Below are 56,116 nucleotides of genomic sequence, written 5' to 3'. Positions count from 1 at the left end.
CACCGCCAGCGAGGTATCGCTATCCTTGCTGCCGTGGCGGATACGCCAGTGCGCGGCCGGCTGGCCGCCGCCCTGCCCGATATAGGACAGCGGTTCCATCATGCGTACCACCGCCGCCTCGGCCTGGCCGATGGTCGCCTGCGTGCCATGCTGCTTGCCGAATGCGGTGAAATGGCGCTTGTCTTCGCTAGCGCTGCCGAACAGCTGGTTCTCGCCGGACGAGCCATCCAGCGCGTCGAACGCCGGCGGCGTTTTCATGCGCCCCAGATACGCCAGATACTGCGGCCAACGTACGGCTACCGGTTGGCTGCCCTGCCATTGCAGCCAGTCCAGCGCCGACAGGTCACGCCCTTGCGCCAGCGCCGTGCGCGCCGACTGCAGCAGCAGGCTGGCCACGTAGTCTCGGAAGCTGCCCTGCCCGTCGGCGGCCAGTTGCAGCGGGCTGCCGTCGGGGGCGCGCAGATTCAGGCTGTTGACGTAGGCGGGGAAGCTGGCCGCCAGCGCCGCCGACACCTCGCGCTGGCGCGCGTCCAGCGTGCCGCTGACCGTTTTGCGCTGCACCTGGTAGTCCAGCATGCTGATGTCGATCTTGCGGTAGCTGTCCACGCCGGCAAACTGCCACTCGTAGGCGGCATCGGCGTGCGCCAGGTTGGTAATCGGGCAGTAGGCCGATACCGCAAAAATGTCGTCGCGGGCGTCGGCGGCCCCCAGCGCCGCCAGATACGGCGCGTAATCGGCCTGCCCACCACTGGCGCCCAGCAAGGCCGACAGCGCGCCGCCGGCGCTGGTGCCGTTGCTGATGATGCGCTCGGTATTGCCCGGCAGGCGTTCGCGGTTGGCGCGCAGGTAGCGCACCGCCGCTTTCAGGTCGACGATGGCGGCCGGGGCCTTGCCGGTGTATTCGCCCGTGGCAGCCTGCAGCGTGCGGCCACGGGCACCCGGCGCTGCCACTACGAAACCGCGCGACAAGGCGTACTGGATGGCGTTGGGCGCGGCCGCCGGTGCTTGGCCGCCGCCCGGTGGCGGGCCGAAGGCGCGACCGTCCAGCTTGCCCGGCAAGGCCGGCATATAGCCACCCACCTGGTTGGGCAAGAAGATCGGCGCGGTGGCGGCAGTAAAACCGCCGACCTCGCCGCCGTCGAAATACGCGGCGGGAATATACAGGTTCAGGCACTGGTAGGCTGGCTCTACCGGCCGCGCCACGTAGGCCAGGCCTTCGTAAGCGCGGATGGCCAGCGTGGTGCCCTCTACCGTGATGCTGCGCGGCGTAAACGCCGCCGGGTCAAAACGCAAGCCGGGGGCCGGCGGCGCTACCGGCTGGCGGGGTGCAGCGGGCAGGCTGCTGCACGCGGCCAACACACCACTGCTGCCCAGCAGGGCCAGCACACGGCGTCGGGTGGGGTCGATCATGGTGTCCTCGTTTCGTCAAAACCGGGCCGCCAGGGCGGCCAAGTGTCCATGGCCTATTAACACGATTTCTTGCTGCGTCGCAGGCTCGAGAAGTTTTCCAATGCCAGGCCGAGGGCGATGCGCTGGGTGGTGCCCAGCGCAAGCCCGACAACGCCGCAGTGGGAAGCTTATCGGGCCTGCCCTTCGGGGCGCGCCATGCGGGGCACGGCTTTGTCAAACCGTGCTGGCAGGGATCACCCTGCTGAGCCCGGTTTTTCGCGCATTGCCACCGCCAGACAAGCGCCGCCGCATCAAAAATAGCGGTAACAAGCCCTAGCTGGCATTAGCCGCGTCCGGCTGCCAACCGCCGCCCAGCACCTTGTACAGCGTGATACGGTTATTGGCATCGCTCAGTTGCAGGCTGATCAGCGCCTGCTCGGCGGCGTACAGGCTGCGCTGCGCGGTGAGCACGGTCAGGTAGCTGTCGGCACCAGCCTTGAAGCGCGCCTCGACCTGGGCAAAGGTCTGCCGGCTGCTGTCTACCAGCGCCTGCTGCGCCGCCAGCTGGCTGCGCATGGTGCCGCGCACCGCCAACGCGTCGGCCACCTCGCGGAAGGCGGTCTGCACCGTTTTATCGTAGCTGGCCACAGCCGACTGGTACGCCACGCGTGCGCTATCCACGCCGGCCTGCAGGCTGCCGCCGTCCAGCAAAGGCAGGCTCACCGACGGGCTGAACTGCCAGGCGCCGGCCCCGGCCTTGAACAAGCCGGACAGGTTGCTGCTGGCCAAGCCGGCGTTGGCGGTCAGCGAAATGCTGGGGAAGAACTTGGCACGGGCGGCGCCGATATTGGCGTTAGCTGCCTGCAACGCGTGTTCGCTTGCCACGATGTCGGGGCGGCGTTGCAGCAGCGCCGACGGCAAGCCGGCCGGCACCTCGGCCAGCGGCGTCATGTCGGCCAAGGCCTGCGGCTGCAAGGCGTCTTCCGGCAGTTGGCCGCCCAGCAGCAGGGCCAGCGCGTTACGGTCCTGCGCCACCTGCGCGGTATACGACGCCACGTCGATGTTGGCGCTCTGTACCGCGCTGCTGGCGGCGTACAGGTCCTGCCGCGTGGCGGCACCGGCGGCCAGCATGCGTTCGGTCAGCTGGTAGCTGGCCTGCTGCGTGGCCAGCGTTTTCTCGGCCAGCGCCAGCCGTTGCTGGTCGGCCTGCAGCGTCAGGTAAGCACTGGCCACCTCGGCCACCAGCGTCAGCCGTGCGCTGTGCTGGGTGGCTTCCTCGGCTAGGTAGCTTTGCAGCGCCTGCTCCTTCAGGCTGGCGACGCGGCCGAACAGGTCCAGCTCGTAGCTGCTGATGCCGACACTGAGGCTGTTGCTGTGGCTGATCACCGCCTTGCCGTTACCGGCGTTGGCTGACGTGCGTTTGGCGGTGCCGCTGCCGGCCAGCGCCAACGTGGGCCACTGCGCCGACGACTGGATCTGGTACTGCGCGCGCGCCGCTTCCACATTCAGCGTGGCCACGCGCAGGTCGCGGTTTTCGGCCAGCGCCACGCGGATCAGCTGTTGCAGGCGGGCGTCGGTAAAGAACTGCGGCCAACCTGGCAGCTCGCCTTCGCTGCGGGTGGCAGCCGGCAGCTGCTGGTAGGCCGGGCCGGCGGGCCACTGGGCCGCTACCGGGCTGGCCGGGGTCTGGTAAGCCGGCATCAGCGAGCAGCCGGCCAGCAAGGCCAGCAGCACGCTGGCGGCAACGGGGGTCATGCGGCGCATCATGCCTGCTCCTCCGCGTGGGGGTTGACGGATGCCGGGGCCGGCGGGAAGCGGCGACGCATCACCACAAAGAACACCGGCACCAGGAAGATGGCCAGCACGGTGGCCGAGATCATGCCGCCCATCACACCGGTACCCAGCGCGTTCTGGCTGCCGGAGCCGGCACCGCTGCTGGTTACCAGCGGCAGGATGCCGAGGATGAAGGCCAGCGAGGTCATCAAAATCGGGCGCAAACGCATGCGCACCGCCTCCAGCGTGGCGGCCACCAGCTCCATGCCCTGCTCTTGCAGCTCCTTGGCAAATTCCACGATCAGGATGGCGTTCTTGGCCGACAAACCGATGGTGGCCAGCAGGCCCACCTGGAAGTACACGTCGTTGGACAGCCCGCGCATGCCGGCGGCCAGCAAGGCGCCGATCACTCCCAGCGGCACCACCATCATCACGGCAAATGGTACCGACCAGCTTTCGTACAGCGCCGCCAGCGACAGGAACACGATCAGCAGCGAGATGGCGTACAGCATCGGCGCCTGCGAGCCGGACAAGCGCTCTTCGTACGACAGGCCGGTCCACTCGTAACCGATACCGGCCGGCAGGCGCGCCGCCAGGCGTTCCATCTCGGCCATCGCCTGGCCGGTACTCACCCCGGCTGCGGGCGAACCCTGGATTTCCAGCGACGACTGGCCGTTGTAGCGCTCCAGCTTGGGCGAGCCGTAGGTCCAGTGCGAGGTGGCAAAGGCGGAGAACGGCACCATGCTGCCGCTGCTGTTGCGCACGAACCATTTGTTCAGGTCTTCCGGCGCCATGCGGTACGGGGCATCGGCTTGCAGGTACACCTTCTTGATGCGGCCACGGTCGACAAAGTCGTTGACGTAGCGCGAGCCCCACGCGGTGCTGAGCGTGTTGTTGATGTCGCTGTCGGCAATGCCCAGCGCGTTGGCTTTTTCATGGTCGATGTCCAGCTGGTACTGCGGCGCATCGCTCTGGCCGTTGGGGCGCACGCCGCTCAACAGCTTGCTTTGCGCTGCCATGCCCAGCAGTTGGCCGCGCGCCGCCACCAGCGCCTCGTGGCCCACGCCGCTGCGGTCTACCAGCTGCAGGTTGAAGCCGCTGGCGTTGCCCAGCTCCATCACCGCCGGCGGGGCAAAGGCAAACACACTGGCCTCGCGCCACTGGCCGAAGGTCTTCATCGCACGGCCCAGCACCGCTTTGACGCTGAGGTCGCCACGCGTGCGCTCGCTCCACGGTTTCAGCTGCACAAAGCCGATACCCATGTTCTGGCCGCTACCGGCAAAGCTGAAGCCGGACACGGTGAACAGCGACTTCACCGCCGGGTCTTTCAGGTAATGCTCGCGCACCTTGTCCAGTACCGCGTCGGTGCGTTCCTTGGTGGCGCCGGACGGCAGCTGGATGGAGGTAAACAGCACACCCTGGTCTTCGTCCGGCAGGAAGGCGGTAGGCAAGCGCAGGAACAGCACGCTCATGGCGGCAATAATGGCCAGGTACACCACCATGGCACGGCCGCTACGGCGCAGGATGCGGCCAACCATGCCCTGATAGTGCTCGCTGCTGCGGTCGAAGCTGCGGTTGAACCAGCCAAAGAAGCCGGTGTACTCGTGGCCGTGACCGTGGCCCTTGCTGACCGGTTTGAGCAGCGTGGCGCACAGCGCCGGGGTGAGGATCATCGCCACCAGCACCGACAGCACCATCGACGACACCACGGTTACCGAGAACTGGCGGTAGATCACGCCGGTAGAGCCGCCAAAGAAGGCCATCGGCACAAAGACCGCCGCCAGTACCAGCGCAATGCCGATCAGCGCCCCGGTGATCTGGCCCATCGATTTGCGGGTGGCCTCGCGCGGCGGCAGGCCCTCCTCGTTCATCACCCGCTCCACGTTTTCCACCACCACAATGGCATCGTCCACCAGCAAGCCGATGGCCAGCACCATGCCGAACATGGTGAGCGTGTTGATGCTGAAGCCCAGCGCCGCCATCACGCCAAAGGTGCCCAGCAGCACCACCGGTACCGCGATGGTGGGGATCAGCGTGGCGCGGAAGTTCTGCAGGAACACGTACATCACCACAAACACCAGCACCACCGCCTCGGCCAGCGTTTTCACCACTTCTTCGATCGAAATCTTCACGAAGGGGGTGGTGTCGTACGGGTACACCACCTTCAGGCCTTTGGGAAAGAAACCCGACATCTCGGCCACCTTGGCGCGCACCGCCTCGGCGGTGTCCAGCGCGTTGGCGCCGCTGGCCAGCTTGATGGCGATACCGGCCGACGGCTTGCCGTTGAAACTGGACTGCGTGCGGTAGCTTTCGGCGCCCAGCTCGATACGGGCCACGTCGCGCAGCAGCACGCGCGAACCGTCGGCGTTCACCTTCAGCAGGATCTTGCCAAACGCTTCCGGCGACGACAGTCGCGTTTGCGCCACGATGGTGGCGTTCAGCTGCTGGCCCGGCGCTGCAGGCAAGCCGCCCAGCTGGCCGGCCGACACCTGGGTGTTCTGGTCCGAAATGGCGCTGCTGACGTCCGACGTGGTGAGCTGGTAGCTATTGAGCTTGTTCGGGTCCAGCCAGATGCGCATCGCGTACTTGGAGCCGAACAGCGTGACCTCGCCCACGCCGCTGACACGGCTGAGCGTGTCCTGCAGGTTGGTGGACACGTAGTCGCTGATGTCGGTGGCGTTCATGCTGCCGTCTTCCGACACGAAGCCCACCACCATCAGGAAGTTGCGCGCCGACTTGGTGACCGTCACGCCCTGCTCCTGCACCGCCGAAGGCAGCGACGACAGCGCCGACTGCAGCTTGTTCTGCACCTGCACCTGGGCGATATCCGGGTTGGTGCCGGCGTTGAAAGTCAGCGTGATGGTGGCCCCGCCGTTGTCGTCGCTGCTGGACGACATATAGGTGAGGTTATCGATGCCCTGCATCTTCTGCTCGATGATCTGCGTCACCGAGTCTTCCACCGTCTTGGCAGACGCCCCCGGGTAGGTGGCGTTGATCGCCACTTGCGGCGGCGCAATGGTGGGGTACTGTGCCACCGGCAGACGCAGGATGGACAACACCCCGGCCAGCATGATCACGATGGCGATCACCCAGGCAAAAATGGGCCGGTCAATAAAGAATTTCGACATGCTGCCCCCTTAACCTGCCGCCGACGCGGCCGGCTTGCCGGCGGCCAACGGCACCGCTTTCACCGGTTTGCCGTCCTGCGCTTTTTGCAGGCCTTCCACGATCACGCGGTCGCCGATCTTCAGGCCGTCGTCCACCAGCCAGTTGGCGCCAACGGTCTGGCTGGTGCGGATCACCCGCAGCTGCGCCTTGCCGTCCTGCCCCACCAGCAACACGGTGGGCTCGCCCTTCTGGTTGCGCGATACCGCCGCCTGCGGCACCAGGATGGCGTTGCGCCGCACGCCCTGGCTCAGCCGGGCGCGCACGAACATGCCCGGCAACAGCTCGCCCTGCGGGTTGGCCACGGTGGCGCGCAGCAACACCATGCCGGTGCTGCTATCCACCGTCACGTCGGAAAACGCCAGCTTGCCCGGCTGCGGGTACACGCTGCCGTCTTCCAGCACCAGCTGCACGCTGGCCGTGCCGTCCTGCAGCTTGCCGCTGGCAAAGTCGCGGCGCAGGCGCAGCAGCTCGGTGCTGCTTTGCGTCATGTCCACGTACACGGTGGACAGCTGCTGCACGGTGGCCAGTGCCGTGGTCTGGTTGGCGGTGACCAGGGCGCCCTCGGTCACCAGCGATTTGCCGATGCGGCCGCTAACCGGTGCGGTAATGCGGGTATGCACCAGGTTGATGCGCGCGGTGTTGAGGTCGGCGCGCGCGGCCTGGGTGGTAGCGCGGGCTTGCTGCAGCGTGGCACGGGCGTCTTCTTCGTCCTGCTCGCTCACCGCCTTGATCTTCACCAGCTCGGCGTAGCGGCGGGCTTTCTGCTCGGCGGCCACCTGGGCCGCCTCAGCCTTGGCCAGCGCGGCGGCGGCGGTGTCGTACGCCGCCTGGTAGCTATCGGGGTTGATCTGGTACAGCAGCTGGCCGGCCTGCACCTGGCTGCCTTCGGCAAACAGGCGTTTCTGGATCAGGCCGGTCACCTGCGGGCGGATATCAGCTACCGTCAGCGCGCTCACGCGGGCTGGCAGCTCTTTGCTCAGCGTGGTGTCCTGCCCCTGCAGGGTCAGGTAGGCCACGCTGGCGGGCAGATTGGCGGGGGCGCCGCCCTGGGCAGCGTCGGGTTGGCCGCAACTGCTGAGTGCGACCGCCACGGTCAGGGCGAGTACGGCACGGCGGGCCGAGTGTCGGGAGGAAATGGGCATGGCAAGCTTCCGGTATGAATGCGGCGTTTCTGGCGTTATTTGCTTACAGATGAAAAAGTCACGTAGGTAACAATTTATCGAAAAAATAACCAGACCGCAGCGTTCAATTATTAACATTTGCGAATTCTTCGCATTGGCTGCTACGTAGCCGATACACGGCGTACCACGCCACGCATCAGCAAAAAAAGACACAAGCTCACGCCTGTGTCGAATGGGAGGGAATAGCAAAAGGTGGCTAGGGGCCGGGTCGGGTTAACGGACACATGCCTGCTCGCCAAGCCGACCCGGCCGCCAGCCGGTAACAACACTCAGTCGATGTAGCGCAGGCCGGCGGCGGCCAACGGTTCGCGCATCTGGTACATGTCCAGCCCCAGCACCCCGGTGGCCAACTGCGCACGCTTGGCGGTTTCGTTGTCCTCGCGCGCCTGGGCGGCGTCGGCTACCTGCTGCGCCATGGCGGCCGGCACCACTACCACACCGTCGGTATCGGCAATCACCACGTCACCGGGGTTGACCAGCGCGCCGGCGCAGATCACCGGAATGTTCACCGAACCCGGCGTGGCCTTGATGGTGCCCTTGGCGCTGATGGCCTTGCTGAACACCGGGAAGCCCATTTTTTCCAGCTCGTCCACGTCGCGCACGCCGCCATCGATGATCAGGCCCTGTGCGCCGCGCGCCTGGAAGCTGGTGGCCAGCAGGTCGCCGAAGAAGCCGTCGCTGTTGTCGGCGGTGCAGGCTGCAACGACCACGTCGCCCGGCTGCAGCTGTTCGGCGGCGACGTGCATCATCCAGTTGTCGCCAGGTTGCAGCAGCACGGTGACGGCGGTGCCGCAGCAACGGGCGCCCTTGAACACCGGGCGGATATGGGGCTGCAGCAACCCTACCCGGCCCATCGCTTCGTGAATGGTGGCCACGCCAAAGCGCGACAGGTGCGCCACGGCCGCCGGGTCGGCACGTTCGATACGGCGTTTGACGACGCCCAGCTGGTTCAGTGTGCTCATGGTGTGCTCCTTACTTGCCCTTGGCCTTCAGCGCGGCGTCCAGACGCGGGTAGACGCGGCGGGCGTTGCCTTCGTAAATCAGGTGGCGTTCTTCTGCAGTCAGGTTGGCCGCATCGATGTAACGCTTGGTGTCGTCGTAGTAGTGGCCGGTCTCCGGGTCGATACCGCGCACGGCGCCGATCATCTCGGAAGCAAACAGCACGTTTTCTACCGGGATGACACGGGTCAGCAGGTCGATGCCGGGCTGGTGGTAAACGCAGGTGTCAAAGAAAATGTTGTTCAGCAGGTGCTCGCCCAGTAGCGGCTTTTTCAGCTCCTGCGCCAGGCCACGGAAGCGGCCCCAGTGGTACGGCACCGCGCCGCCACCGTGCGGAATGACGAACTTCAGCGTCGGGAAGTCGCGGAACAGGTCGGAGGTGAGGCACTGCATGAAGGCGGTGGTATCCGCGTTCAGATAGTGGGCGCCGGTGGTATGGAAGGCGCAGTTGCAGCTGGTGGACACGTGGATCATGGCCGGAATGTCGAGCTCCACCATCTTTTCGTAAACCGGGTACCAGTGGCGGTCGGACAGCGGCGGGCTGGTCCAGTGGCCGCCGGACGGGTCGGGGTTCAGGTTGATGCCGACAAAGCCGTACTCTTTCACGCACTGTTCGATCTCGCGCAGGCAGGTTGCCGGGTCAACGCCCGGGCTTTGCGGCAGCATGGCCGCGCCGACAAAATGATCGGGAAACAGCTGGCTGACGCGGTAGCACAGCTCGTTGCAGATGGCCGCCCAGGTGGCACTGGTGTTGTAGTCGCCAATGTGGTGCGCCATGAAGCTGGCACGCGGGCTGAAGATGGTCAGGTCGGCACCGCGCTGCTTCATCAGGCGCAGCTGGTTCTGCTCGATACTGTCGCGCAGTTCGTCGTCGCTGATTTTCAGCTCGCTGGGCTTGGGGCCCAGCGCCGGGGTGGCCAGATTGTCGATCTGGCGCTTGCGCCAGTCTTCCAGCGCTTTGGGGGCCGTGGTGTAGTGGCCGTGAATGTCGATGATCATGATGCTTGCCTGTGGCTCAGTTTTGTTGCTTATCCCAGCCCTCGCCGCCGCCCTGCTTGCCGGTCACCGAGTACAGGGCATTGGGGGCGTTACGGGTGGCCTGGAAGGCTTCCAGGGTCTGGCCGCGCATGGCGGCGTAGATGTGCAGGTTGGATACGCCCACCACGGCGCCCAGTTTTTCCAGGCCGAAGAAGATGCAGCCGTAGCGGATCAAACCGTCCCAGTCGCGCTGGCGCAGCAGGTTGCGCTCCTCCTCGCTGAGGCCGGCGGCGTCGAACGAGGCCTCCGGCTCGGCCAAGAAGCGCTCGCGGTGCGCCGGGTAGATCATGTCGTGCAGGTAGCGGTTGAGGCGGTAGGCACGGTGGCTAACCGCCAGCGTGAACGGGTGGGTGCCGGCCAGGTTTTCGGCGCCGGCCAGCTCGCGTTCCATGGCGTGGCGCAGGTCGGCCGTGCGCGCCTTGGGCAGCGCCACGTCGGCGTTTTCGTAGATGGCGGTGGCAATGCCGGTCATCGACGGCAGGTAGTAAGTCTGGTGGATCTTCTTCACCTGAGCCGACAGCGCACCGCGCATGATCAGCCACATGATCACCTCGGCACCTTCCATGCCGCCCAGCTCGGCGTAATCGGCCAGCGTCAGACGGGTGAGCGCCTGCGGGTCTTTCTCGAACAGCTCGAGGAACTGCAGGTCCCACTCGGTATTGTTGAAGCCGCAGCGTGCGCCGTGCACCTGGTGCGACAGGCCGCCAGTGGCCACAATCGCCACTTTCAGGTCGGCCGGGTAGCTCTCGATAGCGTCACGCAGCGCCTTGCCCAGCTTGTAGCAGCGCGCGGCCGACGGCACCGGGAACTGCAGCACACCCACCGCCAGCGGCACGATGGGGGTATCCCAGGCGTTGTCGCTGCGGTTGAGCATGGACAGCGGCGACAGGCAGCCGTGGTCCAGCGCCTTGTCCTGGAAGAACGACATGTCGAACTCGGCCGCCATCAGGCTGGCGCCGACGTGCTGCGCCAATGCGGCATGGCCGGTGACCGGTGGCAAGTTGCGCGGGCCACCGCCCTCATCCGCCACCGCGTACTGGCTGTCTACGCCGAGGGTAAACGCCGAGTAATGGTCGAAGAAGAACGAGGTAACGTGATCGTTGTAGATCATGAACAGCACGTCAGGCTTTTTCTCCGCCAGCCAGGTTTTTACCGGGCCAAAGGCTTCAAAGATCGGCGCCCAGACCGGGTCGTCCTGTTTGTTGCGGTCGACTGCGAAGCCGATGGTGGGCGTATGCGAGCAGGCGATACCGCCAATGATGGTTGCCATGATGCAAGGGTCTCCGTAGAGGCGGCCGGCGGCCGCCGTAGCCAGGGGATGGCAGGTGGTTCAGTGTGCGGCGTCTCGGCTGCGGCTACCCAGGATGGCCAGGGCGGCGATGGCGGCCGGAATCGCCAGTGTCAGGAAAATGGCCTGGAAGCCCCAGCCGGTGCTGAGCAGGAAGCCGCCGATGGACGAACCCAGAATGCTGCCCAGGCGGCCAACCCCCAGCATCCAGCTCACGCCGGTAGCACGCGCCATGGTGGGGTAGCAGCCCGGGGCATACGCGTTAAGGCCGGTCTGGGCGCCGCTGAGGCAGAAGCCGGTAAGCAGGATCACCAGCACAATCCATTCCGACGTCAGGCCGCTGATAGCCAGTACCACCAGCGCAACGGCCCCCATCAGGTAAGACAAGCTGATGGCACGGCCCGCGCCGATGCGGTCCATGGCCAGGCCCACCAGCAGGCCACCCACGGTGCCCCCCAGCTGGAACATGGCGGTCAGCATGGAAGCACGGTCAATGCTGAGGCCGGCGTCTTTCATCATGGTAGGCAGCCAGCTGGTGGACAGGTAAATCACCAGCAGGCCCATGAAATAGGTGAGCCACAGGCTGACGGTACGCAGGCTGTACCCCTTGGAAAACAGCACACCCAGCGGTTGCTTGGCGGCTACCGGGCCTTCATTCAGTACAAAGCTCTGCCAGCGGTCCAGGTTCTCGCGGCAAACGCGGGCCAGTACGCTGCGGATACGCTCGGCCGGCGCCTGGCGCACTACCAGGTAACGCGCCGATTCGGGCAGGTAAAAGTACAGCAGTGGCAGCAGCAGCAAGGGCATGGTGCCGCCAAAGGTCAGCACTGCCTGCCAGCCGTAGCGCGGCGTGATGTAGGCCGCGGCAAAACCGATAGCCGCCGAGCCAAGGTTGAAACCGGTGAACATGGCGGCAATCACGCTGGAGCGGATGCGTTCCGGCACGTATTCGGACATCAGCGTACTGGCGTTGGGCATGGCAGCCCCCAGCGCCAGGCCGGTGACAAAGCGCAGGATGGCCATGCTGTGCAGACTATTGGCGTGCGCGGTCGCCAGCGTAGCCAGACCGAACGCGGTTACCGAGGCCAGCAGCACTTTGCGGCGGCCGAACCAGTCCGACGATGACCCCGCCAGCAAGGCACCGATCGCCAAGCCGATCGGCGCCGCCCCCATCACCATGCCGAAGGCCGGTTTGGAAATGCCCCACTCGGCAATGATGCTGGGTGCCACAAAGCCCATGATGGCCACGTCCATGCCATCTGCCGCCACGATGAGGAAACACAGCAATACCAGCCACCATTGGTAGCCGGACATCTTGCGCTCGTTGATGAATTCCCGGACATCCAGGACGCCTGTCTGGCTCATGTTGATTCTCCACTCTCTTTATGTGCTGTGACCGGTTTTGACCGGTTCGCAAGGCGCACCCTTATTGTGGGTGCATTGAAAAATGTGTCAGGGGATCAGCACCTCGCCGCGAAACAGCGCCCGGGCGGTGCGCAGCAAGGCCACCGCCGGGACGCCATCGTCCCCAGGGGTAAGCTGGATGGTGAACTCGCCGGTGGGGTGTTCTACCGAGAGGGCACCGTCTGCCGCCGGCGCGGCCAGCCCGTCACACACCGAGCCGGGCTGCGCGCAGACGGTGGCGACCGAGGCCGCACCCAGCACGCCGATGGCGTCGTGGCAGCGGTGCGGGATGAAAGTACGGGTGTGGATGGTGCCGCCGTCGCGCGGTGCCGACACCAGCGTCATCTTGGGCACCACCTTGCGTTGCACGTCGCCCAGCCCCATGCGCGGGCCGGCGGCCAACCTGATGGCCTCCAGGCGCTGGCGGAACGCCAGGTTGGCGTCCAGCTCGGCCGGGCTTTCATCGCCACGGATGCCCAGGTCGGCCGCACGCAGCACCACCACCGGCATGCCGTTATCCACGCAGCTGACTTCGACACCCTCGATGACGTCACGTACCGCACCGGTGGGGTACAAGGCACCGCAGCTGCTGCCGGCAATGCCGGTAAAGTGCAGTGCCAACGGCGCCGCCGTGCCCGGCACCCCGCTGATGCGCTGCGTACCGTGGTACACCGCCCCCGCATTGCTGCTGGGCACGCTGGCGGTACACAGGCCGCCGGTATTCACCATGCGGATGCGCACCGGCGTCATGCCCGGCAGGCTGGGCAGCAGGCCGGCATCCAGCGCAAACGGGCCGACAGCGGCCAGGATGTTGCCGCACGTGGGGGCGTAGTCGATGCGGTTTTCGCCGGCCACCACCTGGCCGAACAGGTAGTCCACATCCACACCGTCGACACTGCCAGGCGAGATGATGGCCAGCTTGGTCGTCAGCGGCGTGCCGCCGCCGATGCCATCGATCTGGCGACGGTCTTCACCGCCCATCGCCAGCAGCAACACACGGTCGCGCTCGGCCGGGTCGGCCGGCAGGTCGGCCGCATGAAAAAACGCCGCTTTGGACGTACCACCGCGCATCCAGACGCAGGGGATGGCACGCAAATCGGAGGCAGAACGGAAGGGGGTCATGGCACACGGCAAGCAGAAAAAGAATGACCCCCACTATAAAAACTGCCCGTACCCCCCGCGTTGCCCTATCGTGACTTTGCCTTCCAATTTTGTGTCACCATGAACAACAGCGGCAGCATTCCGATATAAACTGCTTTCCAATCAAGCCACTAGCTCACCACAACACAGGAAATGTGATGCTGAATACACGCCAGCTGCCACTGGACGAGGTGTTGCGCTATCTGCGCGACTTCATTGCTGTTGCCCGCCAGGGCAGCATTGCACGGGCTGCCGAACACCTGTTCAAGGCGCCCTCGGCGGTGACGCGCTCCATCTTGCAACTGGAAGGCATCCTGGGTTGCACGCTGTTTGAACGCCAGCCGCGCGGCATGCTGCTCAACCGCTACGGCGACACGGTACTGACGCGGGCGCTGCGTATCCAGCAAGAGCTGGAGCGGGCGGCGGCCAACCTTGGGCCGGCCGCCGCACACAAGCTGGCACCGCTCACCCAGTTGCTGATGGGGGGGCACAAATTGCAGTTGTTCGTGGCGCTGGCCGAATGCCGCCAGATCAGTGTGGCCGCGCAGCAGCTGGGCTTGTCGCGCTCGGCCATCGGCATGTCGCTGAACCGGCTGGAAGAGTCACTGGGCGTGACGCTGTTTCAACGCATGGGGCAAGGTTTGCTGGTGAATGACCAAGGCGCGCGCCTGCTGCGCCACGCCAAACTGGCTCTGGCCGAGGTGCGCCACATCCACGCCGATCTGTCTGCGCTGGACGGCTGCTTGCGTGGTACCGTCACCGTGGGCGCGCTGCCGCTGTGCCGTACCAGGCTGTTGCCGCTAGCCATCGCCCGCGTGCTGGCCAACCACCCGCAACTGGACATCCGCACGCTGGAAAGCCCATACGATGAGCTGGCGCGCGGCTTGCGGCACGGCGACGTGGACTGCATTGTCGGCGCCATCCGGCACGATGCCGGGCAGGACCTGCGTGGCGAGCCGCTGTTCAACGACCATGTCGGCGTGTTTTGCCGCCGTGGCCATCCGCTCGCCCGTCAGCGGCAGGCGCAGGACATCCGCACCCTCGCCAACGCCGCCTGGATCTTGCCGCGCCAAGATTCGCCAGCACGACAGGTACTGCACCGTGCCTGTGCCACGGCCGGGCTGCCACCGTTGCAACCGTCGGTAGAAACCGGCGACCTGGCCATCATGCGGCACCTGCTGGGCACCACCGACCTGATCACCGCCTGCTCGCCCTACCAGCTGCACTACGAGCTGGAAACCGGCGAGGTGGCCGCCTTAGCGGTGACGCTGGGCGATACCCGACGCGAAATCGGCCTTACCCAACGGCGTGGCAGCTTGCCTTCTCCGGCGGTAGAAGCCCTGCTTAGCGCGCTGCGCGAGGTCGCACGGCAGCACTTTCTGCAGCCTCCAGGCATGGTGGCGGCGCTGCCATAAGCGTGCTTCAGGCCGGAATGGCCACGATCACGCTGCTGGCCTTGAACAGCGCCACGGCAGGCTGGCCGGGCTGCAGCGCCAGCGCTTCGCCGCTGTCGTGGGTGATGATGGCGGCCACGCTGGCGCCGCCGCCCAGCGCCAGCGTGACTTCGGTGCTGACCGCGCCGGGCAGCACCCGCGTGACGGTACCGGCAAGCTGGTTGCGGGCCGAAAAGCGGGCAGCGGCGGTATCGGTGGCCAGGATGATGGACGAGGCCTTGACCAGGGCAAAGGCTTCCACGCCGGGGGCCAGCCCCAGGCTGTCGCGGCTGTCGCGGGTGACGGTGGCGACGATGTGCAGCCCGGTCGCGGTTTGCAGCGTCACTTCGTCGTTGACCACGCCGTCTTTCACGCTCAGCACCTTGCCCAGAAACTGGTTCCGCGCACTGCTCTTCATCGCCATCCTCCGGATCAGCACATAATCGTCGGCCAGGCCGCCGGCCTGCGTGGCCAACTGCCGCATGAACGCCTGGTGTTCGCGTTGCAGCGTCAGGTAGTTATCCAGCAATTGCTGGCCGCGTGCGGTCAGCCGCGTACCGCCGCCGCCTTTGCCGCCGGCCACGCGCGCCACCAGCGGCTCGCCCGCCAGCGTGTTCATGGCGTCGATGGCGTCCCAGGCGGTCTTGTAACTCATCGGCACCGCCTTGGCGGCCTGGCTGATGGAGCCGCAGTCGGCAATGCAGGCCAGCAGCCGCATGCGGTCGTCGCCGCCAAAGTGCTGGCCGTCTACCGTCATCCATAGCGAGCCTTGTACGGTAATGGTGTTGTCTTGTTGCGGCATGGTACTCATCCGTTCATGGCGCGGCGACGCGGCCGTCGCGCAGCGCCAGCACGTGGTCGCCGAATTGCGCCACGTCGTCGTGATCATGGGTAATCAGCAGCATCGGCAGCTGCAGGCGCCGCTGCAGCGTGTCCAGCTCCTGACGCAGGCTGGCGCGCAGGGCCGGGTCCAGCGCGGCAAACGGTTCGTCCAGCAGCAGTACTTGCGGCCGAGCCACGATGGCACGCGCCAGTGCCACCCGCTGCCGCTGGCCGCCGGATAGCTGCTCGGGCAGTTGCTGCGCCAGCTCGCTCAGGCCGAACGTGGCCAGGCACTGCTCTACCTCGGCCAGGCGGGTGTGGCGCCAAGGGTTCAGCCAGCCGCGCTGCAGGCCGAACAGCACGTTCTGGCGCACGTTCAGGTGCGGAAACAGCGCGTAATCCTGGAACAGGTAGCCACAGCGCCGCGCTTGTGGCGACAGCCGGATGCCGGCCGCGGCGTCGAACAGCGTGCGCCCGCCAATGCGGATATGGCCGCCGTCGGGCTGCATCAGGCCGGCGATGGCTTGCAGGGTCTGGCTTTTGCCGGCACCGGACGGGCCATGGATGACGACGCGCTGGCTGTCGCTGCGCAGCGTGACGTGCAGCCGGAAATGGCGGCTGCCGGCGCGCAGGGTCTTATGGAAATCGATATCGAACAGCATGCCGCCTCCTAGCCTTGTTGCCGGCCCAGCCGGCCGGGCGCCAGCCAGCCTGCGGCCAGCAGCACGCTGATGCAGACGGCTGAAATGACGGCAACCAGCAGGTTGGCCGCATCGTCCTGCCCGGCCTGCACCGCTTCGTAGACGGCGATCGACAACGTCTGCGTTTTGCCGGGTATGCTGCCGGCCACCATCAAGGTGGCGCCGAACTCGCCCAGCGCCCGGGCAAAGGCCAGCAGTACGCCGGCCAGAATGCCGCGCCAGGCCAGCGGCACCGTCACGCGCCAGAACACGGCCATATTGCTGCAGCCCAGCACCCGCGCCGCCTGCTCCAGCTGGCCGTCTACCGCCTCGAACGCGGCGCGTGCCGGCTTGAACACCAGCGGAAAAGCCACCACGGTTGCCGCCAGCACCGCCCCTTGCCAGGTAAAGATCAGCAGGATGTCGTACTGCGCCAGCCAGCGCCCCAGCGGGCCGTGCCGGCCCAGCAACACCAGCAGGTAGTAGCCCAGCACCGTGGGCGGCAACACCATCGGCAGCGTCAGCAGCGTATCCAGCACGTTACGCCCTGGAAAGCGGCCACGCGCCAGTAGCCAGCCCACGGCGGTGCCCAGCAGCGTGGCCAGCAGGCTGGCCCAGCCGGCAACCTTGAGCGACAGCCACAACGGTGACCACAGTGCGTCCAGTGCGGCCATGGCTCAGGGCTTCAGAAAGCCGTAACGCGCCAGGATGGCCTGCCCGGCCGGCGACAGGATGAAGGCGACAAAGCGGCTGGCTTGCGCAGGGTTGGCCGCGGCCGTGGTGGTAGCCAGCGGATAGCGGATGCTCTGCTGCAGCGGCACGCGGAAGGCGACCGTCACCTTGCCCGGCACCAGCGCCGCATCGGTGGCGTACACGAAACCGGCATCGACCTCCCCCCGGGCAACGTAGTCCAGCGACTGGCGCACGTTGAGGGTATTCACCGCCTTGGCGTTCACCTGCGGCCACAGTTTGGCGGCCTCCAGCGCGTCTTGCGCGTAGCGCCCTACCGGCACACTGGCCGGGTTGCCGATGGCGACCCGGGTGACGGCAGGCAGGGTCAGGTCTTTCAGGCTGCGCAGCACGAGCTGGCTACCGGCCGGCTGCACCAACAGCAGCGTGTTACGGGCAAAATCACGGCGGCTGGCCGCCACTACCAGGCCCTGGGCCTGCGCCTGATCCATGGTTTCCTGATCGGCCGAGGCGAACACGTCCACCGGTGCGCCTTTGGCCATCTGCTGCAGCAAGGCACCGGATGCGGCGGTATTCAGCAGCACCTTGCTGCCGGGGTGTTGCGCCTCGAAGGCCTGGGCCGCCTCCTTGAAGGCGTTCCCCAGGCTGGCAGCGGCAGAGACAGTGATGTCGCCGGCAGCGGCAACGACGCTATTGCACAGCAAGAACAGCGCAATGCAGAACGGGCGGGCAATGGTGGGCATGTGCTTCCCTTGGCCAATTGGCAAAGCGCTATATAAGCATGTATATAGCGCAAGCTCAATACACCTTTAGGCCTACGCCGCCCCCCGCCGTTAGCCCGGCAGTCTAGGCCTGCGTCGCCGTGGCCAAGCGGATGCCGAACGCGACAAACACCGCACCGGTCAGGCGATCCAGCCACCGGATGACGCGCGGCTGCCGCAGCCAGCGGCCCAGCGACGCGGTAGCGGCGATCAGCACAGCAAACCACAGCAAAGTCAACAGCACATGCAGGCAGGCGAGAAAGAAGGTGTACCACGCTACGTTGGCCGCAGCCGGTACGAACTGCGGCAGGAAGGTGACGTAGAACACGCCCACCTTGGGGTTCAGCAGATTGGTCAGCAAGCCGCGGCGAAAAGCGGCGCTACCCGCCGTGGCCTCATCCGCCCCCGGCACCGGCGGCTGTCGCCGAGCCAGCAGCAGCCTGCCACCCTGCCATAGCAGGTAAGCGGCCCCGGCCCACTTCAGTACGCTGTAGGCCAGCTCGGACGCGCGCAACAGCGCACCAAGACCAATCGCCACCGCCGCGCCCCATACCAGGCAACCCAGGGCTATGCCGGCAGCGGCCAGCGCCGCCGCCCGACGGCCACTCACCGCGGCACTGCGCAGCACCATGGCGGTATCGACACCGGGCGTGATGGCAAGGATGGTGGCCGCCACAACAAAGGCCAGCAGCAGGGGAAGGTCGGTCATGGTCGCTCCGCAGGAAGGTGCAAGCAGGAGTCAGCATGATGCTGCCGCCGACAGGAGTCGGCAAGGTTGGCCGCACGACAAGTACAATGTAAAAAGCCCAGCCAAGAGGCTGGGCTTTTTGACAGGAATTCCTGGTAGGCCGTGCGGGACTCGAACCTGCGACCAACGGATTAAAAGTCCGCTGCTCTACCAACTGAGCTAACGACCCGTCCTTGAGAGAAAGCGACTATACGCCCGTGGCTTTTTTGCGTCAAGCTTTTTTTACAGAAATCTGCATTTAACCCTATCCGGGAACCCTTGGCCGCCAGGCGCAGACTCATTTCATGACAATGGCGCCACGCTGTCCACAACCCAGCCCAGGTAGGCCGGCAAGCCGGTTTCCACCGGTAGCGCCACGATTTCCGGCACCTCGTACGGGTGCAGCTCTTGGATTTTGGCCTGAAGCGCCGCATATTGAGCGGATGTGGTCTTGATCAGCAGCGGAATCTCGCTGGCGCTTTCGGTCTGGCCCTGCCAGCGGTACACCGACTGGCACGGGGCCAGTATATTGACGCAAGCGGCCAGCTGCGCCTCTACCAATACCGTGGCCATCTGCGTGGCCAGTGCCGCATCCGGCACATTGCACACTACGATTAACACTTTCATGCGGATATCCGTTTCATGCGTGGATTACTGATTCTGTTCCTGCTGTACCCGTTTCTGGAGATGTACTCGCTGTTTGCGCTGGCCGACCACATCGGTGGCGGCTGGACGCTGGCCTGGGTCATCGTCACCTTCCTGCTGGGCAGCGCGCTGATGCGCAACAGCAAACTGGGCGGCCTGCTAACGCTGGCTGGCACGCTGCGCGAGGGCAAGGTTTCGCTGTTTTCGCTGCTGTGGCCACTGCGCGTGATGCTAGCCGGCCTGCTGCTGGCCATCCCCGGCCTGGTCAGCGACGTGCTGGCCATCATCCTGATGCTGCCGTGGAAAGGCCCCAAACTGGCAGACCTCAACATGAACCAGCCGTTCGGCCAGGGCGGCGAGCAACCGTTCCAACACCAGCCTGGTGGCGAGCAGGGTGACATCATCGAAGGCGAGTACGAACACGTACAGCGCCCGGCGCCGGACGACCGTCGCCTGCACTGAGGCACAGGCCGTGCTGCGGCTACTGCGGCAACAACATGGCCAGCGCGGCGGCGGCATCCAGCCCGTCTACCGCCACGATCTTGTGGCGATTGCGCTCGCCGCTCAGCAGGGTTACCGCCTTGCGGGGTACGCCCAGATAGTCGGCCAACCAGCGCAGCAGTTCGGCGTTGGCCTTGCCTTCTACCGGCGGCGCGGCCAAGCGGATCTTCAGCGCCTCGCCGTGCTCGCCCGCCACTTCGCTCTTGCGTGCACCGGGCTGAACGTGCAAGGTTAGGCGTATGCCGGTCGGCTGAACGGTTAACCAGGTTTTCATCGGGCACCTTCGTACAAAAGGTGCATTGTAAATCGACCAGACTCACTTCACGGGAGTATCACCATGGATATCGGCATTTCCGAACAGGATCGCGCCCGCATCGCAGAAGGCCTGTCCCGCCTGCTGGCAGACAGCTACACGCTGTACCTGAAAACCCACTTCTTCCACTGGAACGTCACCGGCCCGATGTTCCAGACCCTGCACCTGATGTTCGAGGCGCAATACAACGAGCTGGCGCTGGCGGTAGACCAGGTAGCAGAGCGCATCCGCGCGCTGGGCCACGTGGCGCCGGGCAGCTACGCCGACTACGCGCGTCTGACGTCCATCAGCGAAAGCCAGGGCGTACCGAAGGCGCAAGACATGATCCGCGAGCTGGTACAAGGCCACGAAACCGTGTGTCGCACCGCGCGTTCGCTGTTCCCGCTGGCCGACGCCGCCAGCGATGAACCCACCGCCGACCTGCTGACTCAACGCCTGCAAGTACACGAAAAAACCGCCTGGATGCTGCGCAGCCTGCTGGAAAGCTAAGGCCTTGGCGGGCGTGCTACACTCCTTGCAGGAGTCTGCCATGCCCGCACCCCGTCATTTCACCCCCGCACCGGCCGCGGGGGACCGATCCCTGTTCAAGGTCGCGATCCTCGTATCGTTGGCCTTGCACCTGCTTTTGCTGGCCAGTGCCAGCGGCCTGCTGCCGCCGATCGCCCTGCCCCCGTTACCGCACAGCACACTGCAGCTTACCCTGCTGAAAACGCCACCGTCGGCACCGCCGGTACGCGCCGAAGTGTTGGCCCAGCATGACAGCAACGGCGGCAGCCAGATCACCGCCAGCCTCGACGATCCGCCGCAGCCGGCGCCGGACACCCTACAACCCCGCGCCACCCTGGCCAGCCGCCAGGCGGCACCGACCCCAGTACCCAGCCAGCAGGCGACCCCGCCCGACACCCGCCAGCACGCGCGGCTCGGCGCCGCTGCCGTCGGCGTCAGCTGGGCCGGCTACGTGGAAAACTGGCGCCGCCGCGTCGAAAGCATCGGCAACCGCCACTATCCGGCAGAAGCCCGCGCCCGCGGCCTGTACGGCAGCCTGGAGCTGGTGGTGGTATTGCGCGATACCGGCGAGTTGCTGGACGTGCGCGTCGCCCGCAGTTCCGGCAATGCCTTGCTGGACAACGCCGCCATCAACATTGTGCGCATGGGCGCACCCTACCCGCCGTTTCCGGCCAAGCTGGCGCAAGAGTACGCGTCGCTGGAAGTCGTGAGAAAATGGTCGTTTACCACGGCACACCGCCTGGACGGCAGCTCGTAACGGCTGCCGCATGCCATTCGAGGACCCGCTATGTACGAAGTGAACCGCAGCATCGCCATCCTGAAACCGCGCCAGCCCTTTCTGGACTGGCTGAAAAACCTGCCTGGCAGCCTGGATGGCCAGCTGGAGCTGGCGCAATTGCGCGGCGACTGCAACGCGCTGCTGATTCCGGCCGCCGACGACTACGCCAGCGCCGAAGACTTTGTCCGCCAGCACTACCGCACCCTGTTCAGCGCCGAACTGGCCGACTGGTGCGACGACGACGCCTTCTGGCCCGAGCTGAGCCCGGCGCTGTTTAGCGAATGGTTCGACGTAGAAATCCACTCGGTGCTGACCGACCTGGTCGACCAGCCGCTGGAGCGCGAAGCCTTCATTCCGCTGGACCTGGACCACAACTAAAACAGGCCGGCACCCTGCCGCAGCGCCCGCTGCGGCCAACCTTTCCACACGAGGGGAAACATGCAGCACATTACCAAGATCAAGGTACGCGGCTACCACCTGGACCTGTACCAGCACGTCAATAACGCCCGCTATCTGGAGTTTCTGGAAGAAGCCCGCTGGACCTACTTCGAAGAACGCGCCGACCTGCCCGCCTTCCTGGCCTCCGGTGTGGCCCTGATTGTGGTGAACATCAATATCGATTATCGTCACCCCGCCACCATGAACGACGAGCTGGCCATCGCCACCTCGGTGAAGTCGGTGGGCAATCGCAGCGCCGTCATCCACCAGCGCGTGACGCTGGATGGCAGCGACACCCTGGTGGCCGAGGCCGATGTCACCTTCGTGGCCTTTGACGGCAAGCAAAACAAGTCGGTGCCCATTGAAGGCAAACTGCGGGAACTTCTGGAAGGCCTGCAGCACCAAGCCTGACCTGCCGGGCCGCCTGCGCGGCCCTCTGTAACGGATTTAGCACGATGAAGCTGAAACACACCCTGACCATCCTGGCGCTTGGCGCCGCCACCCTGCTGAGCGGCTGTTCGTTCACCGACGCCGCACCAGCGGTGAGCTACACCAGCCTTAGCGGCCAGCAAGCCAGCACCGACAGCCTGAAAGGCAAAGTGGTGCTGGTGAATTTCTGGGCCACCAGCTGCAGTGGCTGCATGGCGGAGATGCCCAAGATGGTGGCCACCCACCAGAAGTACGCCAAGCAGGGCTACGAAATGGTGGCGGTGGCGATGAGCTACGACCCGCCCAACTACGTGCAGGCCTACGTCAACGACAAGCAGCTACCGTTCTTCGTTACCCTGGACAAAGACGGCAGCATTGCCAAGGCCTATGGTGAGATCCAGCTGACCCCCACCAGCATCCTAATCGACAAGCAGGGCAATATCGTCAAACGCTACGTGGGCGAACCGGATTTCAACGAACTACACCAGTTGATCGAGCAGCAACTGAAAGCCTGATCCGTCGCTATAATGAAAAAACCGCCTCCCAAGGGAAGCGGTTTTTTATGGGTGCAGCCTAACGTTGGCCGCATACCGGGCAATCCGGGTCACGCGGCACCCTAAGCTGGCGGAAGCTGCCGTCTAGCGCCTCGTACAGCGTCAGCTGCCCCAGCGCCGGGCGGCGCCCTGCCAGCAGCTTGACCGCCTCTACCGCCTGCAGGCTGCCGATCACCCCCACCAGCGGCGCCAGCACGCCAAAAGTGGCACACGGCCCGTCGCTGGCCTCGCCCTCCTCTGGAAACAGGCAGTGATAGCACGGCGACGCCCCATCCCGCACATCGTACACCGCCAGTTGGCCGCTAAAACGCACTGCCGCACCCGATACCAGCGGCACCCGGGCTGCGACGCAAGCGCGATTGATAGCGTGGCGGGTGGCAAAATTGTCGCTGCAGTCCAGCACCAGATCGTGCGCCGCCACCTCGGCGGCCAAGCTGTCGCCCGCCAGGCGCTCGTTCAGCAGCCGCAATTGCACGTCGGGGTTGATCGCTGACAAGCGGGCCGCCGCCGACACCACTTTGGGCTGCCCCAGCGTCTGCATGTCGTGAATGACCTGGCGCTGCAGATTGGTCAGCTCCACCGTATCGTCATCCACAAGCGTCAGCTGGCCGACACCGGCACTGGCCAGATACAGCAAGGCCGGTGCGCCCAGACCGCCGGCGCCCACTACCAGCACGCGGGACGCCAGCAAGCGCTGCTGGCCTTCGATATCGATTTCCGGCAGCAGAATGTGCCGGCTGTAGCGCAACAGCGCGCTGTCGTTGAGTTCTTGCGTCATCAGTCAAAACGGCCGCTTGCGCGGCCGTTGGGCTAGCGCCACTAGGCGCAGTGATCCAGGCAGGCTTACTCTTCTGCCACCTTGCGGCTGAACTTGACGCCCAGCTGCTTCAGCTTGCGGTACAGGTGGGTGCGTTCCAGGCCCACTTTCTGCGCCACGCGGCTCATATTGCCGTTCTCGAGCACGATGTGGTACTCGAAGTAACGCCGCTCCAGCTGCTCGCGCAGTTCGCGCAGCGGCAGGCTGAAATCGAAACCGGTTTCTTCCACCGGCTTTTCGTGGCGGAACTGCGCCAGCACCTTGTTCACCTCGGCCGCATCGATATCGTCAGACTCGGCGGTCAGGCCCAGGCTCTTGATGATGCTGCGCAGTTGCTCCAGGTTACCCGGCCAGTCGTACTGGCGCATGGCATTCAGCGCCGCCGTGGTCAGCCGACGGGTCGGCATCTGCTTGGACTCGATCAGCTCGTGCAGGATCTGCTCGGCAATCAGCGTGATGTCTTCGGCGTGCTCGCGCAGCGGCGGAATCGGTACGATCACGCTGGACAGCGCGGTCAGCATGCGGTTGTCGCACTCCGGGTCGACCAGCAGCTCTTGCAGCGGCCGGCTACAAGAACACACCAAACGCACGTTGAAGCGGTCGAGCTTGGACAGCAGGAACAGCAAGCCCTGCTGCGTACGACGGTTGTACTGGCCGATCTCGGGCAGGAACAGCACGCCGTTATTGGCCTTCTGCAGCAGCTCCAACGGCGCATCGGCCAGTTGCTCCAGCTTGGCTGGCGTTACCCACGGCGTATTGCCGTGATGAAAAAAGCGGGCGACCAGCTCGAAGCCGACGCCCGGTTCACCGGTTAGCAGCACCGGCGACTTCACCTTGGACACGCGTTCCAGCTGTCGCTTCAGCTCCTGCACCGGCAGGCTCTTGCCCAGCTTGTCCAGGTTCAGCGAGGTATTGGCCTGCATGTCCCCGTATTTGAGGGCACGCTGGACGGTGGTCAGCAGTTTTTGCAGTGCAATCGGTTTTTCGAGGAAATCGAACGCCCCGATACGGGTGGCTTCAACGGCGGTATCGATGCTGGCATGGCCAGACATCATTACTACCGGCATATTGAGCTGGCCGGATTTGGCCCACTCCTTCAGCAAGGTTACGCCATCGCAATCGGGCATCCAGATATCGAGCAGCACAAGGGCCGGTCGGGTCTGGTTCCGCAATTGGCGGGCAACTTCGGCATTCTCGGCCAGTGCGACGGTAAAACCCTCGTCCTGCAAGATTTCCGAGAGCAACTCCCGGATACCGATCTCGTCATCAACAATCAGAATATCGCTGCTTCGCATTAAGCCTCCAGCAATGGCAGGGTGAGATGGATCCGCGCACCGCCACTGTCTGCATTGGCCAGATGAATCTGGCCGTGGTGTTCCTCCACTATTTTCTTCACCACAGCAAGGCCCAGGCCAGTTCCTTTCGCCTTACTGGTTACGTAAGGCTCGAAAGCTCGAGGCAGAATGTCTGCACTGAACCCGGCGCCGTTGTCCTGTACACAGACGAGCGCGTTCCTTCCTTCTAGTCGGCTGCTAATTTGAATCATCGGGATGCTAGCGTCAAGGACTGCATCTTGGGCGTTCTGCAGCAGATTGTGCAAAACCTGGCGCAGTAAGGCCGCGTCGCCCATGAAACGCAAGGCTTCCGGACTCAAATCCACTCTCAGGGCAGGGTTACCCTCGTACAGGGTCAATACCTCGCGGATCAGCTCGTTCAGCTCCAGCGGCACCAGTTTGGTCCGCGGCGCCCGCGCATAATCGCGGAAGGCATCCACCATGCCCTTCAAGGCCGTTACCTGTTTGACGATGGTGTCGGTAGCGCGGCGCAACATGTCCGCATCCGCCCCTTCCAGCTTGTCGCCCAGTTTCATGGCCAGCCTTTCGGCGGACAACTGGATGGGCGTCAGCGGGTTGCGGATTTCGTGTGCCAGACGCTTGGCTACCTCACCCCAGGCCGCGTCGCGCTGCGCGCGCGCCAGCTCGGTAATGTCGTCAAACACCACAACATAGCCGGTAGCGGACTGCTCTGGCAATACCGCGCCCCGCGCCACCAGCTGGCGGCTACCCTGCGGCCCCATGTAATCCACCTGCTGCTGCCAGTCGTGCGGGCTGGCATTGGCGGCTTCGCGCAGGATGGTATCGACCAACGGCGACATCTCCGGCCGCAGCGCTGGCCAGACCTGGATCTCGTGCTCGGCCAGCTCGGCGAAGTCCACGCCCAGGATGCGGCCGGCACTGGTGTTGGCAGCACGCAGGTTCCAGTTGCTGTCGAATGCCATCACGCCGGCCGACAGGTTGGCCAGGATACTTTCCAGGTACAGCTTGCCCGACTCCAGCAGGCGGCGGTTTTCCTCGGCACTGTGGCGGGCTTCTTCCAGCTGCTGCGTCATGCGGTTGAACATGGTAGTGAGAATGCCCAGCTCGTCCTTGCGGTATACCGGGTGGCGCTTGGAAAAGTCGCCCTGCGCCACGGCGCGGGTACCGGCGGCCAACTCGGACAGCGGTGCCGACAGGCGTTCGGAGATGAACAGCGCAAAGGCCAGTGCTGCGGTGAGCGCCAGCAGGAACACCAGCGCCAGCGTCAGCATGTAGAAGGTTTTCAGGCCGTCGCGCGCCAATACCAGCTGGCGGTAGTCGGTGCGCGCGTCTTCGATCAGCTCGGCATCACGGGCGATATCGGATGGCGCCGGCTGGATCACCTGCAGGATCAGCAACTCGCCGCTGATGAAGCTGCGGTACGGCAGCAGCACCTTCAGCATCAGCCCGCTACGGGCGTCGTTGTCGATGCTCTCGTGCGTCTTGCGCAAGGCCAGCGAGCGCAGCAGTTCGTAGTCTGGCGCGCGCGGCAGGTAGCGAGTGTCGTCGGGGCCGGCAAAGCTCACCAGCTGGCCCTGGCGGGTATAGACCGCTACCTCCTCCACACCCAGCTGCTCACGCAGCCGTGACAGCCGGCTGTTGAGTTCGCGCTCGCTCTGGTCGGCCACGTCGTTGGCGATCACGCGCGCCTTACGCGAGACGTCGGTCAGTACGTAACCCAGCGCGTTCTTGCCCAGCTCCAGGCCGCGGTCCAGCGCGGTTTCCACCTGCACGTTGAACCAGCTTTCGATACTGCGGGTAAGAAACTGCGCCGAGACGGTGAACACCAGCATGCCCGGCAGCAGCGCCACCACGGCAAACATCAACACCATCTTCTGGGTGAGTTTGGCGCCAAACTCGCGGCTCTTGACGCGGCGGCGCAGGCGCAGCAGCTGGCGCACCACCACGCCCACCAGGCCGGCGAGCCCGAGGACGTTGAGGCCGAATACCCACCAGTAGTACTCAGCCAGTTTGGACGTATTGCCGGTAGAAATGGCCAGCAAGTACAGCAACACGACACCGAAGGCCGCGGCGATAACCGGGTAACGCATCAGTTGGCCACCTCCGGCGCCACGGTGATCCAGTCCGACGCCAGCGTCCAGTCACGCGAGCCCAGCGCGTTGAGCTGGAACGGCCGTGGCAGCTGGCCGATATCCAGCGCCAACCGTACCCGGCCACGCAGTGCCTGCTGCTTGTCGGCATCCCAGTCGGACACGTCCATCACGCGCCAGCCGGCAATGGCGCCAACCGCGGACAAGGCTTCCGCCAGCGAACCGTAATTGCTGGCCAGGCCGCCGATCACCACCCGGTAGCGATTGGTCAGCCGGTAGTACACCAGTTTGAAATCCAGGCTGGCGGTCGGCTCGAACAGGTTTTTAACCTGTTGCCACCAGGCGGTGCTACGCGGCCGGGTCAGTTCGAAGGTGAGCTGGAAGCTCAAGGGCACCCCTTGCTGTACCGCGTCCTGTAACGGCGCGGGCAAGGTGGTATGAAAGCGGGTGGACAGGGTCAGCGCCCCGTCCTCCACCCGGGCGTGTACACGCCGGGCGGCGATATCCTCCGAGGCCTGCGCCGTCGGCAGCGACAGCAGGCAGGCCAGCAGCAGGATCAGCGCAACGCTAAGCCTTTTTGACCAGCAGCGCGTAGTAGAAGCCGTCATGTTCCGAGGTGGGCAGCAGTTGTTCGTCTTTCACCAGTTTGGCATCGGCGTGGCGTGCCAGGAAGGCGTCCACTTGCTGACGGTTTTCTTCCGGCATGATGGAGCAGGTGGCGTATAGCAGCTTGCCCCCCACCGCCAGCGTGGGCCACAGCGCGTCCACCATCGCCGCCTGCTGTTTGCCCAGCGCGGCAAAGTCGTCAGGGCGACGCAGCCATTTGATATCGGGGTGGCGACGCACCACGCCGCTGGCCGAACACGGCACGTCGGCCAGGATGCGGTCGAACGGCTGGCCGTCCCACCAGGCCGCCGGGTTGGCCGCATCGGCCGCTTTCAGCGTGGCGCTCAGGCCCAGGCGCTGCAGGTTGTCCTGCACGCGCTGCAGGCGCTCGGCGTCCACATCCAGCGCGGTCAGCTCGACCTTGGCCAGCTCCAGCATATGGCCGGTTTTGCCACCCGGTGCGGCGCAAGCGTCCAGCACGCGCTGGCCGTCTGCCAGGTCCAGCAACAGCGCCGCTTTCTGGGCGCCGAAATCCTGTACCGATACCACGCCGTCGGCAAAGCCCGGCAGGTCGCGCACATTGCACGGGCTGTCCAGCAGTACCGCCTGGCCGTGCAGCGCACGGGCCTTGATGTCCTGCTCGGCCAGCATGGCCACGTAGGCGTCGGCCGTCATGCGGCCAACGTTGACGCGCAGCGTCATCGGCGGGCGGCGGTTGGACATGTCCAGCACCGATGCCCACTGCGTCGGGTAGGCGGCGCGCAGGCGTTGCACCCACCAACGCGGGTGGTTGTAGCGCGCTTCCTTGTCGGCGGCGGCATCGGCCAGCAGCGCGTCCTTGTTGCGCAGGAAGTTGCGCAGCGTGCCGTTGACCAGGCCTTTCAGGCGGCCCAGCGCGATGTCCTGCGCGCAGCGCACCGCCTGGTCGACCACCGCGTACGGGGCGGCACGGGTATGCGCCAGCTGGTACAGCGCCACCAGCAGCAGGCGCTCGATATCGTCGGACGGCAGGCGCTTGGGCACCAGCTGGCGCAGGATGAAGCGCAGCTGGCCCAAATGACGCAAGGTGCCGTAGCCGATGTCCTGCAAGGCGCCCCGCTCACCGGCGCTCAGCTCGGTGCTGCGCTGGGCGGCGGCCAACGCTTCGGTAAGGGTACGGCCTTCTTCGACACGCGCGATCAAACCGGCGGCCAATTCCTGAATACGATGCATGCTGTAGGGGTCTTTCCAATAAAACCGGCCACCGTCCGCAACGGACGGTGGCCGCAAGTCGATTTAAGGCTGAATGATACCGTCTCAGACGCCGCTGCGGGCAATCTCCTGCAAGCGCGCGATGCGCTCTTCGGTATGCGGGTGGGTGCGGAACAGGCTGCTGATGCCACCACCGCCGGATAGCGGGTTGATGATCATCATTTGCGCCGTTTCCGGGTGCGCTTCGGCCGCCGGCATGGTGCGGTACTGCGCGTAGTACTCGATCTTCTGCAGCGCGGCAGCCAGTGCCAGCGGGTCGCCGCTGATCTCGGCCCCGCCGCGGTCGGCTTCGAATTCGCGCGCCCGCGAGATGGCCATCTGGATCAGGCTGGCCGCCAGCGGCGCCAGGATGGCCACCGCGATGGCGGCGATCGGGTTCACCGGGCGCCCTTCCTCGTCACGGCCACCGAAGAACATGGCGAAGTTGGCCAGCGCCGAGATGGCACCCGCCATGGTGGCGCTGACGGTGGAGATCAGCGTGTCGCGGTGCTTCACGTGGGCCAGCTCGTGCGCCATCACCCCGCGCAGCTCGCGGTAGTCCAGCATGCGCATGATGCCGGTGGTGGCGGCGACGGCAGCGTGCTCGGGGCTGCGGCCGGTGGCAAAGGCATTGGGCTGCTCTTCGTGGATGACGTACACGCGCGGCATCGGCATGTTGGCGCGCTGCGCCAGCTCGGCCACCATGCCGTACAACTCGGGGGCGCTTTGGGCGTCCACTTCCTGGGCGTTGTACATGCGCAACACCATCTGGTCGGAATTCCAGTACGCGTACACATTCATGGCACCGCCCAGCAGCAGCGCGATCAGCATGCCGGTCTTGCCGCCCATCATGCCGCCCATCACCACGAACAGCGCCATGATGGCGGCCATCAGCAGCGTGGTCTTGAACCAGTTGAAACCACCCATGGCGTACTCCTTTCTCGGGTCTGTCACAGACTATGGGGACGGCGGCGCGCCAGCTCAAGCCCCCAATACGGTACCGGCCAGCGCCGGACGGCCGGCGATGAAATCGCGCGCGGCCAACCTTTTGCCACCGGCTGCCTGTAGTTGCGTCAATACAACAAGCCCGCTGCCGCTACCCACCACCACGCCGTCGGCATCGGCACGGACTACCTGCCCTGCCGGCGCCTGGCCGTCGATGGCGTGGGCGTGCCACAGCTTCAGCGCCTCGCCGGCCAGCAGGGTGTGCGCCCCCGGTGCCGGGTTGTAGGCGCGGATGGCGCGGGCGATATCGGCCGCCGGCAGCTGCCAGTCGACGCGGGCCTCTTCCTTGCTGAGCTTGGCGGCGTAGGTCACGCCGTCTTCCGGCTGTTTGACCGCCGGGCAGGCGTCGAGTGCCGCCAGCGTGCTCACGATGGCGTCGGCGCCCAGTGCGGCCAACTTGTCGTGCAGGCTGGCCGCCGTATCGTCAGCCGTAATCGGCAGCGGGTGTACCGACAGCATGTCGCCGGTGTCCAGCCCCACGTCCATCTGCATGATGGTGATGCCGGTTTCGGCATCGTCGGCCAGGATGGCGCGCTGGATCGGCGCCGCACCGCGCCAGCGCGGCAGCAGCGAGGCGTGGATGTTCAGGCAGCCGCGCGCCGGCATGTCCAGCACCGCCTTGGGCAGCAGCAGGCCGTAGGCGGCCACCACCATCACCTCGGCGCCCACGTCGGCCACCAGCGCTTGTGCTTCCGGCGTTTTCAGCGTCAGCGGCTGTTCCACGCGCAGGCCGTGTTGCAGCGCCAGTTCTTTCACCGGGCTGGGCTTGAGCTTCATGCCACGGCCGGCCGGGCGGTCCGGCTGGGTCAGCACCAGCGGAATGTCATGGCCAGCGTCGATCAGCGCTTGCAGCGCCTGGGCAGCGAAAACCGGCGTACCGGCAAAAATCAGTTTCATCGGGTGTTCCTGGCAATGCAAAAGGGGCACCTGCGTGCCCCGGGTAGCGAATGGGCAGCCAGACGGCTACCGTGCTTACATGTTCTGGCGTTCGCGCTTCTTGAGCTTGGTCTTGATGCGGTTCTGCTTCATTTCGGACAGGTACTCGACGAATACCTTGCCGTCGAGGTGATCCACTTCGTGCTGCAGGCAGATCGCCAGCAGGCCGTCGGCGTCCAGCTCGTAAAACTCGCCCTTGGTGTTCTGCGCACGCAGTTTGACGCGCTCGGCACGGGTAACCTTGTCGTAGACGCCGGGTACCGACAGGCATCCTTCTTCGTACACGGTTTCGCCGTCCTTCTGCAGGAACTCGGGGTTGATCACCACCAGCGGTGCCGATTTGTCTTCCGACACATCGATGACAATCAGACGGTAGTGGTAGTCCACCTGGGTGGCGGCCAGGCCGATGCCCTTGGCTTCGTGCATGGTCTCGAACATATCATCCACCTGCTTTTGCAGCGCGGCGTCGAACGAGGTCACCGGGGCGGCCACCTTGTGCAGGCGCGGATCGGGGTAGTGCAGGATATTGAGCAGTGCCATGATGCGAACAGATTTCCAGTTGTGGGATGGCGACAGGCAGAATGATAATGTTGCCGACATCCGGTTAGCCGTTTTCTCAAGTGCCGGTCAAATGGGGTCACTTTTTGATGTTTAAACCTATTATATCGCTACTCTTGGCCCTTGGCCTGTCTGTCCCCGCCGTGGCCGATACGCTGGCCCTGCGCGAGGACGCGCCGCAACGCTATGTGGTGAAGCGGGGCGATACGCTGTGGGACATCTCCGCCAAATATCTGAAATCGCCGTGGAAATGGCCACAGCTATGGCACATGAACCAGGAGGAGATTCGCAATCCGCACCTGATTTTCCCCGGTGAAACCCTGGTGCTGGACATGGTAGACGGCCAACCGGTGTTGCGTCGTGAAGGCACCCGCGAGGTAAAACTGTCGCCCCGCGTGCGTACCGAGCAACTGGATGCCGCCATCAACACCATCCCGGCCAGAATGATCGAGCCGTTCCTGGCGCGGCCGCTGTTGCTGGACGACCCGGCCGAATATACCAAGGCACCACGCATCGTGGCCGGCCAGGACAAGCGCGTCATTCTGTCTGGCACCGACATTGCCTATGCACAGGGCCTGGATGCCGGCGGCACCTGGCAATCGTACCGCTTGGGCCGTACCCTCAGTGACCCCGACACCAAGGAAGTGCTGGGCTACGAGCTGACCTACGGTGGCGAGTTGAACGTGAAAAAACTGGACAGCATCAGCACGCTGATCGTGACCAAAACCGCCGAGGAAGTGCTGGTGGGCGACCGCCTGATGAAGCGCAACCAGGGCCCGGTGCTGCAGTACGTACCGCACGAAGCGCCGGAAACGCTGCAGGGCAAGGTCATCAGCGCCTATAACGGCGTCAACGAAATCGGGCAGAACTACAACGTGGTGATCAACCGCGGCCTGCGCGACGGCGTGGAAGTCGGCCATGTCTTCGGCATCTACCGTGCCCCGCGCATGATCGAGCTGGCGCCCAAACAGATGGCACCGCTGCCTACCGAACAAGTGGGGCAGCTGATTGTGTACCGCGTGTTCAACAAGGCAGCCTACGCCTTGGTTGTCGCCGCCACGCAGCCGGTGATCGTGGGCGACCGCATCGCCAAACCGGAATGAGCGAGGCACAACACGACTGGCTGCGGCTGGCGCTGTCACCCGGCATCGGGCCGCAGCGCTTTTTGCAGCTGATCCAGCGCTTTGGCAGTGCCGGTGCCGCGCTGGCGGCCAACCGCAGCCAGCTGGCCGGCATCCTCGACGGCGAGGCAATCGATACCCTGGGTAGCGAACTGGCGCAGCAAAGTGCCGACGCGGCGCTGGCGTGGGCGCAGCTGCCCGGCTGCAGCCTGCTAACCCTGAACGACGACGACTACCCCTGCCAGCTGGCCGAAGCCGGCGCGGCACCGCCGTTGCTGTTTGCCCGCGGCCGGCGCGAGCTGCTGGCCACCCCGATGCTGGCCATCGTCGGCAGCCGCAACGCCACGCCACAAGGCGAAGAGCACGCCCGCACCTTTGCCCGCAGGTTGGCCGCACAGGGCTACACCATCGTCAGCGGTCTGGCTGGCGGTATCGACGCCGCCGCCCACGAAGGCGCACTGCAAGCCGGCGGCCATACCATCGCCGTGATCGGCACCGGCATCGACCGCGTCTACCCGGCCAGCAACCGCCAACTGGCGCACCAGATTGCCGAGCAGGGCTTGATCCTGTCCGAGTTTGCGCTGGGCATGGGCCCGCTGGCGCAGCACTTTCCACGCCGTAACCGCATCATCGCCGGCCTGTCGCGCGGCTGCCTGGTGGTAGAAGCCACCTTGCAAAGCGGCTCGCTGATCACCGCACGTCAGGCGCTGGAAGCCGGACGCGAGGTGATGGCCATCCCCGGCTCCATCCTTAACCCGCAAGCTCGGGGCTGCCACCGTCTGATCAAGGAAGGCGCCCGTTTGGTGGAAACCGTAGACGACGTACTGGACGAAATCGGCCGCCCGGCGGCACCGCCACCGCCCGCCACCACCGTTGACGCCCCGCGCGATGCAAGCCACAACCGCGCCGCCCGCCTTGCTCACCCGCAGCAGGCTGTCATGGACGCCATCGGTTACGATCCGGTAGACGCCGACATGCTGGGCGCCCGACTCGGGTTGACGCCGGGGGAGGTTTACGCGATGCTTCTCGAGCTCGAACTCCTCGGCCATGTCGACAGCATGCCAGGCGGGCGTTACCAACGCCGGGCCCCAGCCCCCTAGCCCTTACAACAAAACGATTCCTATAGATGTTTGACGTTCTCGCCTTTTTGCTTGAAGAATTCAATGACCCTGATCATTGCCCCCCGCGTGATGACCTGGGTCGCCAGTTGGCGGCTGCCGGTTTCGAAAACGACGAAATCAGCGATGCCCTCGACTGGCTGGACGGCCTGAACGAGCTGAACGAAGGTGCCTATCTGGGTGCCAACGAAGGCAGCGGCCTGCGCGTATTCCATGATTACGAAGTGTCACGCTTGCCCTGCGACGTGCGCGGTCTGATTGTGTTCCTGGAATCCAACGGCGCGCTGTCGCCGGCGCAGCGAGAGATGCTGATCGACCGCCTGCTGGCCATGCCGGACGACGAGATCACGCTGCCTACCGCCAAGCTGGCCGCCCTGATGGTGTTGTGGGCGCAGCGTGCAGAACTACCGGTACTGGTGGGCGAAGACCTGCTGTCCGCCCTGCACGGCGAACCCACCATGCAATGAAACCGCGCTGCGCGCCATCAAGGTTGGCCGCAGCGTGTTGACTCGACAAGAGCGCAAAACCTTGCGCTCTTGTTTTGTTTGATGAATACACAATATGTCGCGCCACGTGGCGTGCTACCGAAAACAAAGCAGACATGCCCTCCAGTCTCCTGATCGTCGAATCGCCGTCCAAGGCGAAAACGCTGAAAAAATATCTGGGCCCAGACTTCGAAGTCCTGGCCTCCTACGGTCACGTCCGCGACCTGGTGCCGAAAAACGGCGCCGTGGACCCGGAAAAAGACTTCGCGATGAAGTACCAGCTGATTGCGCGCAACAGCAAGCACGTGGACGCCATCGTCGAGGCCGTGGGCAAGGTGGACCATGTCTACCTGGCAACTGACCCGGACCGCGAAGGCGAAGCCATTTCCTGGCACCTGGTGGAAATCCTCAACAAGAAAAAGCTGTTGAAGGACCGTACCGCACAGCGCGTGGTGTTCCACGAGATCACCAAAAACGCGGTACTGGAAGCCATTGCCAACCCGCGTGCCATCGCACAAGACCTGGTAGACGCGCAGCAGGCACGCCGCGCGCTGGACTACCTGGTGGGCTTCAATCTGTCGCCGCTGCTGTGGAAGAAGATCCGCCGCGGCCTGTCCGCCGGCCGCGTACAAAGCCCGGCGCTGCGCCTGATCTGCGAACGTGAAAACGAGATCAAGGCCTTCGTCGAGCAGGAGTACTGGACCGTCCACCTGGACAGCCACAAGAGCCGCACCAAGTTCAGCGCCAAGCTGACCCAGTTTGCCGGCAAAAAGCTGGAGCAGTTCGACATCCCCAACGAGGCGGAACAAAGCCGCATCTTGGGCTTGCTGGCCGGCCACGACGCCAGCGTCGCCAGCATCGAGAAGAAAAAGAAATCGCGCAGCCCTGCCGCGCCGTTCACTACCTCGACGCTGCAACAGGAAGCCGTGCGCAAGCTGGGCATGACCACCGACCGCACCATGCGGACCGCGCAGCAGCTGTACGAAGGTATCGATATCGGCCAGGGTACCGTCGGTCTGATCACCTATATGCGTACCGACTCGGTGGCGCTCGCCAATGAAGCGGTAGAAGAAATCCGCGGCTATATCGGCGAACGCTTTGACGCCGAGCACCTGCCGAAGAACGCCGTCAGCTACAAGAACAAATCCAAGAATGCCCAGGAAGCGCACGAGGCAATCCGCCCCACGTCCATCCTGCGCACGCCGGAGTCGGTAAAGCCGTTCCTGACCACCGACCAGTTCAAGCTGTACGACATGATCTGGAAACGTACGCTGGCCTGCCAGATGGCGCCGGCCAAGTTCGACACTACCAGCATCGACATCCACGTCGGCCAGGGCGTCTTCCGCGCCAGCGGCCAGGTACTGGTGTTTGCCGGCTTCCTGTCGGTGTACGAAGAAGACGTCGATGACGCCGAAGACGAGGAAAACGCCAAGCTGCCGCTGCTGACCGAAGGCGAAAGCCTGCCGGTAGACAAACTGTACGGCGAACAGCACTTTACCCAGCCGCCGCCACGCTTCTCCGAAGCCAGCCTGGTGAAAGCGCTGGAAGAATTCGGCATCGGCCGGCCGTCTACCTACGCCAGCATCATCTCCACGCTGAAGGACCGCGAATACGTCATCATCGACAAGAAGCGCTTCTTCCCCACCGATACCGGCGACATCGTCAACAAGTTCCTCACCGAACACTTCGCCCAGTACGTGGACTACAACTTCACCGCCAAGCTGGAAAACCAGCTGGATGAAATTGCCAGCGGCAGCCGGCAGTGGGTACCGGTGATGGATAGCTTCTGGAAAGGCTTTTCCAAGCAGATCACCGAAAAAGAAGGCATTTCCCGCGCCGAAGTCACCACCGAAAGCCTGGACGAAGCCTGCCCGAAGTGCAGCAAACCGCTGTCGATCAAGTTCGGCAAACGCGGCCGCTTCATCGCCTGCACCGGCTACCCTGATTGCGACTACACCCGCAACGTAGGCGAAACCGCCGAGCAAGCCGCCGCCGAAGCGGAAGCACCGACCGTCATCGAAGACCGCACCTGCCCGGAGTGCGGCGGCGAGCTGCACATCAAGAAAGGGCGTTTTGGCAAGTTCATCGGCTGCGCCAACTATCCGAAGTGCAAGCACATCGAACCGCTGGAAAAACCGCGCGATACCGGCGTGCAGTGCCCGGAATGCAAGACCGGCAGCCTGATCGAACGCAAGAGCCGTTACGGCAAGCTGTTCTACAGCTGCAATACCTACCCCAAGTGCAAATACGCTACCTGGAACCCGCCGATCGCCGAGCCCTGCCCCAAGTGCAACTGGCCTATCCTGACGCTGAAGACCACCAAGCGTCGCGGTACCGAAAAAGTGTGCCCGCAGAAAGAATGCGGCTACGCCGAGCAGATTGCGCCGCCGGAAGGCAAGGCCGAGGCCTGAGCCTGAACAGCAAGACAGTCACTATCGTCGTTCACCAACGCCAGCCTACGGGCTGGCGTTTTTGTTTGCTGCCCGCGTGCATTTCACGCCAGACAGATAGCTAAACACCTGATTTCATTCTGAAATCATGGCAAAAAATCACTATCATTCACACCGCAGTCGCCCGCCACAGGCCAACAGGCCAGGCAACCCTTACCGGGCTTGCCAGACGGACGCCCTACCGGGCTAAAGCGCGCCCGTCAGTCGCGCCACACATCAGATCAAGGCGCCCTATCCGGGCATGCCTGCGGATACACCCATCATGAAAAGCCATTTCTTATTCACGGGCGGCAGTGTGCTTGCCGTCGTTTTTGCCATTGGCGGCGCATGGCCGCTACTGTCTGTTTCCTTCCTGGTGATGATGGCCGCCATCTGGCTGGCCGACCGCGAGCAGATTGCCGAACTGGCGCCGGCCACGCTGGCAATGTTTGTGCAGGAAGATCGCCCGCTACTGCCGCTGGACTACTTTCACGGCAGCCAGCTGTTGTGGTACCAAGCCGGCACCCCGGTATACCGCATCCTGCAAGCGCGGGACTCCACCTGGGAACTGGTCGGCAAGGAAGGTGAAGTGCCGCAGGAACGCGGCATGATCCGTGTGTTTCCCGGCCTGCTGTACCGCCGCCAGGCCCCGGGCAGCGAGGGCCAAGTGTGACGATTTACCCCTATCGAAACAAATAAACCAGCACCAAGGCATTTAAAGAAGACCTCGCCCCCCTCCCATAATGGCTCTCACAGCGCCACCCCGGCGCCCGGGAACCACCTTGGGAGAACGCCATGCTCGCCCGCCTTTTCAAACCCGCCGGTCCAACACTGAATGACGTGGCCGCCGAACTGGAAACCCTGCTTCACCTGCCTGCCACCCCAGCAGGGGACCCCATGCAACGCTACCGGGTCATCGTGACAGCACTCTCCTGGCAACAGCACGAATTGGCCAAGCTACAGCAAGCGCTGGAGAGCAGCCTGCAACGCCAGCAACGGCTGCAGTCCGAGCTCAGCCGGGAACAACAACGTCTGTATGAGCGCATGGAGCTGATGCAGGAAGCCACGGCCGACGGGCTGTGGGACATGGAGCTGACACCGGAACGGCCGCTGGGGGACGACTACCCGTTCTGGTGGTCGCAAGTTTTCCGCCGCATGCTGGGTTTCCAGGATGAACGCGATTTTCCCGACGTGCTGGGTAGCTGGTCGTCCCGCCTGCATCCCGAAGATCGCGACAAAACGCTAGCGGCGTTCCAGCGCCACCTGTACGACACCAGTGGCCAGACACCATACGACGTCATCTATCGTCTGCAGTTGAAATGCGGAGAATACCGCTGGTTTCGTGCACGGGGCGAAACCAAGCGCGATGCCCTGGGCCGGCCGCTGCGCGTTGCCGGCGCACTCACTGATATCCAGCAGCAACGCGAACAGGAACAAGCGTTGCAGACCACGATGACCCGCTTCGAACTGGCTACCGCCATGCTATCGGACGGGCTGTGGGACATGGAAGTCATCGCCGGCGACCCGGTCAATGCGGCCAACCCGTTCTGGTGGTCGGACCAGTTCCGGCACCTGCTGGGCTTCAGTGACGAACACGACTTCCCCAACGTGCTGGACAGCTGGGCATCGCGACTGCACCCGGAAGACCGCGAGCGGGTGTTTACCGCCTTCAAGGCGCACCTGATGGATCGCAGCGGCGATACCCCCTACGATATCGACTACCGGCTGATGCTGAAAAACGGGGAGTACCGCTGGTTTCGCGCCAAGGGGCAAACGCGGCGGGCCGCCGACGGCACCCCGTTACGCGTGGTGGGCGCGCTGACAGATATCGATGCGCTGAAGATGCAAGCCACACTGCATCAGCGCGAGCAAGCGCACCTGCAGCGGGTGCGGGACAACTACCGGCAGGTAGAAGCGCTGGTGGCCATCATCCGCGACATATCGGATCAGACCAACCTGCTGGCACTGAACGCCGCCATCGAAGCAGCCAGAGTAGGCGAAAGCGGGCGCGGCTTTGCGGTGGTGGCCGACGAAGTACGCAAATTGGCCGAGCGCACCCAGCAAGCCACCAGCCATATCGCCGCCCTGTCCAACGATAGCCAGCGCGAGTAACTCAACCCAGCAGCACCAACCCCCACACCAGCGCCAGATTGACCAGGCCCAGCAGCTGAGCAGCACTACCCATGTCCTTGGCGCGCTTGGCCAGCGGGTGACGCTCCAGCGACGTATGGTCCACTGCCGCCTCGATCGCCGAATTGAACAGCTCGATGATCAGCGTCGCCAGCGAGCACGCCACCAGCAGTGCCCGCGCCAGTGGCGAGGCAGGCACCACAAACAGCGCCAGCGGGATCAGTACGATGGCGAGCAGGGTCAGTTGACGGAAAGCGTCTTCGTGCCGGAACGCGGCACGCAAGCCGTCCAGCGAATAGCCAAAGGCATTGATCAAGCGTTTGACGCCGGTTTTGCCCTTGAACGGGCTTTCCTGGTGCAAGCTCATGGTGTTCCTGTGTGGTGGGTTCTGGGTGGCGGGCCTTGCCACTGCAGGCGCGATGCCAGACCGGCAGGCAGCCAGGCCTCGCCGCGGGCATCGATCAGCAGCCAGCCGGCCAACCCAAAGCGGTCCGCGTAGCGCGGCGCGGCGCGCGGCCCGGCAAAATAGATCGGTTTGGACGCCACATCAGACAGCAAACCGGCGCGCGGGCCGGGACGGCTGATGACGGACACGGATTGTACGTCACAGCGGCTTTGCGCGTCGCGCGGGTCGATCAGGTGGCAATAACGCCGGCCACTCAACATGAAATAGCGTTGATAGTCACCCGACGTACCGATAGCCTCCCCGTCGGCCAACGCCAGGGTGGCCATTGCCTCCGGCCGGCGCGGGTGGCGGATGCCCACCCGCCACGGCTCGCCCCCCGGCTTGCTGCCCAGCGCAATGACGTTGCCGCCGATATTCAACAATGCCGAGCTGATGCCAGCCTTAAGCAGGCGCTGCCGGCTGCGATCCAGCGCCCAGCCCTTGGCCATGCCGCCAAAATCCAGCTGCACGGCAGGGTTACGACTCAGCCAGCGACCGTCCTGCTGCAATACATCCGCCATCCGCGGCCTGGCCGCCGCCAAGTCGGCCAGCGTGTCGGCCGCCGGCAGGCGCGCGGCGTACTGTTCTGCGTGGAAGCCCCAAGCCGCCACCATCGCGCCGATGGCCGGCGAGAACAGCCCGTCTGTCTGTACCTCCAGTTGCTGCGCCTGGGTCAGCAAGTCGGTCAGCCGCGGCGAGGCTGTGAAGCGTTCGCCGCTGGCGATGGCCAGGTTGGCCGCGTACACCTCGCCACCCGGCTGCCAGGCGTGCAGCTGGCGGTGCAGCCCGTCCAGATCGGCCAGCACCGCCGCCGCGGCGCGCTGTGCGCGGGCCGGGTTGGCGTCGTATACCGTCAGCTCCACGCGGGTACCGAACACATAGCTTTCCTGACGCCATGGCTCCGGCGCACGCTGGCACGCCGCCAGCACCAAAACGACAAAGGCGGCCGAAGCCGCCTGCCATAGCCGGGTTGGCCGCATCAGGCCGCGTGCCCGCAGGCGCGCTCCAGCGCGTCGATGAAGAGGCCCGCCACGTTGATGCCGGCCTGATCCATGATCTCGCGGAAGCAGGTAGGGCTGGTGACGTTGACCTCGGTAAGGTAGTTGCCGATCACGTCCAGCCCGGCCAGCAGGATGCCGCGGCGCTTCAGCTCCGGCGCCAGTGCGGTGGCGATCTCACGATCGCGCTCGCTCAGCGGCCGGGCTTCGCCACGGCCACCGGCTGCCAGGTTGCCACGGGTCTCGCCGTTCTGCGGAATGCGCGCCAGGCAGTAATCTACCGGTACACCATCGATGACCAGCACACGCTTGTCGCCATCGCGGATCTCGGGGATGTAGCGCTGCGCCATCACGGTTTGCGTGCCGTGGTGGCTGACGGTTTCGATAATCACGTTCAGGTTGGGGTCATCCGGCGTGACGCGGAAGATGCCGCTACCGCCCATGCCGTCCAGCGGCTTCAGGATGGCGTCCTGGTGCTGACGCACAAAGCGCTTCAAGCGGTCCGGGCGCGAGGTCACCATGGTGGGGGCGGTCTGTTCGGGAAAGTTCAGGATCGCCAGCTTCTCGTTGAAGTCGCGCAGCGCCTGGCCGCGGTTGAACACACGGGCGCCCTGGGCCTCGGCCAGCGTCAGCAGTTGGGTGGCGTACAGGTATTCCAGGTCGAATGGCGGGTCCTTGCGCATGATGACGGCAGAGAAATTCTGCAGCGTCATGCGCTGGCGCTCGCCCTTCTTGAACCACTCTTTCCCCCCCTTGCCGGTCAACGATACCGGGCAAGCCTCGGTCAGCACCCGCTCGCCTTCCACGTACAGGTCGGCCGCCTCGCAGAACCAGACGGCGTGGTTGCGCTTGTGCGCTTCCTCCATCATGGCAAAGGTGGTGTCCTTGTGGATCTTGAAGCTTTCCAGCGGGTCGGCAATGAACAGGATGTGCATATTGAGGCTTCCAGGGTTGGCCGCAAGGCCGGGTTATTCGGCGTCCGGGTCGGTGGCTTCCAGCTCCAGCGACGCGGCCAACAGTGCCAGCCGTGCCACCACGCCGTAGGCGTAGAAGCGGTTGGGCGGGGCGTCGGGGCCGGCTTTATGGTCGGGCAGGCATGGGGTTTCGAACGACAGCGGCACGAAGTGCATGCCCGGCGCGTTGAGATTCTCGTCCACACCGCGGCCGGTATGCACGCGGTAGAAACCACCCACCACATAGCGGTCCATCATGTACACCACCGGCTCGGCCACGGCGTCGTTGATCGACTCGAACGTATGCACGCCTTCCTGCACGATGACTTCGCTGACTTCCAGGCCTTCTTTCACTACCGACATCTTGTTGCGTGCCTTGCGGTTGAGGCCGATCACCTCTTCCGGTGACTTCACGCTCATCACGCCCATACCGTAGGTACCAGCGTCAGCCTTCACGATCACGTACGGGTCGTGGCTGATACCGTACTCGCGGTATTTGACACGGATGCGGTCCAACATCTGCGCCACGCTTTCGGCCAGCGCGTCTTCGCCCTGACGGGTGTGGAAGTCCAGACCGCCAGTGGCGCTGAAGTAAGGGTTGATCAGCCACGGGTCGATGGAAATCAGCTGCGCGAAGTCGGCTGCCACTTTGTCGTAGGCGGCAAAGTGATTGGTCTTGCGACGCACCGCCCAGCCGGCGTGCAACGGTGGCAGCAGGTTCTGTTCGATGCCGGCCAGTACCGGCGGCAGGCCGGCAGACAAGTCGTTGTTGAGCAGCACGATACACGGGCTGAAGCCGTCGGCCAGCACGACGCGGCTACCACGGCGTTCCATCGGCTCCACGGTGATCACGGCACCGTTGGCCGCGGTCAGCTGCGTCGGCTCGGTGATTTCCGGGTTTAGCGTGCCCAGCCGCACCTTCAGGCCAGCCTGCTCGAAGATGTGCACCAGTGCGGCCACGTTCTGCAGGTAGAAGGTATTGCGGGTATGGTTTTCCGGAATCAGCAGAATGCTTTTGGCCTTGGGGCAGACGCGGTCGACGGCGCTTTGTGCGGCTTGTACCGCTAGCGGCAGGAAATCGGGGTTGAGGTTGTTATGGCCACCGGGGTACAGGTTCATGTCTACCGGCGCCAGCTTGAAACCACTGTTACGCAGGTCCACCGAGCCGTAGAACGGGGCGGCATGGTTGTGCCACTGACTGCGGAACCAGTGTTCGATATGCGGCTGGGCCGTCAGGATGCGGCTCTCCAGCTCCAGCAACGGGCCGGTCAGTGCGGTGGTCAGGTGCGGTACGGTCATGGTGCCCTTTCTGCGGCGAAAGCGGTAATTGATGCATGGTGGGGTCGCGCCGCCACTTATTCAACCCCGTTAATAATAGGGTCCACGCGCCGGCAAAACAAAAAGGCACGCGGGTGCGTGCCTTGGTCGGTTTGATAGCAGCCTTCTTACAGCGGCCAGTCTTCGCCGTACGCTTGCTGGTACAAGGACTTGAGCTTGTCCCAGTCGAAGTAATGGTTCTGCGGGCCGTGGCTGGTGACCTTGATGGCACCCAGCACATTGGCCAGACGACCGGTGATCTTCCAGTCGTAACCGTGCTTGATGCCGTACAGCAGGCCGGCGCGGAATGCATCACCGCAGCCCATCGGGTCAACCGGCTTGATGGGCATTTGTACGCGTGGAATCAAATGAATGGTGTCGTCGACGTAGATCTCGGCGCCCTTGGAGCCGCGGGTCACGATCAGCGCCTTTACCTTGTCTTTCAGCACTTCCACCGGCAGGCCGGCGCGCTCGCGCATCAGTTCGCTCTCGTAATCGTTGATGGCGACGTAGGTGGCCAGTTCGACGATCTCGTTCAGCTCGTCGCGCGACAGCAGCGGCAGCTCCTGGCCCGGGTCGAAAATGAACGGGATACCAGCGGCGTGCAGCTCGCGGGTATGCTGCAGGAAGGCGGCGTGGCCACCGGGCGAGACGATGGCTACCTGCACCGGCTCTTTGACGTCAGCGATGTGGTTGACGGTGGCGTGGTCCATCGAACCGGGGTGGAACGCCATCAGCTGGTTGCCGTCCTTGTCGGCGATGCCGAAGCATTGCGACGTATACTGGCCGCGGATGGTGCGAATGAAGCGGTCATCCACACCGGCGCGCTTCAGGTGCTGGCGGTAAGGCTCGAAGTCCTCGCCGACGGCGCCCATTACCAGCGGCTTTTCACCCAGCAAGCACAGACTGTAGGCAATATTGCCCGCCGGGCCACCAAATTCGCGACGCATGGTCGGCACCTTGAAGGTGGTGGAGATCTTGTGCAGCTGATCGGGCAGGATATGGTTGTCGAAGCGGTCTTCGAAATTGAACAGGGTATCGTAGGCCAGCGCCCCGCAGACGAGAATGGACATGACTCGCGCGCAAACAAAAAAGTAATCGGCGAGTTTATCATGAACGTTTGTTTACGGTCAGCAGCGAACTGCGGCCAACGTGCAGATATCAAAGCACTTTTTACTATCAAAACGGAATAAAAATGCGCACATCCACACGACTGCGACAGACACTGCTGCTGGCCCTGCTAGCCGGGTTCAGCCTGGGGGCGCACGCGGCCGGCGTACTGGACAAGGCCAAGCTCAGCCTGACCAGCGGCCAGCCCGCTGCCTTTGCACCGTTTCAGGGCAAGTATACGGTGGTGAACTTCTGGGCCACTTGGTGTGCGCCGTGCCGGCAGGAAATGCCGATGCTGTCGCGGGTAGCCACCCGCTACGCCAGCAAGGGCATCAAGACGGTGGGCATTGCACTGGATCAGCCGGAGCAGGTGACGGCCTTCCTCAAACAAACCCCGGTGAGCTACCCGATCCTGATGAGTGACGGCGACGGCATCGCCGTGATGCGGCAACTAGGTAACCAGAGCGGTGGCCTGCCCTACACCGTTATCCTGGACGCCAAGGGCAAACCGGTGAAGCAGTTGCTGGGCCTGCTGGACGAAAAGGCGTTACTCAAAACCCTGTCCGCCCTATGACACGTCCGCACCGTTAGCCTGTAGCTGCGGCATGCCCGACAACAGGTTGCGGACAGCCTGACTGTGCTGCTGGCGCAAACGGAGCAGTGACGGCAATTGCTGCTGGACGGCCTCCTCGTCTTGCAGGCACAGCGCCTGCCACATTTGCAGGCTCATCTGCTGCAACTCGGACTGCAGCTGCCCCAGCAAGGCATAGTCCGGGTGGGCGCCATAACGCATCAGGCCGTCGGTACCGTACCAGCGCAAGAACCGTTCACCCAGATCATCATCCCAGCCCCCTCGGGCCTCTCCCCCCTGGGCCATGGCAAACAGCCGATCCAGCTGGGCGCCCAGGTTCAATTCCAGGCCGAACAGGAAGATATCGTCCTGGGTCCAGCGCTTGCGTGCTGTCTGGCGCCAGGCGGGTGGACTTTGCCAGTGCTGACACCAGCTTACGACCTCGTCAGCCGGCATCGGCTTGGCAATGCCATAGCCCTGCGCCACGTCGCACCCCAGATGCAGTAACAAATTGCCTAACTCGATGGTTTCCACGCCTTCTGCCACCAACTCGCGGCTAAAGGCTTCTGACAACCCGATAATGCCCTGCACAATGGCCAGATCATCGCTGCTTTCCAGCATGCTGCGCACGAACGACTGGTCGATCTTGAGCTTGTCGGCCGGCAAGCGCTTCAGGTACAGCAAAGAGGAATAGCCGGTACCGAAGTCGTCCAGCGAAAAGCGCACCCCCAGTGCCTGACAGGTCTGGATCAGGCGGCTCACGTGGTCGATGTCGGACAAAGCTGTACTTTCCAGTACCTCTATTTCCAGCATGCCGCGCGGCACGTCGGGGTGGGCCTCCAGCAGCTCGGCCAGCCGCTCGACAAAATCAGGCTGTTGCAGATGATGAGCCGAAATGTTGACGCTGACCGACAATACCCTGCCCTCGCCGCGCCAGGCAGCCATCTGTTGCAATGCGGTGGCAATCACCCACTCGCCAAGCCGGGTATCCAGGTGGGTATCCTCCACATCCGGCAGGAAAGCGCCCGGCGGCAATACACCACGCTGCGGATGGTGCCAACGCATCAGCGCCTCCATGCCGACGATCTGGCCATCGCGCATATTGACCTTGGGCTGGTAGTACAGCTGCAATTCGCCCTCTTCCAGTGCCAGCGCCAGGCGCTGCAGGCTTTGCAAACGGCTGCGGCTCTGCTTGTCGTGTTCGGCGTCGAAAATCTGGTAGCCATTGCGGCCCAGATCCTTGGCTTTGTACATCGCCTGGTCGGCGTGACGCAGCAAGGTATCGGCATCCTGCTCATCCTGCGGGTACAAGGTAACGCCGATACTGGCCGACACCTGTACCTCGATGTCGCCGATGTCACAAGGTTGAGCCACGGTTTCCAGCACCTGGTGCAGGCTGCGATGGCAGGCATCGATGTCCGGCAAGCCGGATAGCAGCAAGGCGAACTCGTCGCCTCCCAGACGCGCGACGGTATCCCCCCCCCGCATCACCCCTTGCAAGCGCTCGGCAATGCGGATCAGCAGTTGGTCGCCAACATCGTGGCCGTAGCGATCATTGACGCGCTTGAAACCGTCGAGGTCCATGAAACATATGGCCAGCCACTGCTCGCTGCGGGCTGCCTGGGCAATAGCCACCCGCATGCGGTCGCCCAGCAGCACGCGGTTGGGTAGCTGGGTCAGCGGGTCGTGATGCGCCATGCGGTCCAGACGGGCTTCCTGCTCTTTCATCACCGTAATGTCGGCAAATACCGCGATATAGTGACGCACGGCCCCCTGCTGGTCATAAATGACCGATATCGATAGCAGCACCGGATACAGGGTACCGTCCTTGCGCCGGTTCCACACTTCGCCCTGCCAGTGCCCCTGCTGCTGCAGGGTGTCGGCGATGGCCTGATAGAAAGCCGGCTCATGGCGACCGGAATAAAAATGCGCCGGCAACTGGCCCACCACTTCGTCCCGGCGATAACCGCTTATCTCACACAAGGCGCGGTTGACATCGACCACCCGCCCGCTGGCATCGGCAATCACAATGCCTTCACGCGAATGCTTGAACACGCCGGCCAGCAATTGCAGCCGGCCTTCAGCCCGACGCAGGTCGGAGATATCGTTCCAGGCACCGATGATGCCGGCAATTTCGCCGTCTTCGTCGTAAAACACATCTTTGGAAAAAATGACGTGCCTCTGCTGGCCGTGCTGGTCGGTCAGCAAGCCCGGATATTCCTGATGGCCCTGCCCCGCATGCAAAGCTTCGTCGTGGCGGGCGTGCAAGGCGGCCAACTCTGCCGGCCACAGTTCGGCGGCCATCTTGCCGCGGATATCTCGCCGGCTCAGGCCGGTAACACGGGCAAACGCGTCGTTGCAGCCCATGTAGCGGCCCTGCGCGTCCTTGTAGAATACCGGCATCGGCATGGCTAACAGCAGCATGTCGGTAAAGCGCTGGCTCTTGGCCCATTTTTCATCGGCCGACTGCACCGCCACCGCCATGCGGTTGAACGCCAGCCCCAGGCGGCCAACCTCATCCACACCATCCTCCGGAGCGCGCACCGAGAACGTGCCGTTACCCAGCGACTCGGCAGCCCGGGTCAGGCGCTTCAGACGGCGTACGATCCACAGCGTGATCAGTACCATCCAGATGGTGGCCAGGACGCCAGCAACGATGACGATCGGCGCGGTGCGCTGCACGAAGTTGATGAAGATCTGCCGCACTTCGGCAACACGCAAGCCCAAGCTGACCTCGCCCTGGATCAGCTTGAAACGGGTATCGAACAAGGCGTCGTCATGACCGCCGATTTCGGCGTCGGGCTCCGGTATCGCGGTTTCATGCCCGCTGCTAGCCATCACCCGTCCGCTGCTGTCGCGTACTACCAGATAAGCCAGGTCACTGGAGCGCGTCAGTTCGTCCACGATTTCCTGCAAGGTGCTGTAGTCACGCTCCAGCACCGGCGCCACCAAGGCGGCGCGCAATTCAACCTGCAGGCTGCCCAGGCGCGCCCGCGTCTGTTCGACCACCATCTCCCGCATCATGTGCACGCTTTGCCACGCAATGCTGGCGAACAGCAGCAGCTGCACAACGAACAAGGCGGGGATGATGATCCAGGCCAGCGAGCGGGGGCGCAGGTCGATTGCCATTATTTCAGCATGACCTTCAGGTCCTGCACATACGGGTCCAGCGCCTTCATGTCCGCCGGTGCGATTTCCTTCAGCCCGTCATGCCCCAGCTCCTTGCTGAACACCTTGCCCAGTTCGGTCTGATTGGCAAACTGCAGCAACTGGCTGCGCAATGCCATGATGCGCTCTTGCCCCAGACGCTTGTGTGCCAGGTAGAGCAAAGGCGTGGTCTGTGGCAAACGCTTCATGATGCGCACCCGTGCCGTGGTGCCCGGGTGCAGTTGCCGCATCGCCGTCACCGAAATGATGGCCGCTTCGGACTCGCCATTCAGCAACGCTTGTACCGAGTTGGCGTGGCTGCCGGCGGGGCGGATGGTCACGTCGCGTCCGGGTTCCAGCCCGTTCTGCGACAGATAGCGGTGCGCCGCGAGGGTAAGGTTAGCCAGCTTGTCACTGGTCGACACCACCTTGTTACGCAAGGCGTCTACCTCCTGCGGGCCATCAAGACGGGTCACCAGCAGGGGCTCGAGATTGGTTAGCGGACGGGCCAGCGGGATATAGCCGTAGTCAAGCTGCGCGAGTCGGCCAAAATATGGCGAGGTGGCGATAATGTCGTAGCGCCCTTTGCGGGTACGCTCCAGGTAGCTCTGGTAATCGGGAGCAGACTCCAGCAGCACCGGTGTGCCCAGCGACAACTGCAATTGAGCCCGCATCGGCTCGTACAGCTCAGCCAGCTTGCGTGCCGACAGATACGGCACGACGCCCAGCACCAGCATGTCTGCCGCGAACGCAGCCGGGGCCAGACAGCAACAAGCCAGACACAGCAACAGGAATTTTCTGGCCATTCGGCATTCCCTTATCATTTTGGTGGTAATTCACTCGTCACGCAGACAGCAAACCCCGTGACCTGCGTTTAAATAGTTCAGGCCATCGCTTATGAATGTAACGCGAACTGCGCCGCCCAATCTAGCATTTCAATAAATATGAATTTTTGATTTGGGCAAATTTTAGCGGCAATTAGTTTTTTTATGGCAAAAATGCCGCAATTCATTCAATTGAAATGCCAAAAGAATATAACAAGAGAATAAAAAAAGACTGCCGCAAAATGCGGCAGTCCCCTCGCCTACTGACAATACGGTCGGGACGCATTCACTGCCCCGCCTGTCGAGCGCTTGTTCAATAAATCAGATGCTGGCGGCCAACCTCGCACCCTGGTCGATGGCACGCTTGGCGTCCAGCTCGGCGGCCACATCGGCACCACCAATCAGGTGTACCGGCTTGCCCGCGTCCAGCAGCGGCTGCTGCAGCTCGCGCAGCGGGTCCTGGCCGGCGCAAATGATCACGTTGTCCACCGCCAGTACCTGCGGCTCGCCTTTAATAGTCACGTGCAGGCCGGCGTCGTCGATCTTGTCGTAGCTAACACCCGGAATCATGGTGACGTTCTTCATCTGCAGGCTGGCGCGGTGGATCCAGCCGGTGGTCTTGCCCAAGCCTTCCCCTACCTTGCTGCTCTTGCGCTGCAGCAGGTACACCTCACGCGGGCTGGGGTGCGGCTGCGGGCCGCTGGCCGCCAGGCCGCCTGCTGTGGTGACGTCCATGTCTACACCCCACTCCTTCATGAAGGTGGGCACATCCTGCGACGGGCGGGTGCCTTCGTGGGTCAGGTACTCGGCCACGTCGAAACCGATGCCGCCAGCGCCGATGATGGCCACCTTGCGGCCAACCTCGCGGCGATGCTTCAGCACATCGAGGTAGCTCAGCACCTTCGGGTGGTCGATACCAGCGATCGGCGGCTGACGCGGGCTAATGCCGGTAGCCAGGATCACTTCGTCAAAAGCCGCCAGATCCGCCGCGGCAACACGGGTATTCAGCTGCAGCGTAACGCCGGTCTTGTCGATACGACGGCCGAAGTAACGCAGCGTCTCGTAAAACTCTTCCTTGCCCGGCACCTGCTTGGCCACGTTGAATTGGCCGCCGATCTCGCTGCCGGCGTCAAACAGCGTCACATCGTGGCCGCGCTCGGCGGCGATGGTGGCAAACGCCAGGCCGGCCGGGCCGGCACCAACCACCGCCAGCTTTTTCGGCGTAGCGGTCGGCAGGTAGTTGAGTTCGGTTTCACGACAGGCGCGCGGGTTCACCAGGCAGCTGGTGAGTTTGCCTTGGAAGATGTGGTCGAGACAGGCCTGGTTGCAGCCGATACAGGTATTGATCTCGTCGGCACGGCCCTGCTCGGCCTTGATCACGAACTCGGGGTCGGCCAGGAACGGGCGCGCCATCGACACCATGTCGGCGCAGCCTTGCGCCAGGATGTCTTCGGCCACCTCGGGGGTGTTGATGCGGTTGGTGGTGATCAGCGGAATGCCCACTTTGCCCATCAGGCGCTTGGTCACCCAGGCAAAGCCGCCGCGCGGCACGCTGGTGGCGATGGTCGGTACCCGCGCTTCGTGCCAGCCGATACCGGTATTGATGATGTTGGCGCCGGCTTTTTCCACCTCGGCGGCCAACTGTTCCACTTCACCCCAGGTGCTACCGTTATTGACCAAGTCCAGCATCGACAGCCGGTAGATGATGATGAATTCACGCCCTACCGCCTCGCGCACGGCACGCAATACCGCCAGCGGGAAGTGGATGCGGTTTTCGAAGCTACCACCCCAGCCGTCGGTACGCTTGTTGGTGTGCTGTGCGATGAACTGGTTGATCAGGTAGCCTTCCGAGCCCATCACTTCCACGCCGTCGTAACCGGCTTGCTGGGCCAGGCGGGCGCAGCGGGCAAAATCGGCGATGGTGCGCTGGATGTCGTCTTCGGACATTTCGCGCGGGCGGTAAAAATTGATCGGCGCACAAATGGGTGACGCCGATACCAGGTTTTCCTGGAAGCTGTAACGGCCGGTATGCAGGATCTGCATCGCGATCTTGCCGCCGGCTGCGTGTACGGCGTCGGTCACGATGCGGTGGTGCGGCACTTCGGCCTCGTCGGCCAGCATCGAGGCCCCTTCGGCCACGCGGCCTTCTTCGTTCGGCCCCACGCCGCCGGTCACGATCAGGCCCACGCCACCACGCGCGCGTTCGGCGTAGAACGCGGCCATTTTCTCGAAGCCTTGCGGTGCTTCTTCCAGACCGGTGTGCATGGAACCCATCAACACACGGTTTTTCAGCGTGGTAAAGCCCAGGTCCAGCGGTGCCAGCAAGTGCGGGTAAGCCGTCATGATGTTCGTCCTCGTGTTGGTTGCGCGGCAACAGCAGGCAGTCACCGCGGCACTGCATTCGTTATAGGGTGTCCAGTGTGCGAGAAAAGATACTTACTAGTTAGTAAGCTGTCAATGCGCGCACCGCGCCATGACAAATGAACACCGCGCGGCGGGCGCGGAATCGCCTAGAATGAGTGCACATTTCCATAAAATCAGGGAGCGCCACATGTGCCAAAGCCATCAAATTGAACTCGCCACCACCCAGCTCGGGCGTCGTCGTTTTGTACAGCTGGCCACGCTAGGCGGTAGCGCCGCGCTGCTGGGCAGCTTCCTGCCCGCCACGGCTGACGCTGCCGGCGGTACCGACGCGCTGTTGCTGTCGTGCATGGACTACCGGCTGGTCGACGAGACCGAAGCCTTCATGGCAGGCCGCGGCATGAAAAACAAGTACGACCACATCGTGCTGGCCGGCGCCTCGCTGGGCGCCATCACCAGCAAGTTTCCGGCCTGGAACCAGGCGTTCTGGGAGCACCTGGACGTGGCGATCAGCCTGCACCACATCCACAAGGTGATGATTCTGGATCACCGTGACTGCGGCGCCTACAAGGTGGTACTGGGCGAAGACTTCGGCAAACTACCCGAGAAAGAAACCCAGGTCCACGCCGAAACCCTGATGGCGCTGCGCAAGCAGATTCTGGCCAAGTACCCGCAGCTGCAAGTGGAAACCTACCTGATGGCACTGGACGGCAGCGTTCAGCAGGTGCTGCCCAAGGCCTGAGCGCTACCCGCAAATGCAAAGCCCCGCGTCTTGGCGCGGGGCTTTGTCATGCCGGCGGCAGCGGGCTACCGTTCAGGCGCTGATGCGGTTGAGCCAGGCCAGCAGGTCGGCCTCCAGTTGGGCACGGTTGGTTTCGTTGTGCATCTCGTGGCGGCCACCCGGGTAGACCGTGACCGTCACGTCCTGCAAGCCGGCGGCGCGATAGCGTTTGGCCAACTGCCCCAGCCCGAATTTGCCCAGGCTGACCGGGTCCCGGCTGCCGGCCTGCAACCATACCGGACACGCCTTGGGCAGGGCGCGGCCGTCAGCCTCGCCTTTTTCCATATCGATGATGCCGCCAAACAAATCTATCCACAGCTGCGGGGTAGGATGTTGGCCGCATAGCGGGTCGGCAATGTAGGCGTCGACCTGCGCCGGGTCGCGGCTGAGCCAGTCCAGCCGGGTACGCGCCGGCAGGAAACCCAGGTTGAAGCTGCCAAACACCAGCGTAGTCATGAACGGGTTAGGCCGGTCGGCGCCCCCCAGCCTGGCGGCCAACCTGGCCACGCCGCGCATGACGCGCGCCAGATGGCGCTGGCGATAGCCGGTCGCCGACAGCACCAGGCCGGCCAGCCGCTGACCGTGGCGCAGCATGAAGGCGCGGGCGATGAAACTGCCCATGCTGTGACCGAACAAAACCACCGGGCGCTCGTGACGCTGGCGGGCGTAGTCCACCACCGTGCGCAGGTCGTCCACCACCTGCTGCCAGCCACCGTGGGCGGCAAACCAGCCCGGAATGACCGCATGGCGGCCGTGACCACGGTGGTCGTGCGCGTACACGGCATAGCCGGCCGCCACCAGGTGCCCGGCCAGCGCGTGGTAGCGGCCGGCATGTTCGCTCATACCATGGCTGATCACCACCACGGCGCGTGGCGTACCGGCCGGCAGCCAGCACAGGCCGTGGAGGGTGGCGTCGTCGCTTGCGGCGAGGGTGAAGGCCTGGCTTGCCGTCATGATGGGTCCTTGTAGGGGTCAGAACTTGTCGGCGCGCAGTACGCCGACATCCGACACATAGAGTATCAGGCCGTAGTCGGCCAGGTAGGCCTGTTCGCAGCGCAGCGCGATGGCCTCTGCCACTTGTGCATCGCATACCACATCGATGCGGATATTGCGGTCGAAGCTCCATGCCCCGCCCTGCACGCCATGGGCGCCACCGCCCCGCGCGTCCACCACGGTATAACCGTGGGCGCCCAGGCGCTGGATATCGCGCACCAGGCGCTCTTCCAGCACCGACTCGGTGACGATGGTCAGCAGTTTTTTGTTATGAAACGGCATGATGGTCCTTTCAGGCGTAGGCCAGCTGCGCCAGCCACAGGTAGAGCGGAATGCCCAGCAGCAGGTTGAACGGGAAGGTCACCCCCAGGCTGGCGGCCAGCGAGATGGCCGGGTTGGCCTCCGGCACGGCAATACGCATGGCGGCCGGGGCGGCAATATACGATGCCGACGCGCACAGCGTGGCCAGCAGCATGGCCCCGCCCACCGACAGCCCCATCAGCATGGCCACGCCCAGACCGATTGCGGCAAACAGCAACGGCATCAGCAGCGCCATCGCCACCAGGAATGCACCGCTCTTGCGCAGGCCGGACAGCTTGCCGGCGGTCAGCAGGCCCATCTCCAGCAGAAACAGCGACAGCACCGGCTTGAACAGGTCGATATACAGCGGCGACAGGCTCTTGATACCGTCGACACCGGCCAGCCAGCCGATCAGCAGGCCGCCGATCAGCAACACCATGCTCTTGCCCAAAAACACCTCGTGGCCCAGCCGTGCCCACTTGACGCGGCGCTCGCCACCCAGCCGTGCCAACAACACGCCCACCACCAGCGCCGGCATTTCCATCACCGCCAGAAACACCGTCAGCTGCGGCTCTGCCTCCACCCCTTGGCGCGCCAGGTAGGCGGTGGCCACGGCAAACGTCACTACGCTGACCGAACCGTAATGCGCGGCGGTGGCCGCCGCGTCGGCGCGGCCCAGTTTCAGCCGCAACAGGGCAAAAGCCAGCAGCGTTAGCACCGCGCCCAGCAGGATGACGCTGGCTACCTGCCACAGCACGGCAGCGCCGGCCAGCTTGGACAGCGCCACGCCGCCCTTCAGACCAATGGCAATCAGCAGGAACACCGACAGCGTCTCGTACAGCGCCGGTGGCAGTTTGAGGTCGGACTTGGCCAGCGCGGCCAACAAGCCCAAGATGAAGAACAGTACGACGGGGTCCAGCGTCATCGGAATGCCTCGCAAGATGGATTGGCGCCATCATAACGCAAGCAAAAGCAACGCCAACCCTTTGCTGAACAGGGGTTTACCGCGCCATAGCACCAGGGAAACCCGGCGGCTACCGCATCAACTGCGCATGCGGTTGGTATCGAAGGCCGGATTGCGCAAGGACGTCAGCACGTGGTCGCGCCAGGCGCCGTTGAGGAACAGGTAATCCTTGGCCTGGCCTTCGACTTCGAAGCCCAGTTTTTCCAGCAGGCGGGCACTGCGTGCGTTATTGGGCTGATAGTTGGCCTGGATGCGGTGCAACGCCAGCTCGCCAAACGCGTAGTCGATCACCGCTTGTACCGCTTCCGCCATCATGCCCTGGCCTTCAAAGCCATGATCGATGCTGTAGCCCAGGTGGCAGGCCTGAAAGGCGCCGCGCACGATATTGCTGAGGTGAACGGTACCGATTACCTGCCCCGGCTGCTTGTCGTGCATCACCAGAAACAGCGCACCACGGCCGTTGCGAAACTCCTCGATGTGCTCGCGCAGGCGCATGCCCCAGAACAGCTCGGTAAAGTACATGTCGCCACGGGTAGGCTCCCACGGCGCCAGGTGCGCACGGTTGCGCAGCTGGTAATCGCGCACGGCACGCGCCCACGGCGCTTCGGGCGGCAGCAATTGCAGGCGGGCGGTACTCAACATCGGCTGACTGGCCATCGACTTGGCTCCATCGATAATGCGTAAAGACGGCAAGTATGCCACCAGTGCCGCGCTGTAGCAGCAAAATTACGGCCAGCCCCGGCATCTGCCAGCGTGGCTGCCGCGCGCCGCAGCGCCATGGCAAAACACCCGCCGTCCAGCAGGTGGACGACGGGTGTCGATACGACCAGGGCTAGCCTGGCGGCCAACCGTGGTAACAGGCTCAGCCGGTCAGGCGTTCGAGCGCTTCGCGGTATTTGGCGGCGGTTTTCTCGCGCACGTCCAGCGGCACTTGCGGCGCCGGCGGCTGCTTGTTCCAGCCGGAAGCCTCCAGCCAGTCGCGCACGAACTGCTTGTCGAACGACGGCGGGGTGCTGCCTTCCGCATAGCTGTCAGCCGGCCAGAAGCGGCTGGAATCCGGGGTCAGCGCTTCGTCCATCAGCACCAGCGTACCGTCGGCGTCCAGACCGAACTCGAACTTGGTATCGCAAATGATGATGCCGCGCTTGGCCGCGAACTCGGCAGCGGTCTTGTACAGCAGGATGGCGGTGTCACGCACCTTGGCGGCCAGCTCGGTGCCAACAATGGCTTCACACTGGGCGTAGGTGATGTTCTCGTCGTGATCGCCCACCGCCGCCTTGGTGGACGGGGTGAAGATCGGCTGCGGCAGCTTGCTGGATTCCTGCAGGCCAGCCGGCAGCGCGATGCCGCACACGGTGCCGGACTTCTGGTATTCCTTCCAGCCGGAGCCGGCCAGATAGCCGCGCACCACGGCTTCGATCATCACCGGCTTCAGGCGCTTGGCCACCACGGCACGGCCGGCTACCAGCGGCAGCTCGGCCGCAGCCACCACGTCTTCCACTTTGTCGCCGGTGAGGTGGTTCGGCACCACGTCTTTCAGCGTATCGAACCAGAAGTTGGAGATGGCGGTGAGGATCTGGCCCTTGCCCGGAATCGGGTCGTCCAGGATCACGTCGAAGGCGGACAGGCGGTCGCTGGCCACCATCAGCATGCGCTGGTCGTCGATTTCGTACAGGTCGCGTACTTTACCCGAGTAGATTTTTTTCAGGCTGGTCAGTTGGGTCATGAAACTTCCTTCACAAAACAAAAAGCGACGCCTTGTGGGCGTCGCCTGAATGCTTACAGCGTATCTTTCAGTGCACGGGCCTGTTCCAGCGCGTCGTCAACGCTGGCTGCCAGCACGCAGTAGTGGCCCATCTTGCGGCCAACGCGCGCCTGCTTTTTACCGTACAGGTGCAGGTGGGCGTTGGGGGCTTCCATCAGCACCGCCCAGTTGGGCTCGCCACCGTCGTCCTGCCACACATCGCCCAGCAGGTTCACCATCACCACCGGTGACAACAGGCCGGTATTGCCCGGCAGCAGGCCGCACATGACGCGCACTTGTTGCTGGTACTGGTCGGTGACGCAAGCGTCGATGGTGTAGTGGCCGGAGTTGTGCGGGCGCGGTGCGATTTCGTTTACCACCAGGCTGTCGTCGCCCAGTACAAAGAATTCCACTGCCAGTACGCCGACGTAATCCAGTGCCTCGGCCAGCTGCTTGGCGTATTGCTGGGCGCGTGCGGCCAACTCGGGCGCAATGCGCGCCGGTACGATGGACTCGTCCAGAATGCCGTTCTTGTGGATGTTCTCCGCTACCGGGAACACCGCCACTTGCGCCGGGCTGGTGCGGGTGACAATGGCGGACACTTCCAGCTTCAGGTCCAGCATCTTTTCCAGCACACAGGCCTGGCCGCCCAGATTGGCGTAAGCGGCGCGGGCTTCGTCGGCGGTTTTCACGCGTACCTGGCCCTTGCCGTCGTAGCCCAGACGCGCGGTCTTGAGGATGCCCGGCAGGTAGGGCGCCAGGTCGACCTGGATGTCTTCCACGCTCTCGATGGCCAGATACGGCGCCGTCGGCAGGCCGGCCTTGTTGATCCAGCTTTTCTCGGCAATGCGGTCCTGGGCAATGGCCACGCAGTCGCCGGACGGCGACACGCGGGTGGTCTTGGCCAGCAGACGCATGGCGTCGGCGTTGACGTTTTCGAACTCGGTGGTGACGGCGGCACAGCTGCGCGCCAGCGTAGCCAGCGCCTCGGCGTCGTCAAAGGCGGCACACAGGTGCACGTCGGCAAAGTCGGCAGCCGGTGCATTCGCATCCGGGTCCAGTACCGTCACGCGGTAGCCCATGCGCTTGGCAGCGGTCACGAACATGCG

At 64.2% G+C, this 56,116-nt stretch carries 53 protein-coding genes and 1 tRNA gene (2 of these 54 only partly in view); 15 read left to right on the top strand and 39 right to left on the bottom strand.

The genetic code is table 11. The annotated features are described in order from the left end of the window. The 9 genes from FLQ03_RS05850 to FLQ03_RS05810 form a co-directional block, all read right to left on the bottom strand. On the bottom strand, positions 1-1,410 hold the 5' portion of the coding sequence (locus FLQ03_RS05850) for a subtype B tannase (protein WP_144372343.1). 138 nt of this gene lie to the left of the window's left edge; only the first 1,410 of its 1,548 coding nucleotides appear in the window; it begins with the start codon at positions 1,408-1,410; the stop codon falls past the left edge of the window. Between the two features lie 312 nt (positions 1,411-1,722). Beyond that, positions 1,723-3,156, bottom strand: a complete 1,434-nt coding sequence (locus FLQ03_RS05845) for an efflux transporter outer membrane subunit (RefSeq protein ID WP_240802207.1) — start codon at positions 3,154-3,156, stop codon at positions 1,723-1,725. Continuing rightward, a complete protein-coding gene (locus FLQ03_RS05840) occupies positions 3,153-6,290 on the bottom strand; it encodes an efflux RND transporter permease subunit (protein WP_144372342.1) in 3,138 nt (1,045 codons plus the stop codon). The genes FLQ03_RS05845 and FLQ03_RS05840 overlap by 4 nt, the downstream gene beginning before the upstream one ends. 9 nt (positions 6,291-6,299) lie before the next feature. Then, on the bottom strand, positions 6,300-7,472 hold the full coding sequence (locus tag FLQ03_RS05835) for an efflux RND transporter periplasmic adaptor subunit (RefSeq protein WP_144372341.1): 1,173 nt from the start codon (positions 7,470-7,472) through the stop codon (positions 6,300-6,302). 308 nt (positions 7,473-7,780) lie between these two features. Continuing rightward, positions 7,781-8,473 carry a 4-carboxy-4-hydroxy-2-oxoadipate aldolase/oxaloacetate decarboxylase gene (gene ligK, locus FLQ03_RS05830; RefSeq protein WP_144372340.1) on the bottom strand — a complete coding sequence of 231 codons (693 nt, stop codon included), beginning with the start codon at positions 8,471-8,473 and terminating at the stop codon, positions 7,781-7,783. Positions 8,474-8,483: 10 nt separating this feature from the next. After that, entirely contained in the window at positions 8,484-9,509 is a 1,026-nt protein-coding gene (locus FLQ03_RS05825) for an amidohydrolase family protein (protein ID WP_144372339.1), read from the bottom strand. 16 nt (positions 9,510-9,525) lie between these two features. Further along, a complete protein-coding gene (locus FLQ03_RS05820) occupies positions 9,526-10,818 on the bottom strand; it encodes a gallate dioxygenase (protein ID WP_144372338.1) in 1,293 nt (430 codons plus the stop codon). 60 nt (positions 10,819-10,878) lie between these two features. After that, complete coding sequence (locus tag FLQ03_RS05815) at positions 10,879-12,201, bottom strand: MFS transporter (protein ID WP_144372337.1); 1,323 nt, start codon at positions 12,199-12,201, stop codon at positions 10,879-10,881. A gap of 87 nt (positions 12,202-12,288) precedes the next feature. Continuing rightward, positions 12,289-13,362 carry a 4-oxalomesaconate tautomerase gene (locus tag FLQ03_RS05810; RefSeq protein ID WP_144372336.1) on the bottom strand — a complete coding sequence of 358 codons (1,074 nt, stop codon included), beginning with the start codon at positions 13,360-13,362 and terminating at the stop codon, positions 12,289-12,291. Positions 13,363-13,538: 176 nt separating this feature from the next. On the opposite strand from FLQ03_RS05810, the gene FLQ03_RS05805 reads away from it, so the two are divergent. After that, positions 13,539-14,795, top strand: a complete 1,257-nt coding sequence (locus tag FLQ03_RS05805) for a LysR family transcriptional regulator (protein ID WP_144372335.1) — start codon at positions 13,539-13,541, stop codon at positions 14,793-14,795. A gap of 7 nt (positions 14,796-14,802) precedes the next feature. Here the strand turns inward: FLQ03_RS05805 and FLQ03_RS05800 are convergent, their stop codons facing one another. The 7 genes from FLQ03_RS05800 to cutA form a co-directional block, all read right to left on the bottom strand. After that, positions 14,803-15,615: a TOBE domain-containing protein gene (locus FLQ03_RS05800; protein ID WP_144372334.1), complete on the bottom strand. Its 813-nt coding sequence runs from the start codon at positions 15,613-15,615 to the stop codon at positions 14,803-14,805. Positions 15,616-15,628: 13 nt separating this feature from the next. Continuing rightward, positions 15,629-16,297, bottom strand: a complete 669-nt coding sequence (locus FLQ03_RS05795; protein ID WP_144372333.1) for an ABC transporter ATP-binding protein — start codon at positions 16,295-16,297, stop codon at positions 15,629-15,631. A gap of 8 nt (positions 16,298-16,305) precedes the next feature. Beyond that, positions 16,306-16,989, bottom strand: a complete 684-nt coding sequence (gene modB / locus FLQ03_RS05790; protein WP_206210873.1) for a molybdate ABC transporter permease subunit — start codon at positions 16,987-16,989, stop codon at positions 16,306-16,308. Positions 16,990-16,992: 3 nt separating this feature from the next. Continuing rightward, positions 16,993-17,748 (bottom strand): molybdate ABC transporter substrate-binding protein, encoded by a 756-nt coding sequence (gene modA / locus FLQ03_RS05785; RefSeq protein ID WP_144372332.1) that lies wholly within the window; start codon positions 17,746-17,748, stop codon positions 16,993-16,995. Between the two features lie 103 nt (positions 17,749-17,851). Next, on the bottom strand, positions 17,852-18,475 hold the full coding sequence (locus FLQ03_RS05780) for a LysE family translocator (protein ID WP_144372331.1): 624 nt from the start codon (positions 18,473-18,475) through the stop codon (positions 17,852-17,854). 132 nt (positions 18,476-18,607) lie between these two features. Further along, a tRNA-Lys gene (locus tag FLQ03_RS05775) sits at positions 18,608-18,683 on the bottom strand. 113 nt (positions 18,684-18,796) lie between these two features. Continuing rightward, a complete protein-coding gene (cutA, locus tag FLQ03_RS05770; RefSeq protein WP_144372330.1) occupies positions 18,797-19,120 on the bottom strand; it encodes a divalent-cation tolerance protein CutA in 324 nt (107 codons plus the stop codon). A gap of 15 nt (positions 19,121-19,135) precedes the next feature. Between cutA and FLQ03_RS05765 the strand changes: the two genes are divergently transcribed. After that, positions 19,136-19,600 (top strand): FxsA family protein, encoded by a 465-nt coding sequence (locus FLQ03_RS05765; protein ID WP_144372329.1) that lies wholly within the window; start codon positions 19,136-19,138, stop codon positions 19,598-19,600. Between the two features lie 19 nt (positions 19,601-19,619). Here FLQ03_RS05765 and FLQ03_RS05760 read toward each other — a convergent pair whose 3' ends face one another. Next, positions 19,620-19,913, bottom strand: coding sequence for a DUF167 domain-containing protein (locus tag FLQ03_RS05760; protein WP_144372328.1), 294 nt, complete (start codon positions 19,911-19,913; stop codon positions 19,620-19,622). 63 nt (positions 19,914-19,976) lie between these two features. Between FLQ03_RS05760 and FLQ03_RS05755 the strand changes: the two genes are divergently transcribed. From FLQ03_RS05755 to FLQ03_RS05735, 5 genes are read left to right on the top strand one after another with little or no spacing between them, the layout of a single operon-like run. Continuing rightward, positions 19,977-20,441 carry a Dps family protein gene (locus FLQ03_RS05755; RefSeq protein WP_144372327.1) on the top strand — a complete coding sequence of 155 codons (465 nt, stop codon included), beginning with the start codon at positions 19,977-19,979 and terminating at the stop codon, positions 20,439-20,441. Positions 20,442-20,481: 40 nt separating this feature from the next. After that, on the top strand, positions 20,482-21,216 hold the full coding sequence (locus tag FLQ03_RS05750) for an energy transducer TonB (RefSeq protein WP_144372326.1): 735 nt from the start codon (positions 20,482-20,484) through the stop codon (positions 21,214-21,216). A 30-nt stretch (positions 21,217-21,246) separates the two neighbouring features. Further along, positions 21,247-21,615, top strand: a complete 369-nt coding sequence (locus FLQ03_RS05745; RefSeq protein WP_144372325.1) for a VacJ — start codon at positions 21,247-21,249, stop codon at positions 21,613-21,615. A 60-nt stretch (positions 21,616-21,675) separates the two neighbouring features. Then, on the top strand, positions 21,676-22,086 hold the full coding sequence (locus tag FLQ03_RS05740) for an acyl-CoA thioesterase (protein WP_144372324.1): 411 nt from the start codon (positions 21,676-21,678) through the stop codon (positions 22,084-22,086). A gap of 44 nt (positions 22,087-22,130) precedes the next feature. Continuing rightward, entirely contained in the window at positions 22,131-22,619 is a 489-nt protein-coding gene (locus FLQ03_RS05735) for a TlpA disulfide reductase family protein (protein WP_144372323.1), read from the top strand. 58 nt (positions 22,620-22,677) lie between these two features. On the opposite strand, the gene FLQ03_RS05730 is transcribed toward FLQ03_RS05735, so the two are convergent. The 8 genes from FLQ03_RS05730 to def all read right to left on the bottom strand — a co-directional run bounded on the left by FLQ03_RS05730 (position 22,678) and on the right by def (position 31,198). Further along, positions 22,678-23,436, bottom strand: coding sequence for a HesA/MoeB/ThiF family protein (locus FLQ03_RS05730; protein ID WP_144372322.1), 759 nt, complete (start codon positions 23,434-23,436; stop codon positions 22,678-22,680). A gap of 65 nt (positions 23,437-23,501) precedes the next feature. Continuing rightward, on the bottom strand, positions 23,502-24,770 hold the full coding sequence (locus FLQ03_RS05725) for a sigma-54-dependent transcriptional regulator (RefSeq protein ID WP_144372321.1): 1,269 nt from the start codon (positions 24,768-24,770) through the stop codon (positions 23,502-23,504). Continuing rightward, the gene (locus tag FLQ03_RS05720) at positions 24,770-26,881 is read right to left on the bottom strand and encodes a sensor histidine kinase (RefSeq protein WP_144372320.1); all 2,112 of its coding nucleotides are present in this window, start codon (positions 26,879-26,881) and stop codon (positions 24,770-24,772) included. The genes FLQ03_RS05725 and FLQ03_RS05720 overlap by 1 nt, the downstream gene beginning before the upstream one ends. After that, a complete protein-coding gene (locus FLQ03_RS05715; protein WP_144372319.1) occupies positions 26,881-27,489 on the bottom strand; it encodes a DUF4390 domain-containing protein in 609 nt (202 codons plus the stop codon). The genes FLQ03_RS05720 and FLQ03_RS05715 overlap by 1 nt, the downstream gene beginning before the upstream one ends. Further along, on the bottom strand, positions 27,449-28,699 hold the full coding sequence (gene rsmB, locus FLQ03_RS05710) for a 16S rRNA (cytosine(967)-C(5))-methyltransferase RsmB (protein ID WP_144372318.1): 1,251 nt from the start codon (positions 28,697-28,699) through the stop codon (positions 27,449-27,451). Before rsmB ends, FLQ03_RS05715 begins: the two co-directional genes overlap by 41 nt. An 84-nt stretch (positions 28,700-28,783) precedes the next feature. Further along, on the bottom strand, positions 28,784-29,644 hold the full coding sequence (gene htpX / locus FLQ03_RS05705; RefSeq protein WP_144372317.1) for a zinc metalloprotease HtpX: 861 nt from the start codon (positions 29,642-29,644) through the stop codon (positions 28,784-28,786). A gap of 54 nt (positions 29,645-29,698) precedes the next feature. Further along, entirely contained in the window at positions 29,699-30,619 is a 921-nt protein-coding gene (gene fmt, locus FLQ03_RS05700) for a methionyl-tRNA formyltransferase (protein WP_144372316.1), read from the bottom strand. Between the two features lie 75 nt (positions 30,620-30,694). After that, complete coding sequence (def, locus tag FLQ03_RS05695; protein WP_144372315.1) at positions 30,695-31,198, bottom strand: peptide deformylase; 504 nt, start codon at positions 31,196-31,198, stop codon at positions 30,695-30,697. 107 nt (positions 31,199-31,305) lie between these two features. Between def and FLQ03_RS05690 the strand changes: the two genes are divergently transcribed. From FLQ03_RS05690 to FLQ03_RS19540, 6 genes are all read left to right on the top strand, one after another. Continuing rightward, a complete protein-coding gene (locus FLQ03_RS05690) occupies positions 31,306-32,319 on the top strand; it encodes a LysM peptidoglycan-binding domain-containing protein (protein WP_144372314.1) in 1,014 nt (337 codons plus the stop codon). Next, entirely contained in the window at positions 32,316-33,437 is a 1,122-nt protein-coding gene (dprA, locus tag FLQ03_RS05685; RefSeq protein WP_144372313.1) for a DNA-processing protein DprA, read from the top strand. Before FLQ03_RS05690 ends, dprA begins: the two co-directional genes overlap by 4 nt. Before the next feature lie 26 nt (positions 33,438-33,463). Next, positions 33,464-33,922, top strand: coding sequence for a Smg family protein (locus FLQ03_RS05680; protein ID WP_144372312.1), 459 nt, complete (start codon positions 33,464-33,466; stop codon positions 33,920-33,922). A gap of 134 nt (positions 33,923-34,056) precedes the next feature. Next, positions 34,057-36,351, top strand: coding sequence for a type I DNA topoisomerase (gene topA / locus FLQ03_RS05675; protein WP_144372311.1), 2,295 nt, complete (start codon positions 34,057-34,059; stop codon positions 36,349-36,351). Between the two features lie 334 nt (positions 36,352-36,685). Further along, on the top strand, positions 36,686-37,042 hold the full coding sequence (locus FLQ03_RS05670) for a hypothetical protein (protein ID WP_240802206.1): 357 nt from the start codon (positions 36,686-36,688) through the stop codon (positions 37,040-37,042). 122 nt (positions 37,043-37,164) lie between these two features. Next, positions 37,165-38,481, top strand: coding sequence for a methyl-accepting chemotaxis protein (locus tag FLQ03_RS19540; RefSeq protein ID WP_144372309.1), 1,317 nt, complete (start codon positions 37,165-37,167; stop codon positions 38,479-38,481). 1 nt (position 38,482) lies between these two features. Here FLQ03_RS19540 and FLQ03_RS05660 read toward each other — a convergent pair whose 3' ends face one another. From FLQ03_RS05660 to FLQ03_RS05640, 5 genes are all read right to left on the bottom strand, one after another. Further along, a complete protein-coding gene (locus tag FLQ03_RS05660) occupies positions 38,483-38,866 on the bottom strand; it encodes a diacylglycerol kinase (RefSeq protein ID WP_144372308.1) in 384 nt (127 codons plus the stop codon). Further along, the gene (locus FLQ03_RS05655; RefSeq protein WP_240802205.1) at positions 38,863-39,822 is read right to left on the bottom strand and encodes an FAD:protein FMN transferase; all 960 of its coding nucleotides are present in this window, start codon (positions 39,820-39,822) and stop codon (positions 38,863-38,865) included. Before FLQ03_RS05655 ends, FLQ03_RS05660 begins: the two co-directional genes overlap by 4 nt. Before the next feature lie 101 nt (positions 39,823-39,923). After that, positions 39,924-40,877, bottom strand: coding sequence for a glutathione synthase (gene gshB / locus FLQ03_RS05650; RefSeq protein ID WP_144372306.1), 954 nt, complete (start codon positions 40,875-40,877; stop codon positions 39,924-39,926). Positions 40,878-40,910: 33 nt separating this feature from the next. Beyond that, complete coding sequence (gene gshA, locus FLQ03_RS05645; RefSeq protein WP_144372305.1) at positions 40,911-42,194, bottom strand: glutamate--cysteine ligase; 1,284 nt, start codon at positions 42,192-42,194, stop codon at positions 40,911-40,913. A 146-nt stretch (positions 42,195-42,340) separates the two neighbouring features. Then, positions 42,341-43,285, bottom strand: a complete 945-nt coding sequence (locus tag FLQ03_RS05640) for a carbohydrate kinase family protein (protein ID WP_144372304.1) — start codon at positions 43,283-43,285, stop codon at positions 42,341-42,343. A 122-nt stretch (positions 43,286-43,407) separates the two neighbouring features. On the opposite strand from FLQ03_RS05640, the gene FLQ03_RS05635 reads away from it, so the two are divergent. Beyond that, positions 43,408-43,896, top strand: a complete 489-nt coding sequence (locus FLQ03_RS05635) for a TlpA family protein disulfide reductase (RefSeq protein ID WP_144372303.1) — start codon at positions 43,408-43,410, stop codon at positions 43,894-43,896. Here the strand turns inward: FLQ03_RS05635 and FLQ03_RS05630 are convergent. The 3 genes from FLQ03_RS05630 to FLQ03_RS05620 all read right to left on the bottom strand — a co-directional run bounded on the left by FLQ03_RS05630 (position 43,891) and on the right by FLQ03_RS05620 (position 50,207). Beyond that, a complete protein-coding gene (locus tag FLQ03_RS05630; RefSeq protein ID WP_144372302.1) occupies positions 43,891-47,022 on the bottom strand; it encodes an EAL domain-containing protein in 3,132 nt (1,043 codons plus the stop codon). The genes FLQ03_RS05635 and FLQ03_RS05630 overlap by 6 nt on opposite strands. Further along, positions 47,022-47,846, bottom strand: coding sequence for a phosphate/phosphite/phosphonate ABC transporter substrate-binding protein (locus FLQ03_RS05625; protein ID WP_170252316.1), 825 nt, complete (start codon positions 47,844-47,846; stop codon positions 47,022-47,024). The genes FLQ03_RS05630 and FLQ03_RS05625 overlap by 1 nt, the downstream gene beginning before the upstream one ends. A 339-nt stretch (positions 47,847-48,185) precedes the next feature. Then, positions 48,186-50,207, bottom strand: coding sequence for an NADPH-dependent 2,4-dienoyl-CoA reductase (locus FLQ03_RS05620; protein WP_144372300.1), 2,022 nt, complete (start codon positions 50,205-50,207; stop codon positions 48,186-48,188). A gap of 208 nt (positions 50,208-50,415) precedes the next feature. Between FLQ03_RS05620 and FLQ03_RS05615 the strand changes: the two genes are divergently transcribed. Then, on the top strand, positions 50,416-50,967 hold the full coding sequence (locus tag FLQ03_RS05615) for a carbonic anhydrase (protein WP_144372299.1): 552 nt from the start codon (positions 50,416-50,418) through the stop codon (positions 50,965-50,967). Positions 50,968-51,039: 72 nt separating this feature from the next. On the opposite strand, the gene FLQ03_RS05610 is transcribed toward FLQ03_RS05615, so the two are convergent. From FLQ03_RS05610 to FLQ03_RS05585, 6 genes are all read right to left on the bottom strand, one after another. Next, positions 51,040-51,960 carry an alpha/beta hydrolase gene (locus FLQ03_RS05610; RefSeq protein WP_144372298.1) on the bottom strand — a complete coding sequence of 307 codons (921 nt, stop codon included), beginning with the start codon at positions 51,958-51,960 and terminating at the stop codon, positions 51,040-51,042. An 18-nt stretch (positions 51,961-51,978) separates the two neighbouring features. Next, positions 51,979-52,281 carry a P-II family nitrogen regulator gene (locus FLQ03_RS05605; RefSeq protein ID WP_144372297.1) on the bottom strand — a complete coding sequence of 101 codons (303 nt, stop codon included), beginning with the start codon at positions 52,279-52,281 and terminating at the stop codon, positions 51,979-51,981. Positions 52,282-52,291: 10 nt separating this feature from the next. Continuing rightward, entirely contained in the window at positions 52,292-53,224 is a 933-nt protein-coding gene (locus FLQ03_RS05600) for a sodium-dependent bicarbonate transport family permease (RefSeq protein WP_144372296.1), read from the bottom strand. 117 nt (positions 53,225-53,341) lie between these two features. After that, positions 53,342-53,920, bottom strand: a complete 579-nt coding sequence (locus tag FLQ03_RS05595) for a GNAT family N-acetyltransferase (RefSeq protein ID WP_144372295.1) — start codon at positions 53,918-53,920, stop codon at positions 53,342-53,344. Between the two features lie 205 nt (positions 53,921-54,125). Beyond that, the gene (locus FLQ03_RS05590) at positions 54,126-54,989 is read right to left on the bottom strand and encodes a phosphoribosylaminoimidazolesuccinocarboxamide synthase (RefSeq protein WP_144372294.1); all 864 of its coding nucleotides are present in this window, start codon (positions 54,987-54,989) and stop codon (positions 54,126-54,128) included. A 53-nt stretch (positions 54,990-55,042) separates the two neighbouring features. Then, on the bottom strand, positions 55,043-56,116 hold the 3' portion of the coding sequence (locus FLQ03_RS05585; RefSeq protein ID WP_144372293.1) for a 5-(carboxyamino)imidazole ribonucleotide synthase. It continues 57 nt past the right edge of the window; only the last 1,074 of its 1,131 coding nucleotides appear in the window; the start codon falls outside the window, past its right edge; its stop codon occupies positions 55,043-55,045.

Source organism: Vogesella urethralis (genome assembly GCF_007644045.2).
GTDB lineage: Bacteria > Pseudomonadota > Gammaproteobacteria > Burkholderiales > Chromobacteriaceae > Vogesella > Vogesella urethralis.
The sequence above is the reverse complement of the archived record's forward strand: the minus strand, read 5'-3'. Positions and strand labels throughout refer to the sequence as shown.

Excerpts from the sequence above, each read along its gene's own strand:
- FLQ03_RS05590 (WP_144372294.1), bottom strand. The coding sequence starts at position 54,989 with ATGACCCAACTGACCAGCCTGAAAAAAATCTACTCGGGTAAAGTACGC.
- FLQ03_RS05680 (WP_144372312.1), top strand. The coding sequence starts at position 33,464 with ATGTTTGACGTTCTCGCCTTTTTGCTTGAAGAATTCAATGACCCTGAT.
- FLQ03_RS05595 (WP_144372295.1), bottom strand. The coding sequence starts at position 53,920 with ATGGCCAGTCAGCCGATGTTGAGTACCGCCCGCCTGCAATTGCTGCCG.
- FLQ03_RS05600 (WP_144372296.1), bottom strand. The coding sequence starts at position 53,224 with ATGACGCTGGACCCCGTCGTACTGTTCTTCATCTTGGGCTTGTTGGCC.
- def (WP_144372315.1), bottom strand. The coding sequence starts at position 31,198 with ATGGCACTGCTCAATATCCTGCACTACCCCGATCCGCGCCTGCACAAG.
- FLQ03_RS05640 (WP_144372304.1), bottom strand. The coding sequence starts at position 43,285 with ATGTCCATTCTCGTCTGCGGGGCGCTGGCCTACGATACCCTGTTCAAT.
- gshB (WP_144372306.1), bottom strand. The coding sequence starts at position 40,877 with ATGCACATCCTGTTCATTGCCGACCCGCTGGAAAGCTTCAAGATCCAC.
- ligK (WP_144372340.1), bottom strand. The coding sequence starts at position 8,473 with ATGAGCACACTGAACCAGCTGGGCGTCGTCAAACGCCGTATCGAACGT.
- FLQ03_RS19540 (WP_144372309.1), top strand. The coding sequence starts at position 37,165 with ATGCTCGCCCGCCTTTTCAAACCCGCCGGTCCAACACTGAATGACGTG.
- fmt (WP_144372316.1), bottom strand. The coding sequence starts at position 30,619 with ATGAAACTGATTTTTGCCGGTACGCCGGTTTTCGCTGCCCAGGCGCTG.
- dprA (WP_144372313.1), top strand. The coding sequence starts at position 32,316 with ATGAGCGAGGCACAACACGACTGGCTGCGGCTGGCGCTGTCACCCGGC.
- FLQ03_RS05605 (WP_144372297.1), bottom strand. The coding sequence starts at position 52,281 with ATGCCGTTTCATAACAAAAAACTGCTGACCATCGTCACCGAGTCGGTG.
- FLQ03_RS05660 (WP_144372308.1), bottom strand. The coding sequence starts at position 38,866 with ATGAGCTTGCACCAGGAAAGCCCGTTCAAGGGCAAAACCGGCGTCAAA.
- FLQ03_RS05820 (WP_144372338.1), bottom strand. The coding sequence starts at position 10,818 with ATGGCAACCATCATTGGCGGTATCGCCTGCTCGCATACGCCCACCATC.
- FLQ03_RS05720 (WP_144372320.1), bottom strand. The coding sequence starts at position 26,881 with ATGCGTTACCCGGTTATCGCCGCGGCCTTCGGTGTCGTGTTGCTGTAC.
- FLQ03_RS05825 (WP_144372339.1), bottom strand. The coding sequence starts at position 9,509 with ATGATCATCGACATTCACGGCCACTACACCACGGCCCCCAAAGCGCTG.
- FLQ03_RS05610 (WP_144372298.1), bottom strand. The coding sequence starts at position 51,960 with ATGACGGCAAGCCAGGCCTTCACCCTCGCCGCAAGCGACGACGCCACC.
- FLQ03_RS05730 (WP_144372322.1), bottom strand. The coding sequence starts at position 23,436 with ATGACGCAAGAACTCAACGACAGCGCGCTGTTGCGCTACAGCCGGCAC.
- modA (WP_144372332.1), bottom strand. The coding sequence starts at position 17,748 with ATGCCCACCATTGCCCGCCCGTTCTGCATTGCGCTGTTCTTGCTGTGC.
- FLQ03_RS05800 (WP_144372334.1), bottom strand. The coding sequence starts at position 15,615 with ATGCCGCAACAAGACAACACCATTACCGTACAAGGCTCGCTATGGATG.
- htpX (WP_144372317.1), bottom strand. The coding sequence starts at position 29,644 with ATGGGTGGTTTCAACTGGTTCAAGACCACGCTGCTGATGGCCGCCATC.
- FLQ03_RS05815 (WP_144372337.1), bottom strand. The coding sequence starts at position 12,201 with ATGAGCCAGACAGGCGTCCTGGATGTCCGGGAATTCATCAACGAGCGC.
- FLQ03_RS05805 (WP_144372335.1), top strand. The coding sequence starts at position 13,539 with ATGCTGAATACACGCCAGCTGCCACTGGACGAGGTGTTGCGCTATCTG.
- FLQ03_RS05740 (WP_144372324.1), top strand. The coding sequence starts at position 21,676 with ATGCAGCACATTACCAAGATCAAGGTACGCGGCTACCACCTGGACCTG.
- FLQ03_RS05795 (WP_144372333.1), bottom strand. The coding sequence starts at position 16,297 with ATGCTGTTCGATATCGATTTCCATAAGACCCTGCGCGCCGGCAGCCGC.
- FLQ03_RS05845 (WP_240802207.1), bottom strand. The coding sequence starts at position 3,156 with ATGATGCGCCGCATGACCCCCGTTGCCGCCAGCGTGCTGCTGGCCTTG.
- FLQ03_RS05715 (WP_144372319.1), bottom strand. The coding sequence starts at position 27,489 with ATGACGGCTTCTACTACGCGCTGCTGGTCAAAAAGGCTTAGCGTTGCG.
- FLQ03_RS05635 (WP_144372303.1), top strand. The coding sequence starts at position 43,408 with ATGCGCACATCCACACGACTGCGACAGACACTGCTGCTGGCCCTGCTA.
- FLQ03_RS05840 (WP_144372342.1), bottom strand. The coding sequence starts at position 6,290 with ATGTCGAAATTCTTTATTGACCGGCCCATTTTTGCCTGGGTGATCGCC.
- cutA (WP_144372330.1), bottom strand. The coding sequence starts at position 19,120 with ATGAAAGTGTTAATCGTAGTGTGCAATGTGCCGGATGCGGCACTGGCC.
- FLQ03_RS05735 (WP_144372323.1), top strand. The coding sequence starts at position 22,131 with ATGAAGCTGAAACACACCCTGACCATCCTGGCGCTTGGCGCCGCCACC.
- FLQ03_RS05745 (WP_144372325.1), top strand. The coding sequence starts at position 21,247 with ATGTACGAAGTGAACCGCAGCATCGCCATCCTGAAACCGCGCCAGCCC.
- FLQ03_RS05630 (WP_144372302.1), bottom strand. The coding sequence starts at position 47,022 with ATGGCAATCGACCTGCGCCCCCGCTCGCTGGCCTGGATCATCATCCCC.
- FLQ03_RS05725 (WP_144372321.1), bottom strand. The coding sequence starts at position 24,770 with ATGCGAAGCAGCGATATTCTGATTGTTGATGACGAGATCGGTATCCGG.
- FLQ03_RS05765 (WP_144372329.1), top strand. The coding sequence starts at position 19,136 with ATGCGTGGATTACTGATTCTGTTCCTGCTGTACCCGTTTCTGGAGATG.
- FLQ03_RS05690 (WP_144372314.1), top strand. The coding sequence starts at position 31,306 with ATGTTTAAACCTATTATATCGCTACTCTTGGCCCTTGGCCTGTCTGTC.
- FLQ03_RS05780 (WP_144372331.1), bottom strand. The coding sequence starts at position 18,475 with ATGACCGACCTTCCCCTGCTGCTGGCCTTTGTTGTGGCGGCCACCATC.
- FLQ03_RS05615 (WP_144372299.1), top strand. The coding sequence starts at position 50,416 with ATGTGCCAAAGCCATCAAATTGAACTCGCCACCACCCAGCTCGGGCGT.
- FLQ03_RS05810 (WP_144372336.1), bottom strand. The coding sequence starts at position 13,362 with ATGACCCCCTTCCGTTCTGCCTCCGATTTGCGTGCCATCCCCTGCGTC.
- topA (WP_144372311.1), top strand. The coding sequence starts at position 34,057 with ATGCCCTCCAGTCTCCTGATCGTCGAATCGCCGTCCAAGGCGAAAACG.
- FLQ03_RS05750 (WP_144372326.1), top strand. The coding sequence starts at position 20,482 with ATGCCCGCACCCCGTCATTTCACCCCCGCACCGGCCGCGGGGGACCGA.
- gshA (WP_144372305.1), bottom strand. The coding sequence starts at position 42,194 with ATGACCGTACCGCACCTGACCACCGCACTGACCGGCCCGTTGCTGGAG.
- rsmB (WP_144372318.1), bottom strand. The coding sequence starts at position 28,699 with ATGCATCGTATTCAGGAATTGGCCGCCGGTTTGATCGCGCGTGTCGAA.
- FLQ03_RS05755 (WP_144372327.1), top strand. The coding sequence starts at position 19,977 with ATGGATATCGGCATTTCCGAACAGGATCGCGCCCGCATCGCAGAAGGC.
- FLQ03_RS05760 (WP_144372328.1), bottom strand. The coding sequence starts at position 19,913 with ATGAAAACCTGGTTAACCGTTCAGCCGACCGGCATACGCCTAACCTTG.
- modB (WP_206210873.1), bottom strand. The coding sequence starts at position 16,989 with ATGGCCGCACTGGACGCACTGTGGTCACCGTTGTGGCTGTCGCTCAAG.
- FLQ03_RS05835 (WP_144372341.1), bottom strand. The coding sequence starts at position 7,472 with ATGCCCATTTCCTCCCGACACTCGGCCCGCCGTGCCGTACTCGCCCTG.
- FLQ03_RS05625 (WP_170252316.1), bottom strand. The coding sequence starts at position 47,846 with ATGGCCAGAAAATTCCTGTTGCTGTGTCTGGCTTGTTGCTGTCTGGCC.
- FLQ03_RS05620 (WP_144372300.1), bottom strand. The coding sequence starts at position 50,207 with ATGACGGCTTACCCGCACTTGCTGGCACCGCTGGACCTGGGCTTTACC.